General features: G+C 47.4%; 57 protein-coding genes and 2 pseudogenes (2 of these 59 running past the window's edge). 31 read left to right on the plus strand and 28 right to left on the minus strand.

Features of this window, described 5'->3' with window-relative positions; all coding sequences use genetic code 11:
• Positions 1–498 carry the 5' portion of a CysB family HTH-type transcriptional regulator gene (locus tag ACTHR7_RS06580; protein ID WP_049336754.1) on the minus strand. It extends 453 nt beyond the left edge of the window, so the window shows 498 of its 951 coding nt (coding positions 1–498); the start codon lies at positions 496–498; its stop codon lies beyond the left edge, outside the window.
• A 442-nt stretch (positions 499–940) separates the two neighbouring features.
• On the opposite strand from ACTHR7_RS06580, the gene ACTHR7_RS06585 reads away from it, so the two are divergent.
• Complete coding sequence (locus tag ACTHR7_RS06585) at positions 941–1,702, plus strand: OmpA family protein (protein WP_107868239.1); 762 nt, start codon at positions 941–943, stop codon at positions 1,700–1,702.
• A 135-nt stretch (positions 1,703–1,837) separates the two neighbouring features.
• Here the strand turns inward: ACTHR7_RS06585 and ACTHR7_RS06590 are convergent, their stop codons facing one another.
• Positions 1,838–2,266, minus strand: coding sequence for a DUF4149 domain-containing protein (locus ACTHR7_RS06590; RefSeq protein WP_107868238.1), 429 nt, complete (start codon positions 2,264–2,266; stop codon positions 1,838–1,840).
• Positions 2,267–2,364: 98 nt separating this feature from the next.
• Entirely contained in the window at positions 2,365–2,841 is a 477-nt protein-coding gene (gene greA / locus ACTHR7_RS06595; protein WP_003684304.1) for a transcription elongation factor GreA, read from the minus strand.
• A gap of 345 nt (positions 2,842–3,186) precedes the next feature.
• Here greA and ACTHR7_RS06600 point away from each other — a divergent pair, with 345 nt between their 5' ends.
• Positions 3,187–4,596, plus strand: a complete 1,410-nt coding sequence (locus tag ACTHR7_RS06600; protein WP_440344922.1) for a PepSY-associated TM helix domain-containing protein — start codon at positions 3,187–3,189, stop codon at positions 4,594–4,596.
• A gap of 212 nt (positions 4,597–4,808) precedes the next feature.
• Here the strand turns inward: ACTHR7_RS06600 and rplS are convergent, their stop codons facing one another.
• The 9 genes from rplS to ACTHR7_RS06645 all read right to left on the minus strand — a co-directional run bounded on the left by rplS (position 4,809) and on the right by ACTHR7_RS06645 (position 13,716).
• Positions 4,809–5,174: a 50S ribosomal protein L19 gene (gene rplS, locus ACTHR7_RS06605; protein WP_003679470.1), complete on the minus strand. Its 366-nt coding sequence runs from the start codon at positions 5,172–5,174 to the stop codon at positions 4,809–4,811.
• Positions 5,175–5,188: 14 nt separating this feature from the next.
• A complete protein-coding gene (gene trmD / locus ACTHR7_RS06610; RefSeq protein WP_003679468.1) occupies positions 5,189–5,938 on the minus strand; it encodes a tRNA (guanosine(37)-N1)-methyltransferase TrmD in 750 nt (249 codons plus the stop codon).
• Positions 5,938–6,447: a ribosome maturation factor RimM gene (gene rimM / locus ACTHR7_RS06615; RefSeq protein ID WP_107868313.1), complete on the minus strand. Its 510-nt coding sequence runs from the start codon at positions 6,445–6,447 to the stop codon at positions 5,938–5,940. The genes trmD and rimM overlap by 1 nt, the downstream gene beginning before the upstream one ends.
• Before the next feature lie 15 nt (positions 6,448–6,462).
• Positions 6,463–6,711, minus strand: a complete 249-nt coding sequence (rpsP, locus tag ACTHR7_RS06620; protein WP_003684452.1) for a 30S ribosomal protein S16 — start codon at positions 6,709–6,711, stop codon at positions 6,463–6,465.
• 75 nt (positions 6,712–6,786) lie between these two features.
• A complete protein-coding gene (locus ACTHR7_RS06625) occupies positions 6,787–9,177 on the minus strand; it encodes a GNAT family N-acetyltransferase (RefSeq protein WP_440370546.1) in 2,391 nt (796 codons plus the stop codon).
• A 55-nt stretch (positions 9,178–9,232) separates the two neighbouring features.
• Positions 9,233–10,630, minus strand: coding sequence for an ATP-binding protein (locus tag ACTHR7_RS06630; RefSeq protein ID WP_440370547.1), 1,398 nt, complete (start codon positions 10,628–10,630; stop codon positions 9,233–9,235).
• 15 nt (positions 10,631–10,645) lie between these two features.
• Complete coding sequence (misR, locus tag ACTHR7_RS06635) at positions 10,646–11,323, minus strand: two-component system response regulator MisR (RefSeq protein ID WP_003748666.1); 678 nt, start codon at positions 11,321–11,323, stop codon at positions 10,646–10,648.
• 207 nt (positions 11,324–11,530) lie between these two features.
• Entirely contained in the window at positions 11,531–13,363 is a 1,833-nt protein-coding gene (locus ACTHR7_RS06640; RefSeq protein WP_440370548.1) for a Wzy polymerase domain-containing protein, read from the minus strand.
• Positions 13,360–13,716, minus strand: a complete 357-nt coding sequence (locus ACTHR7_RS06645; RefSeq protein WP_049336736.1) for a DUF2069 domain-containing protein — start codon at positions 13,714–13,716, stop codon at positions 13,360–13,362. Before ACTHR7_RS06645 ends, ACTHR7_RS06640 begins: the two co-directional genes overlap by 4 nt.
• 218 nt (positions 13,717–13,934) lie before the next feature.
• Between ACTHR7_RS06645 and hisC the strand changes: the two genes are divergently transcribed.
• The 14 genes from hisC to ACTHR7_RS06715 all read left to right on the plus strand — a co-directional run bounded on the left by hisC (position 13,935) and on the right by ACTHR7_RS06715 (position 24,423).
• Entirely contained in the window at positions 13,935–15,020 is a 1,086-nt protein-coding gene (hisC, locus tag ACTHR7_RS06650; protein WP_107868317.1) for a histidinol-phosphate transaminase, read from the plus strand.
• Positions 15,021–15,039: 19 nt separating this feature from the next.
• Positions 15,040–15,996 (plus strand): imidazoleglycerol-phosphate dehydratase HisB, encoded by a 957-nt coding sequence (gene hisB / locus ACTHR7_RS06655; RefSeq protein ID WP_063069195.1) that lies wholly within the window; start codon positions 15,040–15,042, stop codon positions 15,994–15,996.
• Between the two features lie 168 nt (positions 15,997–16,164).
• The gene (gene hisH / locus ACTHR7_RS06660) at positions 16,165–16,809 is read left to right on the plus strand and encodes an imidazole glycerol phosphate synthase subunit HisH (protein ID WP_440370549.1); all 645 of its coding nucleotides are present in this window, start codon (positions 16,165–16,167) and stop codon (positions 16,807–16,809) included.
• A 73-nt stretch (positions 16,810–16,882) separates the two neighbouring features.
• A complete protein-coding gene (gene hisA / locus ACTHR7_RS06665; RefSeq protein ID WP_070460189.1) occupies positions 16,883–17,620 on the plus strand; it encodes a 1-(5-phosphoribosyl)-5-[(5-phosphoribosylamino)methylideneamino]imidazole-4-carboxamide isomerase in 738 nt (245 codons plus the stop codon).
• A gap of 164 nt (positions 17,621–17,784) precedes the next feature.
• Entirely contained in the window at positions 17,785–18,102 is a 318-nt protein-coding gene (locus ACTHR7_RS06670) for a multidrug transporter MatE (protein ID WP_070460191.1), read from the plus strand.
• A 40-nt stretch (positions 18,103–18,142) separates the two neighbouring features.
• Positions 18,143–18,910: an imidazole glycerol phosphate synthase subunit HisF gene (gene hisF, locus ACTHR7_RS06675; RefSeq protein WP_070460193.1), complete on the plus strand. Its 768-nt coding sequence runs from the start codon at positions 18,143–18,145 to the stop codon at positions 18,908–18,910.
• Between the two features lie 43 nt (positions 18,911–18,953).
• The gene (gene hisI, locus ACTHR7_RS06680; RefSeq protein WP_440370550.1) at positions 18,954–19,361 is read left to right on the plus strand and encodes a phosphoribosyl-AMP cyclohydrolase; all 408 of its coding nucleotides are present in this window, start codon (positions 18,954–18,956) and stop codon (positions 19,359–19,361) included.
• Positions 19,362–19,393: 32 nt separating this feature from the next.
• Entirely contained in the window at positions 19,394–19,717 is a 324-nt protein-coding gene (locus tag ACTHR7_RS06685; protein ID WP_440370551.1) for a phosphoribosyl-ATP diphosphatase, read from the plus strand.
• A gap of 117 nt (positions 19,718–19,834) precedes the next feature.
• Positions 19,835–20,158 carry a histidine triad nucleotide-binding protein gene (locus ACTHR7_RS06690; protein WP_049329536.1) on the plus strand — a complete coding sequence of 108 codons (324 nt, stop codon included), beginning with the start codon at positions 19,835–19,837 and terminating at the stop codon, positions 20,156–20,158.
• A gap of 35 nt (positions 20,159–20,193) precedes the next feature.
• Positions 20,194–20,397 carry a Sec-independent protein translocase subunit TatA gene (gene tatA / locus ACTHR7_RS06695; RefSeq protein WP_003679438.1) on the plus strand — a complete coding sequence of 68 codons (204 nt, stop codon included), beginning with the start codon at positions 20,194–20,196 and terminating at the stop codon, positions 20,395–20,397.
• 3 nt (positions 20,398–20,400) lie between these two features.
• A complete protein-coding gene (gene tatB / locus ACTHR7_RS06700; protein ID WP_296183907.1) occupies positions 20,401–21,063 on the plus strand; it encodes a Sec-independent protein translocase protein TatB in 663 nt (220 codons plus the stop codon).
• A gap of 15 nt (positions 21,064–21,078) precedes the next feature.
• The gene (gene tatC, locus ACTHR7_RS06705; RefSeq protein ID WP_440370552.1) at positions 21,079–21,855 is read left to right on the plus strand and encodes a twin-arginine translocase subunit TatC; all 777 of its coding nucleotides are present in this window, start codon (positions 21,079–21,081) and stop codon (positions 21,853–21,855) included.
• A 573-nt stretch (positions 21,856–22,428) separates the two neighbouring features.
• Positions 22,429–23,814 (plus strand): GntP family permease, encoded by a 1,386-nt coding sequence (locus tag ACTHR7_RS06710; RefSeq protein ID WP_440370553.1) that lies wholly within the window; start codon positions 22,429–22,431, stop codon positions 23,812–23,814.
• Between the two features lie 90 nt (positions 23,815–23,904).
• Complete coding sequence (locus ACTHR7_RS06715) at positions 23,905–24,423, plus strand: gluconokinase, GntK/IdnK-type (RefSeq protein WP_107868321.1); 519 nt, start codon at positions 23,905–23,907, stop codon at positions 24,421–24,423.
• A gap of 60 nt (positions 24,424–24,483) precedes the next feature.
• On the opposite strand, the gene dtd is transcribed toward ACTHR7_RS06715, so the two are convergent.
• The 6 genes from dtd to ACTHR7_RS06745 form a co-directional block, all read right to left on the minus strand.
• Positions 24,484–24,945: a D-aminoacyl-tRNA deacylase gene (gene dtd / locus ACTHR7_RS06720; RefSeq protein WP_285071140.1), complete on the minus strand. Its 462-nt coding sequence runs from the start codon at positions 24,943–24,945 to the stop codon at positions 24,484–24,486.
• Positions 24,946–25,041: 96 nt separating this feature from the next.
• Positions 25,042–25,806: a peptidyl-prolyl cis-trans isomerase gene (locus ACTHR7_RS06725; RefSeq protein ID WP_440370554.1), complete on the minus strand. Its 765-nt coding sequence runs from the start codon at positions 25,804–25,806 to the stop codon at positions 25,042–25,044.
• Between the two features lie 44 nt (positions 25,807–25,850).
• Positions 25,851–26,723, minus strand: a complete 873-nt coding sequence (locus ACTHR7_RS06730) for a peptidylprolyl isomerase (RefSeq protein WP_440370555.1) — start codon at positions 26,721–26,723, stop codon at positions 25,851–25,853.
• Positions 26,724–26,792: 69 nt separating this feature from the next.
• Positions 26,793–27,065 carry a BolA family protein gene (locus ACTHR7_RS06735; protein WP_440370556.1) on the minus strand — a complete coding sequence of 91 codons (273 nt, stop codon included), beginning with the start codon at positions 27,063–27,065 and terminating at the stop codon, positions 26,793–26,795.
• Positions 27,062–27,352: a YciI family protein gene (locus ACTHR7_RS06740; protein ID WP_004519663.1), complete on the minus strand. Its 291-nt coding sequence runs from the start codon at positions 27,350–27,352 to the stop codon at positions 27,062–27,064. Before ACTHR7_RS06740 ends, ACTHR7_RS06735 begins: the two co-directional genes overlap by 4 nt.
• Positions 27,352–27,885, minus strand: a complete 534-nt coding sequence (locus ACTHR7_RS06745) for a septation protein A (protein ID WP_070585001.1) — start codon at positions 27,883–27,885, stop codon at positions 27,352–27,354. Before ACTHR7_RS06745 ends, ACTHR7_RS06740 begins: the two co-directional genes overlap by 1 nt.
• A 353-nt stretch (positions 27,886–28,238) precedes the next feature.
• Between ACTHR7_RS06745 and ACTHR7_RS06750 the strand changes: the two genes are divergently transcribed.
• The 10 genes from ACTHR7_RS06750 (at position 28,239) to ACTHR7_RS06795 (ending at position 42,444) form a co-directional block, all read left to right on the plus strand.
• Positions 28,239–30,155, plus strand: coding sequence for a FimV/HubP family polar landmark protein (locus ACTHR7_RS06750; protein ID WP_440370568.1), 1,917 nt, complete (start codon positions 28,239–28,241; stop codon positions 30,153–30,155).
• A gap of 231 nt (positions 30,156–30,386) precedes the next feature.
• Complete coding sequence (gene truA, locus ACTHR7_RS06755; RefSeq protein ID WP_285071145.1) at positions 30,387–31,232, plus strand: tRNA pseudouridine(38-40) synthase TruA; 846 nt, start codon at positions 30,387–30,389, stop codon at positions 31,230–31,232.
• Between the two features lie 313 nt (positions 31,233–31,545).
• The gene (porB, locus tag ACTHR7_RS06760) at positions 31,546–32,634 is read left to right on the plus strand and encodes a trimeric porin PorB (RefSeq protein ID WP_440370557.1); all 1,089 of its coding nucleotides are present in this window, start codon (positions 31,546–31,548) and stop codon (positions 32,632–32,634) included.
• A gap of 410 nt (positions 32,635–33,044) precedes the next feature.
• A complete protein-coding gene (locus ACTHR7_RS06765; RefSeq protein WP_440370558.1) occupies positions 33,045–35,393 on the plus strand; it encodes a 4Fe-4S binding protein in 2,349 nt (782 codons plus the stop codon).
• A 109-nt stretch (positions 35,394–35,502) separates the two neighbouring features.
• Entirely contained in the window at positions 35,503–37,470 is a 1,968-nt protein-coding gene (gene nosZ / locus ACTHR7_RS06770; RefSeq protein ID WP_070583437.1) for a TAT-dependent nitrous-oxide reductase, read from the plus strand.
• Between the two features lie 197 nt (positions 37,471–37,667).
• On the plus strand, positions 37,668–39,029 hold the full coding sequence (locus ACTHR7_RS06775) for a nitrous oxide reductase family maturation protein NosD (RefSeq protein WP_432757690.1): 1,362 nt from the start codon (positions 37,668–37,670) through the stop codon (positions 39,027–39,029).
• 59 nt (positions 39,030–39,088) lie between these two features.
• Entirely contained in the window at positions 39,089–39,982 is an 894-nt protein-coding gene (locus tag ACTHR7_RS06780; RefSeq protein ID WP_003684436.1) for an ABC transporter ATP-binding protein, read from the plus strand.
• Positions 39,979–40,809 carry an ABC transporter permease gene (locus ACTHR7_RS06785; RefSeq protein ID WP_293205203.1) on the plus strand — a complete coding sequence of 277 codons (831 nt, stop codon included), beginning with the start codon at positions 39,979–39,981 and terminating at the stop codon, positions 40,807–40,809. The genes ACTHR7_RS06780 and ACTHR7_RS06785 overlap by 4 nt, the downstream gene beginning before the upstream one ends.
• The gene (locus ACTHR7_RS06790) at positions 40,806–41,300 is read left to right on the plus strand and encodes a nitrous oxide reductase accessory protein NosL (protein WP_293205200.1); all 495 of its coding nucleotides are present in this window, start codon (positions 40,806–40,808) and stop codon (positions 41,298–41,300) included. Before ACTHR7_RS06785 ends, ACTHR7_RS06790 begins: the two co-directional genes overlap by 4 nt.
• Before the next feature lie 118 nt (positions 41,301–41,418).
• Positions 41,419–42,444, plus strand: a complete 1,026-nt coding sequence (locus tag ACTHR7_RS06795) for an FAD:protein FMN transferase (protein ID WP_440370559.1) — start codon at positions 41,419–41,421, stop codon at positions 42,442–42,444.
• Between the two features lie 591 nt (positions 42,445–43,035).
• Here the strand turns inward: ACTHR7_RS06795 and ACTHR7_RS06800 are convergent.
• The 5 genes from ACTHR7_RS06800 to ybeY all read right to left on the minus strand — a co-directional run bounded on the left by ACTHR7_RS06800 (position 43,036) and on the right by ybeY (position 46,925).
• Positions 43,036–43,947 carry a MetQ/NlpA family ABC transporter substrate-binding protein gene (locus ACTHR7_RS06800; protein WP_003684378.1) on the minus strand — a complete coding sequence of 304 codons (912 nt, stop codon included), beginning with the start codon at positions 43,945–43,947 and terminating at the stop codon, positions 43,036–43,038.
• 196 nt (positions 43,948–44,143) lie between these two features.
• Complete coding sequence (locus tag ACTHR7_RS06805) at positions 44,144–44,830, minus strand: methionine ABC transporter permease (RefSeq protein WP_070587440.1); 687 nt, start codon at positions 44,828–44,830, stop codon at positions 44,144–44,146.
• A 1-nt stretch (position 44,831) separates the two neighbouring features.
• Complete coding sequence (locus ACTHR7_RS06810) at positions 44,832–45,569, minus strand: methionine ABC transporter ATP-binding protein (protein ID WP_107792357.1); 738 nt, start codon at positions 45,567–45,569, stop codon at positions 44,832–44,834.
• Positions 45,566–46,408, minus strand: a complete 843-nt coding sequence (locus ACTHR7_RS06815) for an HlyC/CorC family transporter (protein ID WP_107792358.1) — start codon at positions 46,406–46,408, stop codon at positions 45,566–45,568. Before ACTHR7_RS06815 ends, ACTHR7_RS06810 begins: the two co-directional genes overlap by 4 nt.
• A gap of 1 nt (position 46,409) precedes the next feature.
• A complete protein-coding gene (ybeY, locus tag ACTHR7_RS06820; protein ID WP_440370560.1) occupies positions 46,410–46,925 on the minus strand; it encodes an rRNA maturation RNase YbeY in 516 nt (171 codons plus the stop codon).
• Positions 46,926–47,043: 118 nt separating this feature from the next.
• On the opposite strand from ybeY, the gene hemC reads away from it, so the two are divergent.
• The gene (gene hemC, locus ACTHR7_RS06825; RefSeq protein WP_107810756.1) at positions 47,044–47,979 is read left to right on the plus strand and encodes a hydroxymethylbilane synthase; all 936 of its coding nucleotides are present in this window, start codon (positions 47,044–47,046) and stop codon (positions 47,977–47,979) included.
• A 63-nt stretch (positions 47,980–48,042) separates the two neighbouring features.
• On the opposite strand, the gene trhP is transcribed toward hemC, so the two are convergent.
• Entirely contained in the window at positions 48,043–49,398 is a 1,356-nt protein-coding gene (gene trhP / locus ACTHR7_RS06830) for a prephenate-dependent tRNA uridine(34) hydroxylase TrhP (RefSeq protein ID WP_314512681.1), read from the minus strand.
• A 187-nt stretch (positions 49,399–49,585) separates the two neighbouring features.
• Between trhP and ACTHR7_RS06835 the strand changes: the two are divergent.
• The 4 genes and pseudogenes from ACTHR7_RS06835 to ACTHR7_RS06850 all read left to right on the plus strand — a co-directional run.
• Positions 49,586–50,062, plus strand: a pseudogene (locus ACTHR7_RS06835) (polymorphic toxin-type HINT domain-containing protein); the annotation flags it as partial.
• Positions 50,063–50,074: 12 nt separating this feature from the next.
• Positions 50,075–50,278: pseudogene (locus ACTHR7_RS06840) on the plus strand (GH-E family nuclease); the annotation flags it as partial.
• A 1-nt stretch (position 50,279) separates the two neighbouring features.
• Positions 50,280–50,810, plus strand: a complete 531-nt coding sequence (locus ACTHR7_RS06845) for an ankyrin repeat domain-containing protein (protein ID WP_314512679.1) — start codon at positions 50,280–50,282, stop codon at positions 50,808–50,810.
• Positions 50,811–51,124: 314 nt separating this feature from the next.
• Complete coding sequence (locus ACTHR7_RS06850; protein WP_070459299.1) at positions 51,125–51,871, plus strand: amino acid ABC transporter permease; 747 nt, start codon at positions 51,125–51,127, stop codon at positions 51,869–51,871.
• Between the two features lie 75 nt (positions 51,872–51,946).
• Here the strand turns inward: ACTHR7_RS06850 and nagZ are convergent, their stop codons facing one another.
• The 4 genes from nagZ to hemA form a co-directional block, all read right to left on the minus strand.
• Positions 51,947–53,032, minus strand: coding sequence for a beta-N-acetylhexosaminidase (nagZ, locus tag ACTHR7_RS06855; RefSeq protein WP_440365034.1), 1,086 nt, complete (start codon positions 53,030–53,032; stop codon positions 51,947–51,949).
• A gap of 99 nt (positions 53,033–53,131) precedes the next feature.
• Positions 53,132–54,652, minus strand: coding sequence for a Na+/H+ antiporter NhaC family protein (locus tag ACTHR7_RS06860; protein ID WP_440370561.1), 1,521 nt, complete (start codon positions 54,650–54,652; stop codon positions 53,132–53,134).
• Between the two features lie 133 nt (positions 54,653–54,785).
• On the minus strand, positions 54,786–56,285 hold the full coding sequence (locus ACTHR7_RS06865; RefSeq protein ID WP_440370562.1) for a DegQ family serine endoprotease: 1,500 nt from the start codon (positions 56,283–56,285) through the stop codon (positions 54,786–54,788).
• A 245-nt stretch (positions 56,286–56,530) separates the two neighbouring features.
• A protein-coding gene (gene hemA, locus ACTHR7_RS06870; RefSeq protein WP_003748579.1) for a glutamyl-tRNA reductase crosses the window boundary here: on the minus strand, positions 56,531–56,826 show its 3' end. Its footprint extends 958 nt past the window's final position; 296 of the gene's 1,254 nt are visible here — the last part of the coding sequence; the start codon falls outside the window, past its right edge — the gene reads right to left on this strand; the stop codon is at positions 56,531–56,533.

The following is a 56,826-nucleotide window of genomic DNA, read 5'->3' on the forward strand; positions in this document are numbered from 1 at the left end:
CCATTCGTAGCAGGGCAGTTTGCCCAACTCAGGATGATCGTCAATCTGTTCGGTAATAATTGCCAAATCCGCTTCGCCACTGCTGACCATTTGCGCAATGGCAGAGGGGCTGCCTTGTTTGATGGTCAAATTGACCTTAGGGTAGTTTTTGACAAATTCCGCAACGATTTTGGGCAAAGCATAGCGCGCCTGGGTATGCGTTGTCGCGATGGTCAGCGAGCCGCTGTCGTGATCGGTAAATTCGCTGCCGATATTTTTAATGTTTTGTACATCACGCAAAATCCGTTCCGAAATCTCTAATACGGCTTTGCCCGGTTGCGAAACGGAAACCACACGTTTGCCACTGCGGATAAAAATTTGAATACCCAATTCTTCTTCAAGCAGGCGGATTTGTTTGGAAATGCCGGGCTGGGATGTAAAAAGCGCATCGGCGGCTTCAGAGACATTCAGATTGTGTCGGTAAACCTCAAGGGCATAACGTAATTGTTGCAGTTTCATGGTGGCAGTACCGGATACGTTGTTATTGTGGATTTTGTGCGACAAACGGCATGTAATTTAACATATTTTGTCCAGTTTTGCCCCGAGTTTTGAAAATGTTTGTTTTTAATGAAAATATCTTTTAATGATATGAAAACAGAAAATTCAAGAAAGAAGAGGGAAGAGGATTTTGTTGTTTTTGTACAACTTTAGGTGGATGAATTGTCTGATTTTGCCCTAAATTAATGACACAAGATTGATTTTTCGGCATGATTAACTACTAGGAAGCAGGCACTTCATGATTGTTTGAAGGCATCGAGTATTGACAGTTTGCCTTGCGCTTCTTTATAGTGCAACCTGATATATCCGATTTGCCGCTGTTTTGATACTGCGGCCTGTATATTGGTACTTTGCAGCGGTTGCTTTCCTAGTCCGCCGCATAACAATTTGATGAGGGAATAAAATGACCAAACAGCTGAAATTAAGCGCATTGTTCGTTGCCTTGGTTGCCTCTGGCACCGCTATGGCCAGCGAAGCGCACACCAAACACGGTTACACCGTAAGCAGCAAATCTCAAGAAATCGTCCGTAACAACTACGGCGAATGCTGGAAAAACAGCTACTTCGACAAAGCTACCCAAGGCCGTGTTGAATGTGGTGATCGTGAAGCAGTTGCTCCCGTACAACAAGCTCCTGAGTATGTTGATGAAACTGTTTCCCTGTCTACTAAAACTCTGTTCGGCTTCGACAAAGACAACCTGCGTCCTGAAGCTCAAGAAAACCTGAACTCTTTGGCTCAACGCCTGAGCAACGAAAGCGTACAAACTGTACGTGTTGAAGGTCACACTGACTTCATGGGTTCTGAGCAATACAACCAAGATTTGTCTGAGCGTCGTGCTAACGTAGTAGCTAACTACTTGGTAGGTCGTGGCGTTGCTTCTAGCAAAATCTCTGCAGTAGGTCTGGGCGAATCTCAAGCTCGCATGACTGCTACTTGTGAAGCTGAAGTTGCTAAATTGGGCAAAAAAGTTTCTAAAGCTAAGAAACGTGCTGATCTTATCGCTTGTATCGAACCTGACCGTCGCGTTGATGTTAAAATCCGCAGCGTTGTTACTCGTCAAGTTGCTCCAGGCCAAACTATCGAAGGTCAAGGCGAATTGCCTGCTACTGATGAAGGTTGGATCCCAGCTCCTTACAATGGCGTTCACGGTTACGCTAAACCTTAATCGGTTTGTGAAAAATGCCCTGCAATATGCAGGGCATTTTTTTATGGTTTATATTTGAAGAGTCGGGGAGTTCATGATTCAAAATAAAAGGCCGTCTGAAAGGTTTATTTTCAGACGGCCTTTTATTAAGACAGATTAGTTTGGCCTCGGCCATTTCCATACGCAGATGGCTGCCAGTATCGTACAAATCAAAAAGAGGATACTGGATAAGCCGTGCCAAACGCCGAATGTTCCTCCAACTAGGGATAGCAGCCAGTTATCCAGCCCGTACTTGTGTGCCTCGATAACCGGCGTAACCAAAAGATGGTTGCAGGCTAAGAGTAGCCAAAGTACCAAGATCCACCAAGAAAGTGAAGCCAGCTGCCGTCTGAAAAAGGCATAGGCTGCGCCAAAAATAACTAAGCCACATATTGCTGTAATAGCAAACAAAATGCCGGCAATTTCTCCCGCCTGCATTTTAGGTAGAAGGCGGAACAGGATAGGGGCAGTAACATAGCCTGCTGTCAGCTGCATACCGAGCCACATGGCGGCAGCGGTTTGGATAATTTTGTACAGTAGATTCATTATGCTTCTCCTGGGAAGATTTCGTTTTCTTTGATTATGGTGTTTTTAGGTACAACAAAAGGCCGTCTGAAAATGTTTCCAGACGGCCTTGAACTTATTTAGATATATTGTACGGCAATGATGTCATATTCACGCACGCCGCCGGGTGCTTGAACTTCTGCAACGTCGCCTTCTTCTTTGCCGATCAGGGCGCGGGCAATTGGGGAGCCAACGTAGATTTTGCGTTCTTTGATGTCTGCCTCATCTTCACCGACGATTTGGTAGGTAACTTGTTCTTCAGTTTCCAAATCTTCGAGTGTCACAGTTGTGCCAAACACGATTTTACCTTCAGCATGGATTTCGGCAGGGTTGATGATATGTGCCATAGAGAGTTTGTGTTCCAACTCGGCGATACGGCCTTCGATAAAGCCTTGCCGTTCTTTGGCGGCTTCGTATTCTGCGTTTTCAGACAAGTCGCCGTGCGAACGTGCTTCGGCGATGGCTTCAATGACTTCTGGGCGTGCTACGCTTTTGAGGTGTTGAAGTTCTTGTTTCAACAATTCTGCACCACGGACGGTCAAAGGGATTTTTTGCATAGAGTTCTCCATGAAAGCATGATGATGCTTTTAAAATTTTATCCGGCCACGCGCGGTAGCCGGATTGGAAATAAAAATACAAGCCGCCAAAGCTTGGCGGCTTGATGAATAAATAAGTAATGCCTGTATTCTACCAAATTCTGCCGAAACCGCAATGATTAAAACGGATTTTCAGTAAAGTGTTGTTTTCTTTCTATTTTGTTTTTTTCAGACGGCCTGAAAACTAAATATTGAAGTATTTCAAAGCTGCATGGGAAAAACGGTTTCTTAAATGAATGTTTTTGATTAAAATACCTGATGCTAATTCGTAGTAATTAGTCTGCTTTAACTATACGAAGAGATTATATGGAAACAAAACCAACTCCCCAAAATGAACAACAGGCTAACCGCCGTTATTTGACTGTTTGGCGATGGCATTTTTATGCCGGATTTTTGGTTGCGCCGTTTTTAACCCTGTTGGCTGTTACAGGGTTGGGAATGCTGCTATTTGCCAATATCACCGGTAAAGAAGGCGAACTCATACATGTTGCGCCGCAGGCAGTGGTTCAGCCTTTATCGGCTCAGGCTGAAGCCGCCAGACAGTTTGTAAATCCGGAAACTGCTTCGGTAGTGCAGTATATTGCGCCGCGCGCAGATGATATGGTTGCCGTATTCCGCGTGAACAATGACGATAAGGCTACTATGGTTGCCGTTGATCCCTATACGGCGAAGGTCGTCAATTCAACGCCGCGCAATGAAGGCTGGTATCACATCATGGACGAAATCCATGGCGATATGATGATCGGTCCGGTAGGCGACTATCTGCTGGAAACTGCCGCGTCGCTGACCATCCTGCTGATAATCACGGGGATTTATTTGTGGTGGGCGAAACAGCGCAGCCTGAAATCCATGCTTGTGCCGAAAGCAGGCAAAGGGCGCACATGGTGGCGTAGCATGCACGGCGCATTCGGCACTTGGGTTTCTTTGCTTCTATTACTGTTCTGCCTGTCGGGCGTTGCTTGGGCGGGAATTTGGGGTGGTAAGTTGGTTCAGTCTTGGAGCCAATTCCCTGCCGGTAAATGGGGCGTCAAACCGAACCCTGTATCTACCGTGCCGACCCATGGCGATGTGTTGAACGACGGTAAAATCAAAGAAGTGCCATGGGTTCTGGAGCTTACGCCTATGCCTGTTTCCGGTACAACGAAGGGCGAAAACGGCATCAATCCGAGCGAACCGATGACTTTGGAAACGGTTGGCCGCTTTGCCCGCGAAATCGGTTTTGAAGGTCGCTACAAGCTTAATTTGCCTAAAGGCGAAACGGGCGTGTGGACGCTGTCTCAAGACTCGATGAGCTACGATATGCCCAGTCCGACCGCCGACCGCACGGTACACATCGATCAATACAGCGGTAAAGTCCTTGCCGACATCCATTACGACGATTACAACTGGTTTGGTAAATTCATGGCGGTCAGCATTGCGCTGCATATCGGTACGATGGGCTGGTGGAGCGTGTTGGCGAACGTTTTGTTCTGCTTGGCGGTCATCTTCATCTGCGTCAGCGGCTGTGTGATGTGGTGGAAACGTCGTCCTTCGGAAGCACGTGGTTTGGTTCCTCCTGCACAGAAAATCAAATTGCCGGTATGGTGGGCAATGGCTGTGCCACTTCTGATTTTGGCTGTGATTTTCCCAACAGCCATTGCCGCAATCGCTGTGATTTGGATTTTGGATACACTGTTGTTGTCGCGTATCCCTGCATTGGCAAGATGGTTTAAATAACCGTCCGATGTGATTAAAGTCCGTCTGAATCTTTTGTTTCAGACGGCGGCCTTTTGTATAAAGGTTAAAAGAGGTAGGGAAGTTACGATTCTGTTTGAGTTTATATGTGAAATGGAGATGGTGGTTGGCTTGCAGGATTGTGTAAGAAAGACGAGGAGATCTTGTATAAAAACAAAAACCCACTTCATTGAAGTGGGTTTTTGATGAAGGTATTAACCTTTGCGAGCAGGCAATTTTTCTTTAATGCGAGCTGCTTTACCGGTCAGGCCGCGCAAGTAGTACAGTTTGGCGCGACGTACGTCACCACGGCGTTTAACTTCGATTTTTTCTACGGTAGGAGAGTACAGTTGGAAAGTACGTTCTACACCTTCGCCGCTAGAGATTTTGCGAACGATGAAGTTGCTGTTCAGGCCACGGTTGCGGCGAGCGATAACAACACCTTCGTATGCTTGCAGACGGCTGCGAGAACCCTCAACCACGCGTACAGATACGACAACGGTGTCGCCTGGAGCGAATTCAGGGATTTCTTTGTTCAAGCGAGCGATTTCTTCTTGCTCTAATTGTTGAATCAAGTTCATTTGTTTTTCCTAAGTTATGATTGGATTTCCTGTTGCTCTTGCAAGATTTCTTTTAAGAGGCGGGATTCCTTTGGGATTAAACTGCGCTTTTCCAATAAATCAGGTCGGCGCTCTAAAGTGCGTCGCAGGGATTGTTTCAATCGCCACTCGGCAATCAAGCCATGATTTCCTGAGCGTAAGACCTCGGGAACCATCATGCCTTGGAATTCTACGGGTTTGGTGTAATGAGGACAGTCTAAAAGGCCGTCTGAAAACGAGTCTTGTTCGGCTGACTGTATATCGCCCAACACACCTGGAACCAACCTTAAGACGGCATCCATCAACATCATGGCGGGTAATTCGCCACCCGAGACGACAAAGTCGCCAATGCTGATTTCTTCGTCCACACTGCTTTGCAATAGTCTTTCATCTATGCCTTCATAGCGTCCGCATAGAAGAACAAGATGAGGCAGTTCGGCAAGTTCTGCAGCTTTTTTGTGTGTCAGCGGCTGACCTTGCGGACTGAGATAAATTACTTTGGCAGGTTTTTGCGAGTTTGCTTTGGCTTCTTCAATTGCCGCTTGAAGCGGCGGCGCCATCATAATCATTCCCGGACCACCTCCGAAGGGGCGATCATCAATATAGCCAAGTTTGTTATCGGCAAATTTTCGGGGATTGATGGCTTGAAACTGCCAAAGATTTTGTTTTCTTGCTCTGCCTGTAACGCCATATTCAACAATGCTGTCGAACATCTCTGGGAAAATGGTGATGGCTTGGATCAGCATCAGTAGTCCAAACCCCAGTCGGCGATAATGGTTTTGCTGTCGGTATCGACAGATTCGATATAGTTGGAGACAAAGGGAATCAGGATTTGTCCGTGTTCGCCTTTAATCATCAAAACATCATTTGCACCGGTTTCCATCAGGTTGCTGACTTTGCCGAGAACGATGTTTTCTTTGTTGATGACGGTCATGCCGACTAAATCTGCCCAGTAGTATTCGTCTTCCTCAGTAGGGGCGAATGACTCTCTGGGGATTTCGATGGTATAGCCGCGCAAGGCAAAGGCTTGGTCGCGATCGTCTATACCTTCAAATTTGACCTGAAGTTCGCCATTGACAATTTTACCTGCCTCAAGCACAACATTCAGGGTTTTGCCATCCTTGCACAACTGCCACTCGGGGTAGTCCAGCAGGCTGTCGGTATATTCGGTATTGGTGGCAATTTTAAGCCAGCCTTTAATGCCGAATACACCTTTGATGTAGCCCATGGCTACCCGTTTTTGAGTGTCTGTCATGGTCGTTTCGGCTGATTAAGCAGCGATTTTTTGCTCTTTAATCAGTTTGGCAACTGCGTCGCTAACTTTCGCGCCTTGAGCAACCCAATGGTTGATGCGGTCTGCGTCGAAACGTACGCGTTCTTGTTTTTCGTTGGCAACGGGGTTGTAGAAACCTACGCGCTCGATGAAGCGGCCGTCACGACGGTTGCGAGAGTCAGTTACGACTACGTTGAAGAAAGGGCGGTGTTTTGAGCCGCCGCGAGCCAAACGGATAACTACCATTTTGAGTCCTTTTGAAAAATGCGGATATATAGAAACCGCTAATTTTAGGATATTTCACACGGGTTATGCAAGTTTTTATTTGTTTTTGTTGCTGTTTTGCCATTCATTCAAATCGAGGCTGGCTTGATACAGGCCGCGGTCGGTTTCCGATGGGGTAACGGTAAATCCTGATTTTTCAGCGAGTTTGAGCATCGGTGTGTTTTCTTTGAGGATTTCCGCATTCATGGTTTGGTAACCTTGCTGTGTGGCAGTTTGGATAATAAGGCTCATCATTTTGCCTGCCAAGCCGGTTTTGCGTGCTTCAGGTGCCAAAGTAATGCCGAACTCGCACTCATTGCGATTGATGCGGCTGTAACGGCTGACTGCGACGATACGGCCGTCTGAAGCGAAGGCTGCCCACGCGCATTCGGTATGGAAATCGGGACGGGTCAGCCGTGCGAGTGTGGGCAGCGGTAACTCGTTGGTATGGGTCATGAAGCGCGTATAGCGGTCGGCCGCGGGTAATTGGCGGACAAATTTTTGTTTGGCTTCGGCATCTTCAGGCTCTAGTGCGCGGATGTGCAGTGTGTTGCCGTCGGGCAGGGTAAATGTATCGGTTTGGCTCGGATACGGTGCGAGTACGTTTTGTATCTCGGGCGTTTCGGTTTTAGGGTGCAGCAGTTCGGAAGCGGCTTCGCCGGTGTTGCGTAGGAATTCGGCTGCGGCCGGATTTTTTTGTTGGAGGTAGGCGGCGGCACTTTGCATTTTAGCGGCGGCCTGTTCTAAGGTTTGGACGGCTTTTTTGGGGATTTTGGTTGTCGGCGCGGCTGGTTTTTCCACAATTTCGGGAATGATGGTGCTGCTGTATTGGCTGCCGTTGTAGTTGAGGATGATGTCGCCGATATGCTGGTTGTTGTGGATAAGCGTGTTTAGGGAATGCAGGAATTGATTGAGAACGGAAGTGTTGTCGAGTTCTGCAAATTGGCTTAAACGCTGGATATCGAGTGTGGTAAATGGAGGTAATGCGGCTTCGGTTTGGCCGTTGTAATGGGCGGAAAGGATGTTGCCGTAAATGGCATGGCGGCTGAACTGGAACTGGACGGCATTGTGTTTTTGGGTTTGGCACGGAGGCAGGTATAGGGCTTCCACCATCAGTTCGGTTTGGCCGGAAGCAATGGCTTTATCGATATTTTTGCTTTTAGGTGTTTTCAGACGGCCTGTTTTGGCTGGCGCAGGGGTATTTTGCACTTGTAGCAAATAGGCGGTTTGATTGCGGAAATAAAGTGTCAGCAAGGCTTCTTCCGGTGTGTTAAACCGAGTCAGGCCGTCTGAAAAACGATAGCTGACGAGAATGGGCTTGCTGGTTTTTTGTGCCAAATTATTCAGAGTTTGATGAATACTGTATGCGTCCGGCGTATCTGGCGAAATAATGCCGAGCAGGGCTTGAGTATGTGGATTTTGTAATTGTTCGAGCACCAGACGGTGGATGCGTGCAGGCGTGGGGTTGCTGCCGATGCAGCCTTGTCGGACGGATGGTGCATCGGTTGGGAGGTCGAGGGTCAATTCACAGGCATTGGCGCTAGTGCGCAGCCATTCTATCGGCGTGTCGGACAGAATGGTGGGGTTGGTAATGACGGGAATGCCGGAAAGGTGGGCTTTTAGGGCTGCTTCCAGTTCGGCGTTATTGAATACCGGTTGGAAATTGCAATGGCGGCTGAGGCTGCGCAGGATGGCTTTGTCTGTGTCGTCGGTGTAGTGTGTGGACAACAGGATAAGCGGAGTGTGGCGTGTAAAGTGTTGGATGGCGCTGAACAGCTCGCGTTGGTTTTCAGCCGGATTGTAGTGGATGACGGCAACTTTGGTATGGCGGTTGTGGCCGAAGCGGTTGAGCCAGTCGGCGGATGTGGTAGGGCTTAGGTCAAAGTTGAGGCTGATGTGGCGCGATACGCCTTGGTGCAGCGTGTTCAGCAGGTGGTTGATGTTGCGGCTGACAGTGCTGTGGCCGGTCAGTAATGCGATATGGCCGGCCGGATAGTCGGCTTGGGTGCCGATATTGAGATTGAGTGAGGGAAGTTGGACGCCTGCGCTGTTGCATACGGTGATGTTCAATTCGTCGCCGTGATATTTTTGAATGATGGAACGGGCGTTTTTACAGGATTCGGGAGGCAGGTTTTCCCAATCTTGAATCAGGATAATGTGGCGCAGGTCTTTTTTACGGCAGGCTTTGAACAGCGAGTCGTAATGGTCGGGCGGGATAACGGCAACAACCAAATCGGCTTGGCCCGGGATTTTGCTGAGGCTGGAGTAGGAGGGAATGCCTGCGACACTGCTGTGTCGAAGATTGACGGGGGTGATTTTGCCTTGATATGAGGAACCGAGCAGGTGGCTGAAAATGCGTTCGCCAAGGCTGTGCGGACGTTCGCTGGCGCCGACGAGGATGATGTGTTCAGGCATGAAGAAGTAGCCGGTTTGGACGGTTGCACTCATGATGGTTCCTTATTTGTGTTTTTGGCCGTCTGAAAAGTTTCAGACGGCCTTATTTTTAGACTTCTTTTTTGTCTCCGGCTTTCTTTTTGGGAAGGATAAAACGCATCCTCAGGCCGTTGGGTTTGACATTTTCAGCAATGATTTTACCGCAGTGTTGTTCCATAATGTGCTGTGTCAATGCAAGCCCTAAACCTGTACCGGGTTTGTGTGCGCTGGAGTCGGCGCGATAAAAGGCAGTGAAAATATGCGGAAGCTGCATTTCATCGACACCAGGCCCGTTGTCGGTAACATCGATAATCCAGTTTTTGTCGTCTTGTCCGATATGGGTTTGAATGGTGCTGCCTTCCGGACTGTAATTGATGGCATTGCGGATCACGTTGTCAAAGGCACGGTATAGATAGCCTTCGTTGGCGCTGACTACGGCATTTTCAGGGATTTTTGGGTCAATGCTCAGGGTAACGCTTTGGTTGTTTTGGTGGGCAATGCTTTGGTTGTCCTCAATCAAGTTGGTCAGGAAAGGAACGAGTTTGAGGTTTTCTTTTTCCAAAGGAATATTGGAAGTTTCCAAGCGAGAGAGGGTCAACAATTCGCCGACCAAAGTATCCATGCGCACCAGTTCGCCTTCAAGGCGCTTGAGATATTGCTCTTGTTTCTGCGGCTGAGATTGAATCAGGCCGACAATCGCCTGCATACGCGCCAGCGGCGAACGCATTTCATGCGAAACGTGGTGGAGCAGGTGGCGCTCTTTGGCAACAAGTTTTTCAAGCTTTTCGGCCATTTTGTCGAACTGTACGGCAAGGTGGGACAATTCGTCGTCACGGTCGTCAACTTGTTGGGAAATGCGGGTTTCAAGTTCGCCGTTAGCCACTCTGTCCATGCCGCCACCTAAAATTTTAATAGGCTTGGTGATGTTGTTGGCAAGGATGTATGCCATCAAGAGCCCCACAACGATGATAAAAGACAGAATGATAAATTCGTGCCAAATAGGCGAAAGCGGCAAGCCGGGAATGAAGAGCGGGCTAGGGAGGCGTTGAGCCTGATGATTGTCCCAGCCTTTAATAAAGAAGAGGTATTCTTCGCCGAAACGGTCGTATTCGATGTGTGCCAAATCAGATTCGGGGTTGTTGATGGCAAAGATACGGGCGCGCTCAATGGAGAGGCTGTCGATGTTTCGGCCTAAAATATCTTTTTTATCGTCGCCGGTAATCACATAAACGGCATTGGAAACCGGATTGTTTTTCCATTCGGAAAGAATTTCGCGCGCACCGCTGTCTCCGCGTGAGTTGAATGCGGAAATAATGCTGCTCATCAATGTGGTTTCGATGGTGCGGCGTTGGTTGAATTGGTTTTCGGCAAGGGTGTTTTGTACCAGCCAAAATGAAAAACTCGCCACAAAGATTGCGCAGACGATGACTGCGCAAAATGTGGCGAAGATGCGTTGAAACAGTTTCATTGATCTGTTTAATCTTTAATTTTTAACAAACAGGTAGCCTAAGCCGCGTACAGTTTGAATCAGGGAAGCATCGCCCAATTTGTGGCGGATGCTGGAGATGTGTACGTCGATGCTGCGGTCAAATTTAGCCAGTTTGCGGTCGAGTGCCTCGATAGACAGGGTCTCTTTGCTGACAACTTGTCCGGCGTGGCGCATCAAAACTTCGAGCAGATTGAACTCGGTGCTGGTCAATTCAAGCGGAGTGTCTTTGATGCTGGCTTGGCGTTTGGCAGGGTAGAGGACAACGTCGCTGACAGAAATGCTGTTAGGCGCGTTGTTTTGTTCGTTGCTGTGTTGTGCACGGCGTAAGATGGCGTTGATACGCGCCAAGAGTTCGCGCGGTGTGCATGGTTTCGGTACGTAATCGTCCGCACCCATTTCCAAACCGATAATGCGGTCGATGTCGTCACCTTTTGCAGTCAGCATGATGATGGGTACAGTGCTTTGGGTGCGTACGTTTTTCAAAACGTCCAAACCGTTCATTTTAGGCATCATGGAGTCTAATACGACGACATCGTATTGTCCGGTCAGAATTTCTTGAACGCCGGCTTCGCCGTCAGGAACGCTGTGGACGTTGAGGCCTTCGGCAGTCAGGTATTCGGTCAGCAATTCGGTCAAGAGGGCATCGTCATCTACGAGTAATACGCGACTCATGGAATTTCCTTTTCGTGATTGTATGCGCCGTGGCACTAAATAGGCGGTGCGGCGATTAAAATAGAGTTGTATTCAATCTTAACATGCAATCTGCTTTTGTTGATAGCGTAATTTTCTGTGCTTTTGCGCTTTTTTGCATAGAAACTTGTCGCTCTTTACATTTTCAGACGGCCTGTAAGGACAAACTGACAATTGAGTGAGTTTTGTTTAGGGTTTATCACATGATTGGGCAGTTTGGTGTTTCGGTGCATTGATGAAATCTTTGCAATCGGACAAAAGTTTGGGCAGCAGAGGGGCGAATACCGGATGGCTGCGTATTTTGTCGGCGTAGAAATACATCATATACGGGTAATAATATTGCACTGCCTGCATCCATTGCGCACCTTCTTCTTTTTTGCCTTGTCGGTAGAGGTAAAGGCCGACTTGATAGGCGCTGGAGTAGGGGCGGTAGGTCAGAGCTTTGAGTGCGGCTTCTTCTGCCCACGGGCGGATGTAGGCATCGGTCGGGTCTGCACGTTTGCTCAAACTTAAATCGGCGTAATAGGCAAGCATGGGGCTTTCTTTGGAAAGTCGTTGCAGGCCGTCGATTTTGTTTTGAACCGTTTGCTGATCATCGGTTTTCCCTACACGGCTATATTGGGTCAGATTTTGATATTCCCAGATGAGGTTTGCCATGCCGATTAAAATCGATAAAGCAGCTATACCGCCTGTCCATTGTCTGATTCGGGTAGATAAAAGGCCGTCTGAAACATCTTTAAGATAAGAGGGTGTCAACGACAGAATCAGGCTAAATACGGTGAGGAAGTAGATATACCAAAGTGGATATTCAAGCATGCTGTGGCAGAGGCTGACGGCGGCGGCAGTCAGTAAAAACAGCGAGGCCGGCGTTTGGTTGCGGCCTGATAGTCGCCATACGGCTGCAAGCAGGGTTAAGGTTGCCAGCAAGGTACCGGCAATGCCCATTTCGGACAGCAACTGCATGACGATATTGTGCGAATGGGTAAACAGTACGCCGAGGATATTGTTGGGGAAATATTGTTGCTGGGCATTGATCAGAAAGGTTTGCTGGGCAAAGCTGTTCCAGCCGTGACCGAACCAAGGTGCGGATTGAAAGGCAATCCATGCTTTGCTCCATTCGATTTGGCGCATGGAACCTTCAAAACCGCTGGTGCCTGCGCGTTCGACAGCTGTTTCGTATTTGATGTTGCCAAACAAATCCAACAGGCTGCCCATGCCGAATTGGAAAGCAGCGGCCAGGATGGCGGTCAGAAGGAAAATGCACAGTGCGCGTTTGTGTTGGAAACGAATACGCCAAAACCATAACGGCGTAATCAGGAATAAGGCGGCAATGTAGCCTAAGATGGTGCGCGAGTTGACAAGGCCGAGGGTCGCAGTCAAAGCCAATACGAACAGAAAACCTGCTGCATTGGACATTTTGCGCGCCGTCCATAAATAGGATGCCGCCAAAATGCCCCACATTAAATAATGTCCCAAATGATTGCGCTGGCCGAGTTGACCGTTTACGGTACCGCTGCTTCGGGCAATGATGCCGTTCAACCACTCTACGTTGGACCAGCCTTTAAATTGCAGCCAGACGATGGCAGCCTGTATGGTTGCACCTATCAATAAAGACCAAGCAAAGATGCTGACGACGCGATCCTGTCCGTAAGCTGTTACCCAGCCGCGCACCGACCATGCACCCAGTGCCAAAATGACAAAGGTCCAGGCGGTGATGTCGCTCATGCCGGGGTAGGTGGAATGCATGAGGCGCGCTTGGAGCGACCAAAATACGGCCATGGCAAACAAGCCGATGCTGAGTGCGGGAAGGCGGATATTCAGCAGGCCTTTGTGTGCGCTAATCAATGTCAGTACTAATGAGCCGCTCAGTGAGATGGCTTCCAAATAAAAGCTGGGCAGTGGGCCGACTCGGTAGAGTGAGAGAAAAGGGACGACACAAATCCAAAGAAAACTGAGCCATAAAGGCCAAAAGGTTTTCACTGGAGATTCAGTCAGGCCGTCTGAAAGTGTGTGGTAGGTCATTTCGATGTGTGTTTTTGTTGTTTGATAAATGCAAGGCAACCGAGGAAAAAGGCAATGCACAATAATACGGAAACGGCGGCGCAAATCCGGCTGGCGACGGCTGTGTCAGCCAGGCGCATACAAGCTTCGGCAAAGTAAATCAGAATCAGCATGGAGCTGTATTGATAAGTGTAGATGCGTTTTTTCAAAATGCCGGTCAACGGCAGGCACAGGGGCAGGGCTTTCAGGGCCAGCCATGAGCCGCCTTCGCGCAATGGAGCGATCCACAATTCCCATGACAAGGAAAGCAGAATCAGCAGGATAAGGCTTATGGAAGTTGCAAGATAAGGTAATGGGGAGCGTGTATTGTTCACAATATTGAGGGCGTAAAGCCGTACTGGAAAACTTAAAATTATACCGCTAAAAAGGCAGGGTAAGCCAAGAATATTGCTTAAAGATGCTGAAGAAAGGATTTATTGTTTTTTCTTCAAACGAATGAAACTTTATCTTGTTTTATAGTCTTATTAATATATATATTTAATAAAGATTGTGCTACTATTATAAATACTTTATCTCAGGAGGATAGAAAACCATGAATCGCGTTGCTGATGTTATCCGTGATGATATTAAAGTAATGACAGCCTATCAGGTTGCCGATTTGCCGGAAGGTTTTATTAAGTTGGACGCCATGGAGTGTCCGCATCATCCTTTCGCCGGGTATGAATCTTTATTATCGGAATGGGCGGACTTGGCAAAGCAGGCACCGATTCATTTGTATCCCCATACTGCCAAGAGCGGTATTTATGAAGAATTGAGGGAGGTTTTCGGTATTCCCGATAAGGCGGAAATCGCGTTGGGTAACGGCTCCGACGAGCTTATCCAGTTTTTGACTATGCTGGTTGCCAAACCAAATGCGTGTGTATTGGGTATTGAGCCAAGTTTTGTTATGTATCGTCATAATGCCGCGCTTTATGGCATGGAATATGTCGGCGTTCCCTTAAATCCGGATTTCTCTTTAAACCTTCCTGCCGTTCTGTCTGCGATTGAGCAACATCAGCCGTCATTAATTTTTATTGCCTATCCCAATAACCCTACCGGCGTGTGCTTTAAGCGGGAAGAAGTGGAGGCGGTCATTCGTGCGGCTACCGGCATTGTGGTTGTCGATGAGGCATATGGCGCGTTTCATCATGACAGCTTCCTTCCGTGGGCGGGCGAAGTTGAAAACCTGGTCGTAATGCGCACCATCAGTAAAATCGGCTTTGCAGGCTTGCGGATGGGATATGCGGCGGCAAGTCCAAGTCTCATGGGTGAACTGGCCAAAATCCTTCCGCCTTACAATATGAATCAATTAAGCTTGGCGGCGGCAAAATTTTCATTGAAACATCATCAAATCATTCAGCAAAACATTGATACATTAAAAAACGAGCGTTCGCGTGTGATGAATGAATTGTTGAAATTAAACCGTTTGGAAGTTTTTCCGAGCGAAGCCAACTTTATTACCGTTCGCGTTCCTGATGCGAATGAGCTGTTTGAAATATTGAAGCAAAACCGCATACTGATTAAAAAACTGCATGGCAGCCATCCGCTTTTGGATCAGTGTGTCCGCATAACCATAGGCTCGGCAGCGCAAAATGATGCCGTCTTGGCCGTTATTAAAAACCTTTACCCCAATCTTTGATTCCAAGGAAACTACCATTATGAACAAAGCTCAACTGCATTTGACCAATTTTCTGTTACTGGTTGAAGAAGCCGGCTCATTGACCAAGCTTGCACGCGCATGCGGTTATGAAAACTCCGCCTCCCTGTCTCAGCTCAAACGCCGTTTGGAACAACAAGCAGGCGATGAGTCTGCGCGCGGCATTCGTCCGAGCCTGGCTGCGAAGTTGGAATCCGGTATGCACAAACGCAAAGGCTGGCTGAACCGTGACCACAGCAAAGACCAAGAAAAAGCAGCAGCGGTTGAAGCGGCGCGTTTGGAAAAACAAACTGTCGAAGCAGCAGAAACTGGTGTTTCAAACGAAGGCCGTTTTGTTACCGTTACCCGCAATACCTGTGAAACCCAAATCACCGTTAGCCTCAACCTTGACGGTACCGGTAAATACCGCTTGGATACCGGCGTTCCTTTCCTTGAGCATATGCTTGCCCAAGTAGCGCGTCATGGTTTGATTGACTTGGATATTACCTGCAAAGGCGATTTGCACATTGACGACCATCACACAGTTGAGGACATCGGTATCGTGGTGGGTCAGGCCTTGAAACAGGCGCTTGGCAATAAAGCCGGCATTACCCGTTACGGTCATGCCTATGTTCCGCTGGACGAGGCGTTGAGCCGTGTAGTCATCGATCTTTCCGGCCGTCCTGGCTTGGTGTACAACATCGACTTTACCCGCGCTCTGATCGGCCGTTTTGATGTCGATTTGTTTGAAGAATTTTTCCACGGCCTTGTGAACCACAGCATGATGACCTTGCACATCGATAACTTGAGCGGCAGTAATGCACATCATCAAGCCGAGACTGTTTTCAAAGCCTTCGGCCGCGCATTGCGCATGGCGGTCGAATACGATCCGCGCATGATGGGTCAAACGCCTTCTACCAAAGGCACGCTGAGCGAAGAATCTGTTCAAGAAGAAGCAGAAGCCGCATCTGAAGAATAAGGCATCGTGTGAATGAATAAAGGCCGTCTGAAACCGATCGGGATTTCAGACGGCCTTTATTATTCATCTTGTATGGTGGCAATATTTTGTTTTAAACCATCTTTTGCTACAATCATTCTTATTATTATATTAATCATTAAATGTTTTCAGACGGCCTGAGGAGAAGCAATGAAAGTAGCGATTGTCGATTATGGAATGGGAAACCTGCACTCAGTGTTGAAATCTGTTCAGGCGGCGCAGGTCTTGTCCAAGCAAAATGCCGAGGTTTATCTGACTTCGCGGCCCGAAGAAGTGATAGCGGCGGATAAGGTTATCTTTCCAGGGCAGGGTGCCATGCCGGATTGCATGTCGGCGCTGGAGGCAAGCGGTTTGGGTGAGGCGGTTTCAGACGGCCTGAAAAACAAGCCGTTTTTTGGAATTTGCGTAGGTGCGCAATTATTGTTTGAACACAGTGAAGAAGGCGATACAGATGGTTTGGGTTGGTTTGAAGGTCAAGTAAAACGGTTTTTGCCCAATCAAACCGATGAGCAAGGAGGCCGTCTGAAAGTGCCGCATATGGGTTGGAATACAGTGCGCCAAACCCGTCCGCATCCTTTATTTCAAGACATTGGGCAAAACGAGTATTTCTATTTTGTTCACAGCTATTATTTTGCACCGAAAAATGAAGAGATTGTTTTAGGCGTTAGCGAATATCCGAATGAATTTGCCTGCATTGTCGGTAAGGACAATGTGTTTGCCACACAGTTCCACACGGAGAAAAGCCATCAGGCAGGATTGCTGCTGCTGCGTAATTTTTTAAATTGGCAGATTTGAGGCTTTTAACATAAATCTGCTAAAAATCGCTAATTTGTGTAAAATATACTGAAATTGAATAGAGGAGAAGAAAATGCTGTTGATACCTGCCATTGATTTGAAAGAAGGACGCTGTGTTCGCTTAAAACAAGGCTTGATGGAGCAGGCGACGGTGTTTTCCGATTCACCGGCAGAGATGGCTTTGCATTGGCGCAATCAAGGCGCACGCCGTTTGCATTTGGTTGATTTGAACGGCGCATTCGCAGGCGTTCCTCAAAATTTTCCGGCGATTAAAGAAATTTTGGCCGCCGTAGCCAAAGATATTCCGGTACAGCTTGGCGGCGGTATCCGTGATTTGGGCACCATCGAAAAGTATTTGGATTTGGGTCTGACCGATGTGATTATCGGTACGGCCGCGGTAAAAAATCCTGAATTTGTGCGCGAAGCATGTAAGGCCTTTCCGGGTCAGATTATCGTCGGCTTGGATGCCAAAGACGGTATGGTGGCGATAGACGGTTGGGCAACGGTAACGGAGCATCATGTCGTCGATTTGGCCAAGCGTTTTGAAGACGATGGCGTCAACAGCATTATTTATACCGATATCGGCCGCGACGGCATGATGAGCGGCGTGAATATCGAAGCTACCGTCAAATTGGCCCAATCCGTGAATATTCCGATTATCGCTTCCGGCGGTTTGACGAATTTGGATGATATCCGTGCATTGTGTGCCGTTGAAAACGAAGGCGTGAGCGGTGCAATTACCGGCCGTGCAATTTATGAGGGAAGCATTGATTTTGCACAGGCGCAAAAACTGGCCGATTCTTTGGCTTAAGTGTGTCAGATTATGCGGATAAGACCTTGCAGGCCATTAAAACGCAGCGGCTGACGCAGCACACAAAAATGCACTCAAAGGGATTGCCTGTATAGGTCATGGGTTTATATCTGTTTGAAATAATTATAAAAACAACCCAATCGATATTTTATTAAGGGATTAGTATGCTTGAAGCGTTTGTTTTGGGTTTTTGGATTATCTGGTCATCCGACCGCGAAGTGTATCCACTAAGTGAAAGTTTGTGGTTTACACTGATTGCAGTGATATTGCGGCAGCTGACGGCGTTTGATTTGCCGATTATCGATACCTATTGGATGATTTTCAACGGGATAATATGGGCATTTGCCGGTTTGATTTTTTCCATCGTCGGTCGCATCGACAGCAATTTCATTATTTCCTGCGTTTTGGCGATGATGGCGGGGATTGGTTATTTTCAGCTGTTGCAACATTTGCCGGATTGGTTGAGCAAATTTTTGGCCTGACGGTTTCAGACGGCCTGAGAACGGATAAGAGGTATTGAGTATGACATTGGCAAAACGAATTATTCCTTGTCTGGATGTAAAAGACGGTCGCGTGGTAAAAGGTGTCAACTTTTTGGGTTTACGCGATGCAGGCAATCCGGTTGACGTTGCCAAACGCTACAACGATGAAGGCGCGGATGAATTGACCTTTTTGGACATTACTGCCTCCAGCGACAATCGCGATACTATTTTGCACGTTATTGAGGCAGTCGCATCACAAGTTTTTATTCCATTGACGGTCGGCGGCGGTGTGCGTACGGTTGCCGATATCCGTCGCCTGCTTAATGCCGGTGCCGATAAGGCCAGCATCAATACGGCCGCTGTAACCAATCCTGATTTGGTAAATGAAGCGGCCGGTTTTTTTGGTTCACAAGCGATTGTCGTTGCCGTGGATGCCAAAGCGGTCAACCCTGAAAATACCCGTTGGGAAATCTTTACCCACGGCGGACGTAATCCGACCGGTTTGGATGCGGTGGAATGGGCTGTCGAAATGCAGCGGCGCGGTGCGGGCGAGATTTTGCTGACCAGTATGGATCGGGACGGCACCAAGCAAGGTTTTAACCTGCCTTTGACACGCGCGGTCAGTGAAGCGGTCGATATTCCGGTCATTGCTTCCGGTGGCGTCGGTTCGGTACAACACTTGGTGGACGGCATTAAAGACGGAAAGGCAGATGCGGTATTGGCCGCCAGTATTTTCCACTTTGGCGAAGCGAGTATCCGCGAAGCGAAACTGGCCATGCGTGAAGCAGGAATTGAAGTGCGTTTGTGATTGCTATCTAAAGGCCGTCTGAAAATATGGGAGAAAGGCGCGAATGTCGAACATAAACGAAACGCTGCTGAATGCCGTAAAATTTGATGAAAAAGGTTTGGTTTGCGCGATTGCCCAAGATTGGCAGACACGCCGTGTGCTGATGGTTGCCTGGATGAACGCCGAAGCCCTACAAAAAACCGTAGAAACCGGTTTTGCCCACTATTACAGCCGTTCCCGCCAAAAACAATGGATGAAGGGCGAAGAGTCCGGACATACGCAAAAAGTACACGAATTGCGCTTGGATTGCGATGGCGACGCAGTGGTTATGTTGATTGAACAAAACGGCGGCATTGCCTGTCATACTGGGCGCGAAAGCTGCTTTTACAAAGTTTGGCAAGAGGGCGCATGGCAGACAGTCGATGCCGTATTGAAAGACGAAGAGGCGATTTACGGACATAAACATCCTTAAGGCCGTCTGAAAGAAAATAAGAGAAACCGACCATGACCGATACTATCCTTACCCAAATTCAAAACGTCATCGATTCGCGCAAAGGCGGCGACCCTGATGCTTCTTATGTCGCCCAACTGCTGCACAAAGGCGAAGACAAGATTCTGAAAAAAGTCATCGAGGAAGCGGGCGAAACCATGATGGCCTCTAAAGATGGCGGTGGCGAACATTTGGTTTACGAAGTGGCGGATTTGTGGTTTCATACCATGGTTTTATTGGCGTATCACGGATTGCGTGCCGAAGATGTAGTAAACGAGCTTGCGCGCCGTCAAGGTTTGTCGGGATTAGTGGAAAAAGCTTCTCGCAAAGAATCTTGAATTTATATTACAATCCCGTATTTGACCTGTTTCAGAATCCGTCTCCTGGGGCAAAAACGATTTCACTTTTTGGTTGAAACCCGTTACGCCCGTTTTCAGACGGCCATTGGAGCCATTATGGATAATTGTATTTTCTGCAAAATTGCAACCAAAGATATTCCGGCACAAACCGTTTACGAAGACGATGAGATGCTTTGTTTCAAAGATATCCGTCCTGCCGCGCCGGTGCATCTGTTGCTGATTCCGAAAGTGCACTTCGACTCACTGGCACACGCCACTGCCGAACATCAAACCTTGTTGGGCAAAATGATGTTGAAAGTTCCTCAAATCGCCCATGAGGCAGGTTTGACCGACGGCTTCAAAACCCTGATCAACACAGGCAAAGGCGGCGGACAAGAAGTCTTCCACCTGCATATCCATATCATGGGTACGCCCGCATAACTATTATCTATTTTTAACAAATTCAAGGATTTATCATGGGTAGCTTCTCTCTCTGGCACTGGATTATCGTACTGATTATCGTCGTTTTGGTATTCGGTACCAAAAAATTGCGCAACGTCGGCAAAGACCTCGGCGGTGCAGTGCATGACTTCAAACAAGGCCTGAATGAAGGTACAGACGGCAAAGATGCCAAAAAAGACGAAGTCATCGAACACAAAAAAGACGAAGACAAAGCATAATCCATGTTTGATTTCGGTTTGGGCGAATTGCTGCTGGTCGGCGTTGTCGCCCTGATAGTGCTTGGCCCCGAACGTCTGCCGCAAGCCGCGCGCACGGCCGGGCGTTTGGTCGGCAAATTGCAAGGATTCGTCAATAACGTCAAGCAGGAACTCAACACTCAGGCTGAGTTGGACGAATTGCGCAAGGTGAAGCAGGAATTTGAAACCGCCGCATCTGAGTTTCGCGACGGTATCAAAGACTTGGGCAATGATGCACAAAAAAATCTGAGCGATATTTCAGACGGCCTCAAGCCGTGGGAACGCCTGCCCGAACAAAAAACGCCAGCTGATTTTGGTGTGGACGAATTCGGTAATCCTCTGCCTGATTTGGCTTCAAGCAGCACTGAAAATGAAAGTGCGGCCCAAGTTCCTGAAGAGGGTGGGGCAGTGCAAACTCAAGAGCCTGTCGGGGCTGAAAATGCCGAGTCCGAGCAAGACCGCGCTTGGCGTGAGTATTTGACCGCATCGGTTTCCCCCGCACCGGCAGTTGAAGTCAGCTATGTCGAAGCCCCTATCACCGATGTTCCTCCGCTGCATACGACTTCTTTGCGTAAGCAGGCGATGAGCCGCAAACGCGATATGCGCCCGAAATTCCACGCAAAGCCCAAACTGCGCGTCCGTAAGTAAAAAGTGAGTCAACCGGTGTCCGAACCTCAACACGAACAACCCGTCCAACCGCTTATCGAGCATCTTCTCGAGCTGCGCCGCCGCATGATGTGGATCGTCATCGGTATTGTTGTCTGCTTTTTGGGCATGATGCCGTTTGCCCAGCAGCTCTATACCTTTGTTGCCGAACCATTGATGGCCAATCTGCCTAAAGATACCAGCATGATTGCAACCGATGTGATCGCGCCGTTTTTTGTGCCGGTCAAGGTTACTCTGATGGCGGCATTTCTGCTGTCGTTGCCGCACACGCTGTATCAAGTTTGGGCGTTTGTCGCTCCTGCCTTATACCAAAACGAAAAACGCTTGATTACGCCGCTGGTGTTATCCAGCGTGACGCTTTTCTTCGTTGGGATGGCGTTTGCCTATTTTTTGGTGTTTCCCGTTATTTTCAAATTCTTGGCCGGTGTAACCCCTGTCGGCGTCAATATGGCGACCGATATCGACAAATACCTGTCCTTTATTTTGGGCATGTTTGTGGCATTTGGTACGACGTTTGAAGTGCCCGTTGTTGTGGTGTTGCTTGCCAAAATGGGCATTGTCTCGACTGCACAGCTTAAGAACGCCCGTCCGTATGTTATCGTGGGTGCGTTTGTCGTGGCCGCAATCATCACGCCGCCTGACGTAATTTCTCAAACCCTGCTTGCTGTTCCGCTGATTCTGCTCTATGAAGCAGGTATTTGGTTCAGCCGCTTTATCAAAGCGAAAACGCAGCAGGAAGATAAAGATACACCGCAACCACCGTCAGAAGTTTAAGAATCAAGGCCGTCTGAAGAATTTTTCAGACGGCCTTTGTATCATGGCACTTCAGTTTTTAAGAAAAAGTATGATGAATGTTCGGGGAATCGTACAAAAACGCTACAGCCCTAAATTCTTTTGATGTGACTAAAAATTTCGACCGAGGATTTTGCCGAAATCGAAGCAGTAATGCGTAACAGTCCCTTATGCGTCAATGGGCTGGTATTCTGAAGATGATTTTAATACCAAACTGCTGGAATTACGTTTGGGAAATGGGGTGATTTTTACCAAGGCATAAGCCGAAAATACTTGATTTTAGGTAATTGAAAAAATATTCGTTTCTATTTTATCGAGAAGAATGATGTCAGGCCGTCTGAAAATTAACTACGTTTCAGACGGCTTTTTTATTACCCTTGTTTTTCGTTGTAATCCTTATTTATTAAGCATTTTGCAAAAAGGGTTTTGAAAAAGAGAAGTTTATATTTTGACTAAATCCAGCCGTATGAATCCATAGTGAAATGTGTTATCTTATCTACGTGTGTTAAGAAACATTAATAAATTTGTATTTTTCTTGCAGAGAAAGGCTTCAAAATGGATGGATGGACTCAAACGCTGAGTGCCGGTACCTTGCTCGGTATCGCTGCGGCAGCAATTTTGCTGATCTTGATTTTGATTGTAAAACTGCGCGTTCATGCCTTGCTGACGTTGGTATTGGTCAGCCTGTTGACTGCCATCGTGACAGGTCTGCCTATGGGCAGCATTGTTAATGATGTATTGGTTAAAAACTTTGGCGGTACGCTCGGCAGCGTGGCGTTGCTGGTCGGTTTGGGCGCAATGCTCGGCCGTTTGGTAGAAACTTCCGGTGGTGCTCAGTCTTTGGCAGATGCGCTGATTCGGATTTTTGGTGAGAATCGTGCACCATTTGCTTTAGGCGTGGCTTCTTTGATTTTTGGTTTCCCAATTTTCTTTGATGCCGGCTTGGTGGTGATGCTGCCGATTGTGTTTGCAACGGCACGCCGTATGAAGCAGACCGTTCTGCCATACGCGCTGGCGTCTATTGGTGCATTTTCGGTCATGCACGTCTTCCTGCCGCCACATCCCGGCCCGATTGCCGCTTCTGAATTTTATGGCGCAAATATTGGTCAACTGCTGATTTTGGGTTTACCTGTTACCTTGATTACTTGGTATTTCAGCGGCTATTTATTGGGTAAAGTTTTGGGCCGCAGCATTCATGTGCCCGTTCCTGATCTGCTCAGCGGCGGTACGCAAGATAACGACCAACCGAAAGCGCCTGCAAAGGCATCTACGGTCATTGGCATTATGCTAATTCCTATGTTATTGATTTTCTTGAATACTGGTTTGTCTACTCTGATCAGCGAGAAAATGGTCAGTGCGGATGAAGGCTGGGTGCAGTTTGCACGAATGCTCGGTTCGACACCGATTGCTTTGCTGATTTCTGTTTTGGTAGCCCTGTATGTATTGGGTAGTAAACGTGGCGAAAAAGCCAGCGCTTTGGAGAAAACCATTGATGGCGCATTGGGCCCGGTTTGCTCGGTTATTTTGATTACCGGTGCAGGCGGTATGTTCGGCGGCGTATTGCGTGCTTCCGGTATCGGTAAGGCTTTGGCCGACAGCATGGCTGACTTGGGTATTCCTGTTTTACTGGGCTGTTTCTTGGTAGCTTTGGCTTTGCGTATTGCGCAAGGTTCTGCGACTGTTGCCCTGACTACCGCTGCCGCGTTGATGGCACCAGCCGTTGCGGCGGCAGGTTTCAGCGATTGGCAGATTACTTGCGTGGTATTGGCTACGGCGGCAGGTTCCGTTGGTTGCAGCCACTTTAACGATTCAGGCTTCTGGCTTGTCGGCCGTCTGTTGGATATGGATGTGCCGACGACCTTGAAGACATGGACGGTCAACCAAACACTTATCGCACTCATCGGTTTTGCTTTATCGTCAGTGTTGTTTGTTTTGGTTTAATCGGAAGAACGGGCGGATAGTGTTTTTGAGATAACACAATCCGCCCGTTTTTAAATACCGTTAAAATCTAGATAAACAAGGAGTAGAAAAATGACGACACATTTTGTCATGATGGGCGTGTGCGGTTGCGGTAAAACCACTGCCGCGCTGTCTTTGCAAAAACATCTCAACCAATGTCCGTATGCCGAAGGCGATGATTTCCATACACAAGCCAATCGCGACAAGATGGGTGCCGGTATTCCGTTGACGGATGAAGACCGCTATCCATGGCTGGGCAACTTGCGTGATTGGATGACGGAGCAGGCAAAAAATGGGGAAAAATATTCCATCGTTACTTGTTCCGCACTCAAGCATCACTATCGCGATATTCTGCGTGGTGCGGAAGGGAAGGTGGCTTTTATCCATCTGACTCCGCCTCAAGCAATTAATCTCGAGCGTATATTATCGCGTCAGGGGCATTATATGAAAGCCGGAATGCTGGATTCGCAGCTGGAGATTTTGGAAGAGCTGGGTGCTGATGAGTACGGTGTCAAAATCGACAATCCAGGTTCGCCTGAAGCCGTTGAGGCAGATATTGTGAACTGGGTGAAAGCGCAAGGCTTGATTTAGTAATGATCAGAAATGGAAAGGCCGTCTGAAATATTTCAGACGGCCTTTTTTTGATGGGATTTAGAATGTTTTTTGCGAGTCAAGCAATAAGGTAACCGGCCCGTCATTGCAAAGGGAAACCTGCATATGGGTTTGGAATCTGCCGGTTTCGACGGTCAATCCATGTTCGCGCAAAAGTTGCGCGGTGTATTGATAAAGCTTGTCTGCTTGTTCGGCAGGGGCAGCATTGGAGAAGGACGGACGGCGGCCGCTGCGCGCATCGGCGTAAAGGGTAAACTGGGAAACCAGTAATATCGAGCCGCCGACATCTTTGAGCGATAAATTTAATTTGCCGTTTTCGTCTTCAAAGATACGTAGATTGGCGGTTTTATCCGTAATGTATTTGGCGTCCGCTTCTGTATCGGTGTGGGTAACGCCGAGCAATATCATAAATCCGTTGTTGATTTCGCCGCAGGTTTCGCAGGAGTTTTCGGACAAAACGTCAACTTTGGCATGGGTAACTTTTTGGATAACAGCACGCATGATGTTTTTGAATAAAAGAAGTTGGTAAAAAAGGGCGTAAGATACGCCCTCTGTGGTCAAATATGGTTTCAGACGGCCTGAAACCATTGAATCAATTTACGGATTAATGCCGTTTTCTTTTAAGATGCGTTCGATCTGATTCTCGACTTTTTCTCGTTTGACAGCTTGGGCAATCTGATTACGCACCAGTTCGAAAGGTTCGGCATTAGGATTACGCTCTACGGCACTGAGTTTAAACAGATAAAAACGGTTTTCCATCTGAATCGGCTCATGTGTTACATCACCTCGGTTCATGTTGGCAAAAGCGGTAGCCAGTTGAGGAGAGAGCTGTTGTGGAGAGATGAAGCCGTCGAACTCTTGTTCAGGGTTGGGATAGCGTTTCATCAGTTCTTCAAATGACAAGCCTTTGAGCAGCAGTTCTTGCGCGGCGCGTACTTCGTCGGCTGAAGCAAAGCTGACTTGTTGCAGCTTGATAATGCGTGTTTGCTGGTCGTAGAAACGGCGCAACTCAGCATCGTCAACCGCGGTTTGACGTTCTAGATAAGCAGCGTATTGGTTGGCATAAAACTCAGCTTCAACGTTTTTAAGCTGATTCTGCACTTCTGCATCTTTGTCCAAACCAGCCTTGATGGCTTCATTTTTCAAAATTTCCAAAGTCTGCAAACGTTTAACCACATCTTTGCGGATTGCCTGGCCATCGGGTTTGGCAGTCTGGTTGGGATGTTGATCGGCCTGTCTCAATACTTCGGCGACCATGCTGTCGATACGGGCGGGATCGATTTCAGGCGCTTTGGCGGTTGCTAAGCTCACGGTTGACAAGGCGAGGATAGCCAAAACGGCAGTTTTGGGCTTGATGTTCATGTGAGTTCCTTATTGCCCGCCGCTATCACGGCGGGCACCTTATATTATTTGTTGACTTTGATGCTGGCTTTTTTCAGTAATGATTGAATGGCCGCATCAACACGGGCTGCCTGTAAGTCGCTGCCAATCTCGTTTTTAGCGACTTCGTAAGAAGGTATGGTAACGTTACGGCGGTCATTGACGTAGAAAACGGCGTACAGATTACCGTTTTGCAGTGGAGTTTTAGTGTACGCACCTTTTTTCAGGTCTTTGACTGCAGCGTAAAGCGGAGGCGCTGATTCTTGCAAATCTTTAAGCGGAACATAAGCTTTAGGGATGCCGCCGGCTTTTTTGGCCGCTTCGTCAATTGAGTATTGGTTCAATACCGAAACAAAGCTTTTTTTCGCATCCAAATCGGCAATGGCTTTTTGGGCATTGCTGTTGCTGTCGGTTAAGATTTCGCCCAGTTGGACTTCCTGAGTACCTTTATAGAAGTTGCTGAAATCGTTGTAAGCGGCTTTGACATCTTTTTCTTGAACAGGATTTTGACGGACGATATGTGCTGCAAAAGCTTGGCCCAATAAATCTTTTTCGAAAACTGCCCATTCGGTTTTGAATGTGGCTTTTTTATCTGCGCCTTGCTTGGCGGCATCAGCACGCGCTTGTTCCAATGCTGTTTTGAATTCAGCGCTTTGATCCAGTTTTAATTTTTTGGCTTCTTGGGTAACAACAGTGCTGATAACTTGGCGTTCAGTCAGCATTTGACGCAATTCAGGAGTGTCTTGAACGTTCGGGTTGCTGGCGCGTACGGAAGCAACTTGGTCATCGATAACGCTGCTGTCGATGGCTTGACCGTTGACGGTAACCAAAGTTTGGGCAAACAGGGTGCCGGAAGTCAGAGCAAGCATCAAGGCTGAAGCAAAGTAGGTTTTTTTCATTGTATTTCTCTTTTAAATTAATGATTGGAAATAAATTAATGATTAGAAATCAAAGTTTGGGCAGTCATCTTAATGGAAGTATTCGTCCGGCGTGGCCGCTTTGATACTGAGTGCATGAATCAGGCCGTCTGAAAACAAGTCTTGTAAAAGCTGCTTAATCATACGTTGCCGTTGGAGGCGGCCAATGTTTTCAAATGAGTTGCTGACCACCACTATAGCGTAATGCCCTCCGCCTTTATTACCGGCATGGCCGGCATGCAGATGGCTTTCATCTTCAAAATCGAAGAACTCAGGCTCAAGCGTCCGCAGGCGTTCCTCGATAATTTGACGCATATTGCTCATTTGAACACGGCTTTAAAGGGTTTAATCAATACTTCTGCGTATACGCCGGCATCGACGTAAGGGTCTTGTTCTGCCCATTCTTGTGCAGCGTCCAAAGATTCGAATTGAGCCACAATCAGGCTGCCGGAAACGCGTTCCGGATTATCTGGTAAAGGATTGGGGCCTGCAGTCAGCAGACGGCCTTGCGCTTTCAATTCTTCTAAGCGTGCTAAATGAGCAGGGCGTGCTGCCATGCGTGCTTCGTGGACATCTTCGGCATCAGTAGCCAAAAGCATGAAATATTCCATTATTGATCCTCCTTAGGCTGAAAACGCATCAGATACATACCCTGTGCGATGGAAAAAATGATTGTGAAACCCAATGTGCCGAACAGTTTGTAATTGACCCATTGGTCTGGAAAATATGTAAAGACAAAGAGGTTGGCCGCACCCATAAAAATCAGGAAGCCAATCCATGCATAAGTCAGGCGCGTCCATACAAAATCAGGTAGCTGCATTTCTTTGCCCATGACGGCTTTAAGCCCGTTTTTACCGGCAAGGTGGCTGAACAGCATGACGATGGCGCCGATCCAAAACAGAACGGTCGGTTTCCACATGATAAAGCGGTTGTCTTTCAGCAGAATCGTTGCGCCGCCAAAAAAGACAATCAAAATCAGGCTGACCCATTGCATGGTATCCAGTTTACGGTGTTTCCAAAAGGTCAGCGCAGCTTGGGCAATACCGACTATAACCGCAACAGCCGTTGCGGCAATCATGTCTTTGGTAATGATGTATGTGATGAAAAATAAGAATACGGCGAATAAGTCGCTCAAAATCTTCATATGTTAATGATGAAACTAATTGAGTAAATGCTAATCATACAGGGAGATGTGTTTTTTTGCACCTTTCCCCTTAACTTCAATACCACATATATTTATATAAAATATTTGTTTTGGGTTGGCGAAATTTGTAAAAAAGAAACACAAGCATGCAAAAGTAATAGATTTGCTAAGGAATTTTAGGCTGAATAGCCTCTATTGCTTGGCAGGGATGGGTTAAAAATATATCATGACGTAATATCCAGTAAATATATGGTTAAATGCGCGCACATTGGTTAGTACCATAATTTTCGAACAGGGGATCCGTTTTGAAAAAACATCACAATATTAAATTAATTACAGCTTCTATCGCTTTAATGACATCGCTCAGTGCCTCTGCAGGTTTGGGCGGCTTGAACGTTCAATCTCATTTGGATGAGCCTTTTACAGGCAGCATCACTGTGACTGGTGAGGAAGCTCAGGCTCTGCTCAATGGCGGTAAGGCCACTATTTCAAATGGCAATTTGCGCGCGGCGGTACGCAAATCAGGCGATAAGGCAGTCGTTACTATCCGTTCTTCTAAAGCCATCAAAGATCCTGTTTTGGTTTTCCAAGTAGGTGTCGGCGCGCAATCGCGTGAATATACCGCTATTATCGATCCGGCCGGATATGATTCTAAAGATGCTGCATCTGTTCGTACCCGTCCGGCTACTGAATCTCAATCCTCCGAGCCGACACGCAATGCCCAACAGCCTGTAACTAAAAACAATAAAGCAGCAGGTAATCAGGTAGCTCAAGCGCGTAAGGATGTGCAGCGTAAGGCTGAGAAAAAACAAGTTCAGACGGCCCCTACTAAAAATGATACGGCCTCACGTTCAGGCAGACAGCATTTGGTGCGTACGGGTGAAACCCTGATTGCCATCGCGTCCAGCATCCGTCCGCAAGGTATGACCTTGGATCAAACCATCCAGGCTTTGGTAAATGCCAACCCGGATGTGTTTATCGATAATAATGCCAACCGTATGTTGGCAGGTAAAGTACTGAATATTCCAAACCGTAGCGAATTGCAACGCTTGGCTGCTTCTGCTCCTGTTAAAACCAATACGGCGACAGAGAAAGGCAATGAAACCGTCAATGCAACAGAAGCTAAAACAGAAAAACCTGTTGTTCAGCCTGAGACTCAAACTGAAGCCCAGGTTAAAGATGCTGGCGTAAATACACAGCAACAGGAAGAAGTGAAACAAGCTTCAGCTGAACAAACAGAACAAGCGGCATCTACAGCTGTTAATGAAAATGCCGCATCGACTGTTCCTGCGTCCGATGTTCAAGAAGCTATGGCTTCTGATGCCCAAGAGAATGTAGTGGCTTCTGAGCCTGTTACAACCACGGATTCTGTCGCGGAGCAAACAGAAAGCGAATCAGACGGCAATTTATGGAAATGGTTGTTGGCAGGTGGTGCAGCCCTTATTGCTGCTTGGTTGTTGCTGAAAGCTGCCGGTAAACGTAAAGATGAGCCGGAAGAAGCACCTGTAAGCCGTAAGGATGAAGAGAAGGCCGTACGGAAAAATGTTGCTGCTTCAGCTGCTGCGGTTGCTGCAACTAAAGTAACGCCGTCTGAAAAAATTCAAGACGGTCTGTTTATCGAAGATGATTTCGAAGATGATGTGGTTATCAATGAAGTAGAAGAATCTTCCACTATTAATGATGTCAAACTTGATTTGGGTAAGATTGACAATAGTCAGACAGGTATTCTTTCAGGTGCAGTAACGCATGATGCAGAGACAGAGCAACGTCGCTATGCTGATTGGGATAGTATCGAATCAACAGAAAGCGTGTACGAGCCTGAGCCGGAAAATCCGTATCAGCCGGTATCTGTTGTTATGCCTGAGCGAAATGAAGAGCCGCTAGAGTTTACAGTAGAAACGCCTGAAAATTCAGATGACCATGTGCTGCCATTCGATGTCAAGCAAGATCAGGACGTGCAAATTCAAGAAACCAAAGAAGAAGCAGAGAAAGAAGAAGCTGCTTCCGAGTTTGTGATTGAAGAAGGTGCATTGGAATGGGGATCTGAAGATATTTCAGTGGCCGCCGATAAAAGCAATAGTGAAAGAGGCTTTGTTTCAGAATCAGTCGGAATAACTGCACCGTTTGAAGCTAAATATGATTTGGCTAAGATGTACATCGAAATCGGTGATCCTGAAGCAGCTCGAGAAACATTGCAAGGGCTGATTGAAGAGGCTGAAGGCGATATTCTGCATAAAGCCCAAAAACTGATGAAAGAACTTGGCGCATAAGTGCCAGTAAAATGAAGATGCCGTTTCAGACGGCATCTTTTTTATGGTAAATTAAAAAGCAAGATTTTGGCTGAGTCTATTATCAGTTGGGTAAGATTTCAGCTTTATGTGATGGTTGAAGATGAAGGCCGTCTGAAATACATAATGGATGGAGGCGTGTGTTGATCACGCCTTTTTAATATTTTTTACTTACGCGTAGGCAATAATATCAATTTACAAGAAGTATAAGAAATGACTGAACAAGCAAATACAACAGGGCATCTGATGCAGCGTTGGGCTTTGACCCTCTCTTATGATGGAAGCCGTTTTTATGGTTGGCAAAAACAGGCTGGAAATTTGCCGACTGTTCAGACGGCCTTAGAGCAGGCGTTATCTTCAATAGCAGGGGAGCGAATTAATACCATTGTTGCGGGAAGGACGGATACGGGTGTGCATGCAACTGCCCAGGTAGTGCATTTTGATGCATCAGTAAGTCGTCCGGAGCAAGCATGGGTGCGTGGTGTCAATGCACATTTGCCTGATGGTGTTGCTGTGTTGGTTGCGCAAAAAGTTGTACCTCATTTCCATGCCCGATTTGATGCTTATGGCCGCCATTATCGCTATTTATTGGAATCCTCACCGGTTCGTTCCCCATTATTGGTTGGCAGAGTAGGGTGGACGCATTTGAAATTAGATTTAAATCTGATGAGGCAGGCTGCTGCCTTGTTGGAGGGTGAACATGACTTTTCCAGCTTTCGGGCGGCTGAATGTCAGGCGAAGTCCCCTATAAAGACACTATATAGTACAAAGATTAGTGGAACTTCTCGCTATCTGTGCCTTGATTTGCATGGAAATGCATTCTTGCATCATATGGTACGCAATATTATGGGGGCATTGGTGTACGTAGGTAGTGGCAAAATCAGTGTAGATGAGTTTGAGTCGGTCTTTCATGCAAAAAGCAGATTGAAGGCTCCGCCAACTTTTATGTCTGATGGTCTGTATTTAACAGGTGTTGACTATCCTGATGAGTTTGGGGTGACGCAACTATCTTTGCCCGAGTGGATGAGCGTTCTAGGTAATGATTTTCAGACGGCCTGACTGCGGATTGTTGGTATAAAAGCAACAAAATAGCGTGATTGATGTGTAAACTGATAAAGTGTTGTAAAAATGCAAATTTTGATTTTGAAGAAATTTATCATTGATTTTAAATAATAAATTTCTATTTTCTGGGTTGTCTCTGCCTTTGTTTGGTTTCTGTGGTAGTGGGGGGGAATTGAATAAAGTTTGTTTTTTTAGAAAGGAACAATTATAGTGACAGTCATGGAATCGCTGATTCCAGCGATAAAGTAAGCCTAAGCGGATTGTCCGGTCTGCTTAAGTTATTTCTTCACAATAGAAAAGGAATACAGCAATGAAAAAATCCCTGATTGCCCTGACTCTGGCGGCTCTGCCTGTTGCAGCTATGGCTGACGTAACTCTGTACGGCCAAGTAAAAGCCGGTGTTGAAGTATCCAAAGTAAAATTGGGTGAAAAAACCGCTACTGCACTGGGTAAAGAGAAAAGCTCTAAAACTGCCACTGAAATCGCTGACTTCGGTTCACGCATCGGTTTCAAAGGCCACGAACACTTGGGTAGTAACCTGAATGCTATTTGGCAAGTTGAACAAAAAACTTCTATCGCCGGTGGTGACTCTGGTTTCGCTAACCGTGAATCTTTCTTGGGCTTGGAAGGCGGTTTCGGTAAAGTTCGTGCCGGTAACTTGAATACTGCTCTGAACGACAGCAGCGATAGCTTCGACCCTTGGGAATCTAGTGATGCTAACGCAGACGCTCTGCAATTGGGTAAAATCAAACGTGTAGATTCTCGTAAAGTATCTGTACGTTACGATACCCCTGTATTTGGTGGTTTCAGCGCAAGCGTACAATACCAACCACGTGACAATGCTAACCCTAGCGACAAATATACTCACACTGTGAAAAGCCGCGAGTCTTACGACTTGGGTCTGAACTACGAAAACTCTGGCTTCTTCGGTCGCTATGCTGGTTCTTATGCTAAACGTGCTGACTTGACTGCTGATTACTTGAAAGTATTCAACCGCAACAATAATTTGGCTGCTGGTACTTACAAAGATCACCAAGCTCACCGTCTGACTGCTGGTTACGATGCTAACAACCTGATGGTTGCTGTTGTAGGTCAATACGAAGGCTTCAAAGCTGACGTAGCTGGTGCTAAGAAAAACGAACGTACTGAAGTTGGTGCAACTGCTGCTTACCGCTTCGGCAACGTAACTCCTCGTGTTTCTTACGCTCACGGCTTCAAAGCTAAAGAAGAAGGCGTGAAACAAGAGAACAGCGCTTACAACCAAGTTATCGTTGGTGCTGACTACGACTTCTCTAAACGCACTTCTGCCCTGTTGTCTGCCGGCTGGTTGAAAGAAGGCAAAGGCGATACTAAATACGAGAAAACTGCTGGTACTGTTGGCCTGCGTCACAAATTCTAATCTGACTTAAGATTAGTCTAAAAAGGAGCCTGTTTTATACAGGCTCTTTTTGTTTTTGTAGGGAATGTATTTTGTTATTGCAGGGGCAGGTTAAAGTATTTTCGATATTTTCAGACGGCTTATGAAAATCTAAGTCAGATTATATTCTATTAAATATATGCTAAATAAAATATTGGAAATTGTTTTGAGTATTATTATAAATAAGTTAACAATATAAAGATGGTCATTGATTAAGTTGATTTTCCTATATTTCATGTCGACTAATAAAAGATTTATTTTTATAGTTCTAAAGTATTATTAGCATGTGGAATTTGGTTTTAAGATTTGTAAATTTGATTTTAATCAAATTATTGCTGATAGATGATTCATATAATATAAGTGTTTAGAGTATCGATATATCGGGAATAGCCATGTCCTGTCTTGAAATGAAGTGCTTAAGTGGCATTTGGAAACGAATCCTTGTGCTTTTTGCTGTGTTTTCTATGATGATAGTAAGCCTGCCTGCTTACGCGGAGCGCTTGCCTGATTTTTTGGCAAAAATTCAGCCTTCTGAAATTTTTCCTGGTGCTGATCGCTACGGCAAACCTGAAGGTAAGCCTTTGGTTGCTCGTGTATATAAAGGCGAAGAGCAACTTGGCTTGGTTTATATCACGACTGATGTGGTTAATACGCGCGGTTATTCGAGTAAGCCGATCGATACGATGATTGCATTGGCCAATGATGGCACTATTGCCGGAGCAAAATTGGTTGAACATCATGAACCAATTATGCTGATTGGTATTCCGCAATCCCGTGTTGATAAATTCATTGATAAATATATTGGCTTAAATTTTATTAAAAATCCTCCGCAGCCTGGCGTGGCTCCTGGTGATATCATCAGTGGTGCGACTGTAACGTTAATGGTGATTAACGACAGTATTCAGCGTTCTGTCAAATCGGTTATTCATCAATATCATTTGGGTACGGATAAAGCGACTCAAGCCGGTGCTGCTGCCGCTTCTGGTGAACAAGCTGCAAATGAGCCTGCGGTTCAAACCCGTCCTCGTCGTGCTGTGAATTCTGATAAACAAGATATTCAGTCTTGGAATGCACTGTTAGAACAAAAAGCTGTTGGTCATCTGCATATTTCTGTTGACGATATCAACAAACTGTTTGAAAAAGGCGGTAAAGCAGGTGTTACAGACCATGCAGAGCAGGGCGATGGTAATGATACATTCGTTGATTTATATGTTGCTTTGGTCAGCCAACCTTCTATCGGTAAAAGCCTTTTGGGTGAGGCAGGTTGGAATAATCTGCAAAAACGTTTGCAACCAGGTCAACAGGCGATTATGGTTGCCGGTGAAGGCCGATACTCTTGGAAGGGCTCAGGCTATGTGCGTGGCGGTATCTTCGACCGTATCGAAATGATTCAGGGCGATACCAGCTTCCGTTTTACTGATGCACAACATGAGCGTGTAGTTGCTTTGGCAGCGGAAGGTGCGCCTGCATTTAAAGAGGTTTCTTGGTTTACCATCCCTGAAGGTGTGGAATTTGATGCTGCCGAGCCATGGCGTTTACAACTGATGATTCAACGGGTGTTGAGCGTTAACGATAAAGCTTTTGTGAATGCAGATTTGGATTACGAATTGCCAAAAGGCTACTATGTCGATGATCCAAAAGCGCCACCTGTTGAAATCAGCGCGCCGGTTGAGCAAGTTGCGGCTGCAGCTTCAGTTCCTGAAAGTACGGGTATTGCCGAAGATGCGACTGCTGGTGATGATGGTGTTTCCAACCAACTTTGGAAACAGGTTTGGAAAGCCAAGCAAGGTCAAATTATTGTTGTCGGTATTGCTTTGACAATTCTTCTGTTGGTATTCCTGTTCCAAGACTGGATTGTACGTTACGAAAAATGGTATGACCGTTTCCGCCTCTGCTTCCTGACATTTACCTTAGTTTATATTGGTTGGTATGCGCAAGCTCAATTATCAGTTGTCAATACGCTCACCTTATTCTCCGCGGTTTTGACTGAGTTTCACTGGGAATTCTTCCTGATGGATCCGCTGGTGTTCATTCTGTGGCTCTTTACAGCAGCGACCATGCTGTTGTGGAATAGAGGTACGTTCTGTGGTTGGCTGTGTCCTTTCGGTTCATTGCAGGAGTTGACCAATCGTGTTGCTAAAAAATTGGGCGTAAAACAAATTACTGTGCCACATTTATTGCATACGCGCCTGACAGCCATTAAATATGTTATCTTCTTCGGTTTGCTGGCTATTTCCCTGTACGATTTGGGCACTGCTGAAAAATTTGCAGAAGTTGAACCTTTCAAAACCGCAATTATTCTGAAGTTTATGCGCGAATGGTGGTTTGTATTGTTTGCTGCAGCTTTGTTGATTGCCGGTTTGTTTATCGAACGTTTCTTCTGTCGTTATCTGTGTCCTTTGGGTGCGGGTATCGCATTGCCGGGTCGCTTCCGTGTGTTTGACTGGCTGCGCCGCTATAAAATGTGTGGCAACCCTTGTCAGATTTGTACACATGAATGTCCGGTACAGGCTATTGCACCAGAAGGCGATATCCATCCGAACGAATGTATCCAATGTCTGCATTGCCAGGTAATGTATCACCACGATACGCGTTGTCCTCAAGTAGTGGCAACGAATAAGAAAAAACAAAAACAAGCGGCGGCAAAATCTGAGCAGCATGATGCGGCAGCAACGCAAAATGCCCAAGAACAAGTTGTTCGGTTTGTTAAAAAAGAATCAGCAATTAGTGTTGATAAGTAGTTATTTATAAAATAAAAGAGGGCTGTATCGGCAGCCCGACTTAGAAATTTTTTCATCGGCAGGCCGTCTGAAAAAAATCGGCCGCCGGATTTTATCCAAGGAGTGTCGTATGTCAGACGAAAAATTAGAACAAAACGGCTTAAGCCGTCGTTCATTCTTAGGTACTGCCGCTGCTTCCGGTGCAGGTATTGCCGGTGCCGGTTTGTTGGGCTTGGCCGGTTGCTCTAACGGTGAGGGTGATAAAGCTGCTGCTTCTGGCGCAGCTCCTGCTGAAAAAGCAGCTGCTCATTCTGCCGAGCCGGGCAAAATGACTTCCGAAGTGGGTCCAGGTGAACTTGACCAATACTACGGTTTCCTGTCAGGCGGTCAATCAGGCGAAATGCGCTTGATCGGTTTGCCATCTATGCGCGAACTGATGCGTATCCCAGTATTCAATATGGACAGCGCTACCGGTTGGGGTCGTACCAACGAGAGCCTGAGCGTTTTGAACGGAAATATTACGCCGGAAACCCGTAAATTCCTGCAAGATAGCGGTCTTCGTTGCTACCCTAACGGCGACTTGCACCACCCGCACTTGTCTTTCACCGACCAAACTTACGATGGCCGTTATGCTTACGCCAACGATAAAGCAAACACCCGTGTTTGCCGCGTCCGCTTGGATGTAATGAAAACCGATAAAATCATCGATATTCCTAATGCTTCAGGTATCCACGGTCTACGTCCGCAACGTTATCCGAAAACCGGTTACGTTTTTGCCAACGGCGAACACATTGTTCCAGTTGACGGCGTAGGTAAATGGGATGATGCGAAAACTTGGAATGCCGTTTATACCGCAATTGACGGCGAAACCATGGAAATCGCATGGCAAGTTTTGGTAGACGGTAACTTGGACAACGGCGATGCCGACTACCAAGGTAAATACTCTTTCTCTACCTGCTATAACTCTGAACGCGCTCTGACTGTACAAGGTGCTTCTTCCAACGAGCAAGACTGGTGTGTGGTATTTAACCTAGCCGCTATCGAAGAAGGCATCAAAAAAGGCGACTTCAAAGAAGTTAACGGCGTGAAAATGTTGGACGGCCGTGCAGAAGCCAACTCTCCATACACCCGTTACATCCCTGTGCCTAACTCTCCTCACGGCTGTAACGCAAGCCCTGACGGCAAATACATCATGCTCAACGGTAAACTGTCTCCAACCGTTACCGTATTGGATGTCAGCAAACTGGACGATTTGTTTGCAGGCAAAATCAAAGAGCGCGATGTTGTCGTAGCCGAGCCTCAACTGGGTCTTGGCCCATTACACACTGCATTTGACGGTCGCGGCAATGCCTATACTACATTGTTTATCGACAGCCAAATGGTGAAATGGAACATCGACGATGCGATTAAAGCCTACAAAGGCGAGAAAATCGATCCGATCAAACAAAAACTTGACGTTCATTATCAACCTGGCCACAACCACACTACCATGGGCGAAACCAAAGAAGCCGACGGTAAATGGTTGGTGTCTTTGAACAAATTCTCCAAAGACCGCTTCCTGAACGCAGGTCCTCTGAAACCTGAGTGTGACCAATTGATCGACATCTCCGGCGATGAAATGCGTCTGGTTCATGACAACCCGACTTTTGCAGAGCCACATGACTTCTGTCTGGTTTCTGCTTCCAAAGTGAATCCAAGCAAAACTTGGGACCGCAAAGACCCATGGTTCTGGAAAGATGCTTTGGAACAAGCGCAAAAAGATGGCGTTGAGCTGGAAAAAGCCGCTAAAGTCGTACGCGAAGGCAACAAAGTACGCGTGTACATGACTGCCGTTGCGCCTGCATTCAGTATCCCTCAATTTGAAGTGAACCAAGGCGACGAAGTGACCGTATACGTAACCAACGTTGAGACCATTGAGGACTTGACTCACGGCTTCACTTTGGAAGGCTACGGTATCGCTATGGAGATTGGCCCGCAAGCAACATCTTCTGTAACCTTCAAAGCAGTTCGTCCAGGCGTACACTGGTACTACTGCCAATGGTTCTGCCACGCATTGCACATGGAAATGTCAGGCCAAATGATTGTTAAACCAAAATAATTTTGGTTTGATGATTTAATCCTTTAGGCCGTCTGAAAAGACATTCTTTCAGACGGCCTTTATAGCAAAGCTGTTTGTCAGCTAGTTGGCAATGAGATATAAGCCATCATCAGACAGCTTTGCTATAACATCAAAATACCTGTTTCTGCATAGGTTTATCATGTAGAAAACAGGCCGTCTGAAATTGAGATATGATTATGACGCATACACCATCCCATCGTTCCAAATGGCAACGTGCCGCATTCGTATTGCTATTGGGCAGTATGGTTCAGACGGCCTTTGCCGCAGTCATCAACGTATCCGCACAAGACAATCTCAATGATGCTTTAGCGCGCGCCCAAGCCGGCGATACGCTCAAGCTTGCCTCCGGTACATACAAGACCAAACTCTATATCGACAAACCCATTACCATTGAAGGTCCGGCCGACCGCTCCGCCAAGATTGTCGGCGACAGGAGCGGGCGTACCATTGCCGTTCATGCGCCTGACGTAACTCTGCGCAATCTGACAGTTTCCAATTCAGGCTTGAGCCTGCCGGCCATGGATGCGGGCATTTATCTTGAGGAAACGGCTCCGCGTGCATTGGTTGAACACAATAATGTCTTGGACAACTCTGTTGGCGTGTACATTCATGGCGCGGCAGAATCGATGGTGCGCGAAAATAAGATTGTCGGGGAAGCCACATTGCGCGTGAATGAGCGCGGTAATGGCGTAACGGTTTGGAATGCGCCGGGTGCGCAAGTAATCGACAACGATATTTCCAAAGGCCGTGACGGTATTTTCTCCAACACTAGTACCAAAAATACCTACAAAGGCAATCGTTTCAGCGATTTGCGTTTTGCAGTGCATTATATGTACACCAACGACAGCGAGGTCAGCAACAACATCTCTGTCGGCAACAATATGGGCTATGTGTTGATGTTCTCAGAGCGTCTCAAGGTGTATGGCAATATCGCCGTAGGCAGCCGTGACCAAGGTATTATGCTCAATTACGTCAACTATTCCGATATTAACGACAACATTATCAACAAAGCCGGTAAATGCGTATTCGCCTATAACGCCAACTTCAATAAAATTTTTGACAACCATTTTGAAAACTGTCAAATCGGCATCCACTTTACCGCGGCTATTGAAGGCACAAGCCTGTCCAATAATTCGTTTATCAACAACGAAAGCCAAGTTAAATACGTCAGCACCCGTTTCCTTGATTGGGGAGAGGGCGGCCGAGGCAATTATTGGAGCGACAACAGCACATTCGATCTTGATGGCGATGGTTTTGGCGACAACGCCTATCGACCGAACGGCATCATCGACCAAATCATTTGGCGCGCCCCCGTGTCCCGTCTGCTGATGAACAGTCCTGCCGTCAGCATTGTCAAATGGGCGCAATCTCAGTTCCCCGCTATTTTACCGGGCGGCGTCATCGACAGTAAGCCATTGATGAAACCGATCAGCAACAAAACAAGCACCAAATACGAAGCCATGAAGGATGAGCTGTTGCACGAAGCCAGTACGCGCCAATCCGATTGGAGTGATGCCGAAAACGGATCTTTGAATTAAACATGTTTTCAGACGGCCTTTTGAATGAGGCCGTCTGAAACAGCACAAAGGAATTATTCATGACCAACCACGTCGAATTAAGAAACGTGACCAAACAATTCGGCAGTCAAAAAGCCGTCAACCAAGTCGATTTAGTCCTCAAAGCAGGCGAAAGCGTCGGCATGGCAGGGCATAACGGTGCAGGCAAATCCACCATCATGAAGCTGATACTCGGCCTGATTACACCGACCGAAGGCGAAGTTATGTTGCTGGGCGAGCGTACCGGCAGCAAGGCAGGCGCACTGCTTCGCAGCCAAATCGGCTACCTGCCTGAAACCGTCGCGCTTCATCCTTCATTGACCGGCATTGAAACTATGGATTTCTATGCCAAGCTGAAAAAACAGCCCTTGAGTAAAAACCGTGAGTTGTTGGAACGCGTCGGCATTTCTCAAGCGGCACGCCGCCGTGTCGGCACTTACTCCAAAGGTATGCGCCAGCGTCTCGCTTTGGCACAAGCCTTGTTGGGCGAGCCTAAAGTCTTATTGTTTGACGAACCGACCACAGGCCTTGACCCGGCTTCACGCCAAATGTTTTACGAAGTCGTGCGCGAGCTGAATGGACGCGGTGCGACCGTATTGCTCAGCACGCACGCGCTTGCCGAACTCGATGGCCACGCCGACCGCATTATCGTCATGAAAAACGGTGTGAAAGTTGCCGATGGCAGCATGGATGAGTTGCATGTTCAAAGTGGTTTGCCGTTGACCGTCAATGTTCGTTTGAAAGAAGCGCGTCCGTTGAGCGAGCGTTGGCAGCCGCTTTCAGACGGCCTGTCGTATAAAGCGCAATGTAAAGCCGAAGAGCGTATGGGGCTTTTGAGTGAATTGGGTGATTTGGGCAACCTTGCCTATATCGATATCCATACCCCGACACTTGATGATATGTACGCACAATTCTTAAAAAGGGAAGACGTATGAACCCCGTTTGGATTATTACCGGTAAAGAAGTCCGCGACAGCCTGCGCAACCGTTGGGTACTCGCCGCCGCGCTTCTGCTTGCCGCGCTTGCCCTGTCATTGGGTTTCCTGGGCAGCTCGCCCACCGGCACAGTCAAAGTCGATCCGTTGACCGTTACCGTTGTCAGCCTCTCCAGCCTGTCGATTTTCCTGATTCCGCTGATTGCGATGTTGCTCTCTTATGATGCGCTGATTGGCGAAATCGAACGCGGCACGATGGCGTTGTTGTTGAGCTATCCGATTTCGCGCAACCAAATCCTTGCCGGCAAATTTATCGGCCATCTCATCATCCTTGCCCTTGCCACCACGGCAGGCTATGGATTGGCCGGCATTACCCTCCAGCTTGCCAACGGCGGCTTTGACCTTGCCGCATGGAAACCTTTTGCCCTCCTGATTGTTGCCAGCGTGATTCTTGGTGCAGCCTTTTTGTCTATGGGTTATTTGATCAGCGCGAAAGTTAAAGAACGCGGTACTGCCGCCGGTATCGCCATCGGCGTATGGCTGTTTTTTGTGGTGATTTTCGATATGGCGCTTTTGGGTGTTTTGGTTGCCGATACCGAACAAGTCATTACCGCGCCTGTCGTAGAAACCATTCTCTTGTTCAATCCTTCCGACATTTACCGTCTGCTCAACCTGACCGGTTATGAAAACACCGCGATGTACGCAGGTATGGTCGGTTTGAGCGATCAAATCAGCCTGACTATGCCGGTTTTGCTGACGGCGCAGGTATTATGGGTTATCATTCCTTTGGTCTTAGCCGCCTGGATTTTCGGAAAGAGACAAATATGAGAAAAATATTATTTACAGCATTCACCATCCTTGCTTTATCTGCTTGTAGCAAAGAGGAAAATACTCCTCCGCCTACGCCCCAACGAATCAGCGACAGCGCAGTCGGTCATTACTGCAGCATGAACTTGACCGAACACAACGGCCCTAAAGCGCAAATCTTCTTGAACGGCAAACCTGACAAACCGGTTTGGTTTTCCACCATCAAGCAGATGTTCGGCTACACTAAACTGCCTGAAGAGCCCAAAGGCATTCATGCTATCTATGTTACCGATATGGGCAAAGTCAAAGATTGGGAAAAACCCAATGCCGACGCCGAATGGATAGATGCGAAAAAAGCCTATTACGTTATCGACAGCAGCTTTATCGGCGGCATGGGTGCGGAAGACGCGCTTCCGTTTGCCGACAAAGCTCAGGCTGAAAAATTCGCCAAAGAAAAAGGCGGCAGAGTAGTCGGTTTTGCAGAGATGCCCGACGAATACATTTTCAAATAAAACAACCAATAAAGGCCGTCTGAAACAGTTTCAGACGGCCTTTGTGTTGGAAGCTGCCGATTGCTGATTTAATGAATGCGGCTTTCAATATAAAGATAAAAAATCTAAGGAATACTTTATGTCCACCCTTTTAACGCGCCGCCGTTTCCTTGCCATCGCCGCCACACTTGCCGCAGGTGTCGGCATTCCTTTTGCCATCAGCCGCAAAACCAATCAACCGACTCATCCGACCAGTCTGAATCAAGAAGAGCAGCCAGTTATTTGGAGAGGCATTGCATTGGGTTCGGGCGCAGAATTGCGGTTGTTCGGCGTTGGGCGCAGGCAGGCGGAGATACTGATCAACAAAGTATTGGCAGAAGTTTCACGGTTGGAAAAAATCTTCAGCCTGTATCGGGACGACAGCTTGATCAGCCGTTTAAACCGAGAAGGCCGTCTGAAGAATCCGCCATCCGATTTTTTACAGCTGCTCAGTATCAGCCGAGATATCCATCAGCTGACGCAAGGTGCATTTGATCCTAGCATTCAGCCTTTGTGGAATCTGTATGCCGACCATTTCAGACGAAATCCGAAAACCGAAACACCGCCATCTGAGCGCAGTATCAAAGACACGCTCAAATTAGTGGATTTCAACAAAGTCGATTTTGATACCAAAGAAATCCGTTTTGCCCAAAAAGGCATGGGCTTGTCGCTTAACGGCATTGCCCAAGGCTATATCACCGACAAAGTAGCCGAATTGTTGAAGCAGCAAGGCGTTTCTCAGGCATTGATTGATATGGGGGAGATTTACGGCTTTGATAATGCCAACCAGCGTGAGTGGAATGTCAGCATCCGCAATCCTGACCAAGAAGACCAAATCCTGACCACCATTGCCATGAAAAATCAAGCGTTTGCCACATCGGGCGGCTATGGCACTGTAATGGACGAGGCAGGCAAATTTACCCATCTGTTTGACCCGCGTACAGGCGGAAGCCAACCGCGTTATAAAAGCATGAGCGTCATGGCGGAGAGTGCGGCGGTTGCCGATGCCTTTTCTACCGCATTCTCCATTATGGATGAAGCAGCCATCCGTACTGCGGCTCAAGTTAAAAAGGCACAGGTTTGGCTGGTGATGCCGAATAATGAATTGAAGAAGATTGGAAGTTGAGGAGAAGGGCAGCCTTGCCTGTGATTTTGACTATGTGCATAGGGCAGGGAAGGTTCGATTACTGAAATAATGGAGGATAAAAAAAGAAGGGCTGCCAAAGGGGGCAACCCTGAAACTCTTGCAGCTGGGAGTAATTAGCAAGAGATTACGACACTTAAAACAAAAATTCACTCATTTCAAAGCATGAAGCTTTAATATCTAAGCAATACGGTTTCAACCGCTCAAACCCCTTCGATACGGAGAAACACAACATACATGGGAAAATCCGACAAAGTGGTTTGAAGCAATTCAGATGAACGGTCTGTAATGCAGATAACCGGATGTCTTTAGATGAACGGTATAATATCAGGATAAACGGAACATTACTAGTGAATATTATAAAAAATTAGAATAATTCATTTAGTAATTGATTTTATTGAATAAAAATATGACTTTTTATTGAACTTTTTTACAACATATTGATTTGGTTTTAAAAAGGGAATTATGTAAGTATTTGGCGTTAATCAAAAAACTTGTTTTGAGCTTTGGGAATAGATAATCAATAGAAAAAGGCCGTCTGAATGTTCAGACGGCCTTTTTTCAAAAAGTTACTTATTTGGTTGCAGAAGCAGTAGAAGCAGCTTCGGCTTGAGCGCCTGCAGCTGCGTTTTCACCCCATGCAGCAGGATATTTGTAACCGGCAAAGCGTTTTTGTGAGTAAGCTTTGAACTCGTCAGAGTTGTAGGCTTCAGTTACATCTTTCAGCCATTGGCTGTCTTTATCGGCAGTGCGGACGGCAGACCAGTTAACGTAGGCAAAGCTTGGCTCTTGGAACAGGGCTTCAGTCAGTTTCATGCCGCTGCTCATGGCGTAGTTGCCGTTAACGACGGCAAAGTCAACGTCGGCACGGCTGCGTGGCAGTTGGGCGGCTTCAAGTTCTACGATTTGGATGTTTTTTGGATTTTCGGCAATATCGTTTTTAGAAGCAGTCAGCGGATCAACGTCGGCTTTCAGTTTAATCCAGCCCAATTCGTTCAACATAACCAATGCACGGGCAAAGTTAGATGGGTCGTTAGGTGCAGAAACGCTGACGCCGTCTTTCACTTCGTCCAAAGATTTCAGTTTGCCAGGGTACAGACCCAAAGGTGCGGTAGGTACTTGGAAGGCTTCAACGATGTCCAGTTTGTGTTCTTTTTTGAAGTCATCCAAATAAGGTTTGTGTTGGAAGATATTGATGTCCAATTCGCCCTCAGCCAAAGCAAGGTTGGGGCGTACATAGTCGGTGAACTCGATCAGTTTGACTTTATAGCCTTTTTTCTCCAAAGCCGGTTGGATTTGGTCTTTTACCATATCGCCGAAGTCGCCGACGGTTGTACCGAAGACGATTTCTTTTTTCTCTGCGCCGTTGTCAGCAGAAGAAGCGGCAGAAGCAGCAGGCGCGCTGTCTTTTTGACCGCCGCAGGCAGCCAGTACGATGGCCAGCGCAGCGGCTGAAAGGGTTTTGAAGAATGTGTTGATTTGCATATTTTGCTCCTAATGGATGATAAAACGGTTTCAGACGGCCTCAAGCCGCCGCCGTCAAAAAAGAGGGATTGTAAATCTATTTTGGAAATATGAGGATGTTTTTTGTAAATTTATTTGGAATATATATCCTAATATGTTCTAAATAGATAACAGGCCGTCTGAAAAATAGTAATCTATTTCAGACGGCCTGGTTTGTTTAACGTTTATCCAGTTTGCGTGCCAATCTGTTGCCGATACCTTGAATCAGGATAACGAGTAAAACCAGGATGGCGACGATGAAGATGATGACTTCCATTTGATAGCGGTAGTAGCCGTAACGGATGGCAAGGTCGCCCAAGCCGCCGCCGCCAATCATACCTGCCGCCGCGCTGTACGACAGAAGGCCGATAGCCAGTACGGTAATGCTGGAAACCATACCTGCGCGTGCTTCATTCAAAAGCACTTTGCAGATGATGCTCATGGGGGAAGCGCCCATTGCGGAGGCCGCTTCAATCACGCCTCTGGGTACTTCGCGCAGGTTTTGCTCGACCAAACGAGCGAAGTAGAACAAGCCGGATACGCTCAATACCAATGAAGCGGCAACCGGGCCGATGGTCGTGCCGATGATGGCGCGTGTAACAGGAATCATGGCAATCATCAGGATGACGAAAGGAAACGCGCGCATCAGGTTGACCAGGTTGTCCAAAAATAAATTCAGCTGTTTGTTGTAGTGCAACTGATGGCTTGACGTCACAAACAGCAATACGCCCAAAATCGTACCGAAGATAACGGCGAAAGTAGTCGATAGGCCGACCATAATAAAGGTTTCGCCCAAGGCTTGGATAATTTCGCCCTTCATGCTGACGATGGTCTCAACAGCACTTTCAAATGTTAAATCTGCCATATTAGTCCTCTCGAATCAGCTCTTGCCCGATTTCGGATTGGGCATGGATTTGGTTGCCGTGTACTTCAATGATTTCCAGCAGACGGCCTTTGTCCAAGAGGGCGGCACGGTCGCACAGGCGGCGGATAACGCTCATTTCGTGGGTAACGATGACGATGGTTACGTTGAAACGTCGGTTGATGTCTTCCAAACACTTCAAAACGCTGCGCGTAGTGGCGGGGTCGAGGGCGGAAGTGGGTTCGTCGGCGAGGATGACTTGAGGTTGCGGCGCCAGCGCACGGGCAATGCCTACACGTTGTTTTTGACCGCCAGAAAGTTGGGACGGGTAATGATTGGCACGGTCTTGCAAATCAACGATTTCCAAACATTCTTCAACACGTGCTTGGATTTTTTTAGACGGCCATTTGGCAATTTCTAAAGGAAAGGCGACGTTTTCGGCAACGGTACGGTTGCTCAATAGGTTGAACTGTTGGAATACCATGCCGATGTTTTGTCGGGCGTGGCGCAGTTGCGTGGCGTTGAGCGCGGTCAGTTCTTGGCCGCATACGCTGACGGTACCTGTATCCGGACGTTCCAATAAATTAATCAGGCGCAGCAGGGTGGATTTGCCTGCGCCGGAATAGCCCATCAGGCCGAAGATTTCTCCCTGTTTGATTTCGAGGCTGGTCGGCTCGACGGCGACAAAGTCTTTGTTGTCGCGTGTTTGATAGTGTTTGGAGACGTGATCCAGAATAATCATGGTTTATCCGTGTTTTCTTTAATTCGTGTGGCCATCAGGGTGTGCAGACGGCGGTTGTCGGCGCGCGCGACGGTAAATTGCAGGCTGCCGATGATGACTTTTTCGCCGCGTACGGGCAGGTGCCCCAATTCTTGAATGACCAGGCCGCCGATGGTATCGGCTTCTTCGCTGCTGTATTCCGTACCGAAGAAGGTGTTGATGTCTTCGATTTCGGTAGCCGCGTGGATGCGCCAGCGTTCGGAAGAAACGGCGTGGATATTGTCGGCGCTGTCGTCTTCGTCAAACTCGTCTTCGATGTCGCCGACGATTTGCTCGATGATGTCTTCAAAGGTTACCAGGCCGGATGTGCCGCCGTATTCGTCGATAACAATCGCCATGTGGTTGCGTTGCTCGCGGAACTCTTTTAAAAGGGCGGTCAAAGATTTGCCTTCGGGAACGAAAACGGCAGGGCGTAAGACGGATTTCAGGTGAAACTGCTCGGGGTTGAACATATATTTGAGCAGGTCTTTGGCGTGCAAAATACCTAAAACCTCGTCTTTGTCTTCACCGATGACGGGGAAACGCGAATGGGCGGTTTCGATGATGTAGGCCGTGATGCGCTCGATGCTGTCGTTCTCTTTCAATACGTTCATGCGGCTGCGCGTAATCATGGCATCACGCACTTCCAGTTCGGCAAAGTCCAATACTTTTTCCAGCCGGGTCAGTGTGTCGGCATCAAAAACTTCCTGCTCGTGCGCTTGGCGCAGCAGGGTTAATACGTCTTCGGCGGAGTCGGGCTCGCCGGCAAGTCGGGAGATTAGGCGTTCGAAAAACTTGGGTTTCGACTGCGTACCGTCCATTTTAATATTCGTCCTCTTGGTAGGGGTTGGGGAAGCCTGCCGTCAGCATCAGGCGGATTTCTTCGGCTTCCATTATTTCGGCTTCATCGTCTTCGATGTGGTCGTAGCCCATCAGGTGTAAAGTACCGTGTATGGTCAGGTGGGCAAAATGCTGCTCAGGTGTTTTGCCTTGTTCGGCGGCTTCTTTCAAAACCACTTGCGGGCAAATCACCAAATCGCCATACAGGCCGTCTGAAAACTGGTCGGGCAGGATTTCGCCTTCGTTGAGCGCGAAACTCAATACATTGGTGGCGTAATCTTTGCCACGGTAGTCGCGGTTGTAAGCGCGGGCTTCTTCTTCGTCCAGAAGAATCAGGCTGATGTCAGCGCGGCGGTATTCGTTTTTCAAGGCAGACCACGCCCAGCGGTAGAAGTCATTCTCTGAAGGAAGGTTGGCGGCGGAAGAAGCGTTTTCAAAGTTCAGATGAAAACGTTGCCGCTGTAAGGATAAAAAAGGATATTGTTTGGCGCGTTTCATGTTGTCCGGAAAATTTGGTTTTTAGGCGTAAATATAACATATTCACCCCCATGCCGTCTGAAAAACCGCCCAAAATATGATAGACTTCATGCCGTTTTCCATCTTTCAGGCAACCATTATGAACCCGAAAAAACTCGTTATCGCCAGTCGCGAAAGCCTGCTTGCCATGTGGCAGGCAAAACATATCCAAGGCCGTCTGAAAGCCCTGTATCCCGATTGCGAAGTCGAGATTTTGGGCATGACCACGCGCGGCGACCAGATTTTGGACAGAACTTTGTCAAAGGTTGGCGGTAAAGGCTTGTTTGTCAAAGAGTTGGAGCAGGCTTTGTATGATGGCAGGGCCGACTTGGCCGTGCATTCGATTAAAGACGTACCGATGGATTTGCCTGAAGGTTTCGCGCTTGCAGCAATCGGCGAACGCGCCAATCCGTTTGACGCGTTTGTGTCCAACCAATACGCGCGTTTGGAAGAAATGCCCAAAGGCGCCGTCGTAGGCACATCCAGCCTGCGCCGCGAAGCCCAGTTGCGCGCGCGCTATCCGCATTTGGTTATCAAACCTTTGCGCGGCAATGTGCAAACCCGTTTGTCCAAACTCGATAACGGCGAATACGACGCGATTATTTTGGCTGCCGCCGGTTTGCAGCGTCTGGAATTGGACGAACGCATCCGCATGATTTTGTCGGAATCCGACAGCCTGCCTGCGGCCGGACAAGGCGCATTGGGTATCGAAATTGCAGCGCATCGCGAAGATTTGTACGAAGTCTTGAAGCCGCTAAACCACGATACCACACACGCCTGCGTTACGGCCGAACGTGCGTTGGCGCGCGCTTTGGGTGGAAGTTGCCAAGTGCCGCTGGCCGCATATTGCACTGAAGAAAATGGTTTGCTGACCTTGCGCGGCTTGGTCGGCCATCCTGACGGTTCGGTTATTTTGCAGGCGGACGCGCAAGCCCCAGCCGAATACGCCGATGCCTTGGGTCGTGCAGTCGCCAAAAAACTGGCGGATGATGGTGCGGAAGAATTGATTGCCGCCGTATTGCAAGAACAGGCTTAAAACAGCATAGATCATTTAAAAAGGCCGTCTGAAACTTTCAGACGGCCTTTGTTTTGTAGATGCTTAAGGATTCATAATCCGCGCAACCAAAGCTTTTTCTTTGCCCTGCATATTGGGGATTTTGACCTGAATACCGTTGCCTGGGGCAACATCGACGGGCTGGTCTTTACGGGTCATTTGTTCCAATTTGATGGTTTGGTTGCCGCTCGGGTGGATGATTTCGAGTGAATCGCCGATGGCAAAGCGGTTTTTGACTTCGATGGTCGCCCAGCCGTTTTCATCGATTTCGGTAACGTGGCCGACATATTGGCTTTGTTTGGCAATAGAATGACCGGTCAGGTAGTTTTGGTAATCCTGAGTTTGATGACGCTCGAGGAAGCCGCTGGTGTAGCCACGGTTGGCAAGGCCTTCGAGTTCGCTCAACAGGCTGTAATCAAACGGACGGCCTGCAACGGCATCATCAATCGCTTTGCGGTAGGACTGGGCCACGCGTGCAACATAATAAAGTGACTTAGTGCGGCCTTCGACTTTGAGGCTGTCCACGCCGATTTTGGCGAGTTTTTCAACCACTTCAATACCGCGAAGGTCTTTGGAGTTCATGATGTAGGTGCCGTGTTCGTCTTCCATAATCGGCATCATTTCGCCTGGGCGGTTGGACTCCTCAATCAGGAAGACTTTGTCGGCGTAGGGGTGGCGTTTCTGACCGTTGATGCCTTCGAAGTTTTGGTTGGCTTCTTCTTGGGCTTTTTCAAAGTTGAAGCCTTGCAGAAGCTGGGCGTCGCCCGCATCACTTTCAGTGGCGTTGTGGACTTTGTAGTCCCAGCGGCAGGAGTTGGTGCAGGTGCCTTGATTTGGGTCGCGGTGGTTGAAATAGCCTGACAATAGGCAACGACCTGAATAAGCGATGCACAATGCGCCGTGGATGAAGACTTCGAGTTCGATGTCGGGGCATTCTTGGCGGATTTCGGCGATTTCTTCCATGCTCAATTCGCGTGACAGGATGATGCGTTCGACGCCGATGTTCTGCCAGAATTTCACGCCCCAGTAGTTGGTGGTGTTTGCCTGAACGGACAGGTGGATTGGCATATCCGGCCATTTTTCGCGCACGGTCATGATCAAACCCGGATCCGCCATAATCAGCGCGTCAGGTTTCATGGCAATCAAGGGCTCCATATCGGAAACGAAGGTTTTGAGTTTGGAGTTATGCGGCAGCGTATTGACGGTCAGGAAGAATTTTTTGTTGCGCTCGTGCGCTTCTTTAATGCCTTGCTCGAGAACGTCGAGTTTGGCAAATTCGTTGTTGCGGGCGCGCAGGGAGTAACGCGGGCTGCCGGCGTAAACGGCATCTGCGCCGTAATCATAGGCGGCGCGCATACGTTCGAGGCCACCTGCCGGTAATAAGAGTTCGGGTGCTTTCATGTTTTATGCTTTTTAAAATGTTTTCAGACGGCCTTCAAGGGAAGAGGGAAGGCCGTCTGAAAGATGTTTGAAGAATGGGCGGATTATCCGCTGTTTTTGTGTTTCGGTCAATTTTGTCTCGGGTTTGCGCTTTGTTTTTTATACGGAAAATGTCCTATCAGAGAATAACTAATGGCAGACGGTAAAAGATGTTAGCATTAAGGCTAAGAAGTTGAATGCATATAACTTAACGGTTGAAAATGACCATACTTACTTCATTAAAGGAGCTAATAGTGATTCGGATGGAGTATGGGTGCATAATGATTGCTGGCATGCTTTGCCGGATGGTGTTCAACGAATAGGCGAAATTGAAGGTTATCATGCTTATAAGTTTAAAAATCAGGATGGAAAAGAAATTACTGTGATCAAAAAAGACTTAAATCGTTTTGAAACAGTGAATCATAACGCAGGAACAGATCCTCATTTTAATAGACTATCTCAACGAATTGATGAGCAAACAGGACGTTATTTATCGACAGATAAACCTGTAGATCAATTTTATAATCGCTCCTATCTTCGTTCTGATACCATGAAGAAAATCTTTGAACAATACGAGGTTCTACCTAATGGTGATTACCGAGATAAGATTACTCGTGCGATAATCAAAGGACCAATCTATATATGACATGCTTATGGCTGGGAGCATAGACGATTATCTTTTGCAGCTAAAGAATTAAATTGGAGTCAAAAACAATTTAATGATTATGTAAATGCAAGACCTAATAAATTTAGGTTAGAAAATATGTCTGAAAATCGGAGTCATAGAAATGAGATGCCTGGTAAAGGTGATATCTTAGATATAAAACAAGATATGAGAAATTTTATGAATGGAGGAAAATAAGATGAATCTTTCTAAATTTAATGACTTGGATTTGGAAGAAAAAATTGTAGAGAGTAATTTTAATAATGATCTTCAACTATTAAGAAAAATATTTTTAGAAAACAAATTATCAGATATAAAAAAAATTACTAGCTTAGATAAATGGAATTATCTACATAGGATACTTTGCTATTCGGAACCTAAAGTAGAATTAATACAATTCTATATTGATAATGGCGTCGATGTTAATGCTCAGGATATATATGGAATGACTCCTTTGCATTATGCATTACGAAGTAAAAATGCTGAGGCGGCGATAGCTTTGCTCAAAGCAGGAGCAAATCCTAATTTACCAAACCAGAATGGTTTAATCCCTTTATCTATGATTGGATATATCCCAGAGAGATTGGATGTTTTAGAACTTATGCTTCAAAAAGGGGCAAATGTGCATTACTTAGTAAATGAGGATGAAACCATTCTTGATAGTTATAAACCTACAGAGAATGAGCCTCAATTGAAACCAATTTATGAATTGATGAAAAAATATTTGTAGTGTTAAATATTGAGTCTATCGGAAGTATCAAGTTCGGTTAATTTTTAGTGAGTTTAAAAACTTCTTAGAAATTAACCGCACTTTGTTTTCAGCCATTTAGCTTAAGTTTTTTGCGATTTTTGTCAAAATATGCTAATTTTTACTATGATGAAAGGTAAAAAGTGGCTGCAATACGTTGGAAATGTAAAAAAAGCAGGGTTGGGCGGAATAATTTAACAAAAAACCGTTCAAGCAATGTATTTTCTTGTAAAATATCAAGCTTCATTTTTAAAAAATATTCGGATTAGTTACCGATTTTGACCGACGGAAGGTTTATGGATTTTCGTTTTGACATTATTTATGAATACCGCTGGATGTTTTTTTACGGCGTATTAGCGACGCTGGGAATTACAGTGGTTGCAACGATTGGCGGTTCGATTTTAGGTTTGCTGCTGGCATTGGCTCGTTTGGTTAATCCGGAAAAAGCCGGTGCGCCGATACGTGCATTGGCTTGGGTTTTGCGTAAGATTTCTTTTGTGTATGTTGCATTGTTCCGCGGTACGCCATTGCTTGCTCAAGTTATTATTTGGGCTTTTGTTATTTTCCCATTTTTTGTACATCCTACCGATGGTGCATTAATCAGCGGAGAATCTGCAATTAATTTTCGTCGCTCTTATGGCCCATTGATCGCAGGTGTAATGGCTTTGATTGCCAACTCAGGTGCATATGTTTGTGAGATTTTCCGTGCCGGTATCCAGTCGATTGATAAGGGTCAAATGGAAGCTGCGCGTTCTTTGGGTCTGACCTATACTCAGGCGATGCGTTATGTGATTTTGCCGCAAGCTTTGCGCCGTATGTTGCCACCACTTGCAGGTGAATTTATCACGCTTTTGAAAGATAGTTCTTTGCTGTCTGTTATTGCAGTTCCTGAACTTATGTCTGTTCAAAAAGCAATCACAGGTCAGTATTCGATATTCCAAGAGCCGCTTTATACGGTTGCATTGATTTATCTTGTATTGACGAGTGTATTAGGATGGGTATTCTTACGTTTGGAACGTCGCTATAACGTAAAACTTCATTAATTAGGAAGACAAAAAAGGAAGACTTTTTCAAGTCTTCCTTTTTTATTTGCCGTCAATGTTTCAGACGGCCTTGAATCAGAATGCTTCGCCGACTTTGACACCGCCTGCAATGTCTTTGGGCGTTGCCAGTTTGGCAGTTGCTTGTTGGGCGGCTTGGAATGCTTCAGTTGCCATGATGTCGGCAGCTTCTTGTACGGCCAATGTGTTGGCCATGTATTGCCAACGTGCTGCTAAGTCGGCGTTTGTTGGTGCGTGGAAACCGTCTCGCAATTCTTCTACCAAGTCAGGGCGGTTGCACACCAGTACAATATCGCAGCCTGCTTCAAAAGAAAGGCGGGCGCGTTCTTTAATACCGCCGACACCGCATGCGCCTTCCATGGTCAGGTCGTCTGAAAAGATAACGCCGTTAAATCCGATTTCTTGGCGCAGGATTTGTTTCAGCCATTTTTCGGAGAAGCCGGCAGGTTGGCTGTCGATTTGCGGGTACACGACGTGGGCAGGCATGACTGCGGCCATGCCTGCCTGGCTCAGTGCGCAGAATGGGATAAGGTCGGCGGCTTCGAGCTCTTCGCGGCTGCGTTCGTCGCAAGGCAGGACGTGATGGCTGTCGCCTTCGACAAAGCCGTGGCCGGGGAAGTGTTTGCCGCAAGATTTCATGCCGCCTTTGTTCAGGCCTTTTTGCAGGGCAAGGGCAAGCTGGGTAACGATGTTAGCATCGCGGTGGAAGCTGCGGTTACCGATGACGGCGCATTGACCCCAGTCTAAATCCAATACGGGCGTGAAGGATAGGTCGATACCGCAGGCGGAGAGTTCGGTTGCTAAAACCCAGCCGACTTGTTCTGCTTGGGCGCAGGCGGCTTCTTGGCCTTCGTTGTCCCAAATTTCACCCAATACGTTCATGGCCGGCAGGCGGGTGAAGCCGTCAATAAAACGTTGAACCCGTCCGCCTTCGTGGTCGACGGCGATGATGAGTTCAGGTGTACGGACGGCTTTGATTTCTTGAACCAAAGCTTTGAGCTGGGAAACGTTTTCAAAGTTGCGGCGGAACAAAATAACGCCACCGACGGCAGGGTCGAGCAGGCGTTGTTTTTCTTCTTCGGTCAGATGATAGGCAGCGACGTCGGCCATGACTGGGCCGCGTGGAAGATGAGGCGTATTCATTGTTTTGTCCTGAATAATGTATATATTGGATAATCGTTATGTTCAGACGGCCTGAGAGTGTAGGAATATCTCAGGCCGTCTGAATATATTGGTTTTGAATTAGGCAGTTGCTTTTTTCTTGTCTTTTAAGATGAAAATCAACATAACCATCACGATGCCGGTTACCACAAAACCTAAAGGTGCAGAGCCGGTCATGCCCAGTGCGAGGTAGCCTGTGGCAGCAGACGCGGCTACGGTCAGCGCGTAAGGGAATTGCGAAGTAACGTGGTCGATGTGGTTACAGTGTGCGCCGGTAGAAGAGAGGATGGTGGTATCGGAAATTGGCGAGCAGTGGTCGCCAAATACGGCGCCGGCCATTACGGCAGACATGCAAGGGATAATCAGCGAAGGTTCGACTTTGACGGCCATGGCGGCGGCAATCGGCAACATGATGCCGAATGTGCCCCAGCTTGTGCCGGTAGCGAAGGCCATCACGCCTGCGAGCATAAACAAAATCACGGGTAGGAAGCCTGCGTGGATATTGCCTGCCACCAAAGTGGAGAGGTATTCACCAGTGTGCATCTCGCTGACAACGGTGCTGATGATCCATGCCAAAATCAAGATGGTAATGGCGCCGCGCATAGAGATGATGCCCTGCCAAATGGCTTTAGGGTAGTCGCTGGTTTTAATGGTGCCGATGGTGCAGAGGATGACGGCCAATACGCCACAAGTGCCGCCGAACACGAGGGAAGTGTTCACATCGGTATTTTCAAACGCGCTGAGCAAAGAGAAGGTCTCAGAAGCTTGTGCGCCAGTGTAAATCATGGCGGAAACCGTGGCGACAATCAGTACCAAAACCGGAACAATCAGCGCGAATACGCGGCCGTTGGGATGGCCTGTTTCAACGGTTTCATCATGAATTTCATTCAAAGCGGCGCGTTCCAAACGGGCCATAGAGCCGATGTCGAAGGAGAACCAAGCCACGACAAACACCATAATCAACGCGAAGACGGCGTAGTAATTCATCAGGCTCATGGCCACGAATGCGCCCATTGGTGTGTAGTCTGTGATGTTATAAGTCACCAAAAGGCCTGCCAAAGTAGCAATAATCGATGCGCCCCAGCTGGATACCGGCATCAAAACGCACATCGGCGCGGCAGTGGAGTCAAGGATATAAGCCAGTTTGGCGCGGGAAACTTTGAATTTGTCGGTTACAGGGCGGGCAATCGCACCGACGGCAAGGCTGTGGAAATAGTCGTCAATAAAGGTAACGAATACCAGACAGGCAGTCAGCAGCTTCGCACCACGGCGGCCCTTGATATGCTGTTTTGCCCAATCGGCAAATGCTTGGTTGCTGCCGGAATGTGTCAGAAGGGAAGTGAAAATCCCCAAAAGTATTAAGAAGAGCAGGATTTTGGGTTTGCCCAAAGACCAATCGCCATCCGCCCAAGTGAGGCTGACAGCCATGTCTTTCAAGTGAACCAAAGCATCAAGTGGATTACCGCCTACCAGCAGAAATGAGCCGACGATAATGCCGACACCTAGGGACAGTAATACACGGCGTGTGGCAATAGCCAAGGCAAGCGCAATGGCTGCCGGGACGATAGATAAAATAGAATTCGAATAATTAATAAGTTGCATAATTATATTGTATATAAGCGGTAAAATATTTTCAGACGGCCTAAGTTGGAAGACGGATAACAAAATACCCACTGCCTCTGACAGATGGGTATTTTATCATCTAACACATCATCATGCCGTCTGAAAAATCGGACTACTGCAGATTTAGCGCGAGGAACAAAGTATTGCCTTCGCGTTGTACCAAAAGCGGTACGTTTTTGCCTGAGCTTTCCAATGCGCTACGGAAAGTGGATTCGTCATTGACGCTGATTTGGCTGACGGCAATGATTTCGTCGCCGCGTTTGAGGCCGGCACGTTCGGCCGCACCGCTAACGCGCAGAACGATTAAGCGTTGTTTACCGTCTGCGTTTTCAACCTGCAGGGTAACGCCTGTATTTTCAACGGTAAATCCGTCATGGCCGCCATCGTGTTGCGGGTGTTCAGCCTCTTTTGCAGAAGTTTCCGTTTGTTCGGCTGCGCTGCCAAGTTTGACTTTGACATCGGTTTGTTTGCCGCCGCGCCAGATGCTCAAAGTCACTTCTTTACCCGGCATCATCGAGCCGACCATGACCGGCAAATCGCTGGAGGCGCGGACTTCTTCGCCGTTCACTTTGCGTACGATGTCGCCAACCTGCAAACCGGCTTGTTGTGCCGCGCTGTTCGGCATGATTTTGGCAATCAGTGCGCCGCTTGCTTTGTCCAAACCGAAAGATTTGGCCAAATCATAAGAAACTTCTTGAATAACTACGCCTAATTGACCGCGTTGGACTTTGCCGTTGGCTTTCAATTGATCGGCCACATTCATAGCAACATCAATCGGAATGGCAAACGAAATGCCCATGAAACCGCCGCTGCGGCTGTAAATTTGCGAGTTGATGCCGACTACTTGGCCGCGGAGGTTGAATAGCGGGCCGCCTGAGTTGCCCGGGTTGATGGCAACGTCGGTTTGGATGAACGGCGTATAGTTTTCATTCGGCAGGCTACGGCCTTTGGCGGAGACGATGCCGGAGGTTACGCTGTTGTCAAAGCCGAAAGGCGCGCCGATGGCTGCTACCCATTCGCCTGGTTTCAAATCTTTCGGATTACCGATTTTGACAACCGGCAAATCTTCTTGCGGCTCAATTTTTAAGAGGGCAACGTCGGATTGAGCGTCTGAGCCGACCAGTTTGGCCGTGTATTCGCGTTTGTCGTTGAGCAGGACTTTAATATTGCCCATGCCGGCAACCACGTGGGTATTGGTCAGGATATAACCGTCTTTGCTGATAATAAAGCCGGAACCGAAATTCAAAGCGTCGCTTTCGGTATCTTCTTGCGGCATGTCGGGCATATTGGGAACAAGGCGCTTGAAGAATTCGTAAAACGGATCGTTGTCGGGGAATTGGCTCAGGTCCATGCTATGGTCGTCATCCGGTGTCGCAGTGCGTTTCGCCGGTGTCGCTTGAATATTAACGACGGCCTGTCCTTCGTTTTGCACCAGTTGGGCAAAGTCGGGCAACAACATGCCGACTTTTCCGTCATCGGTATTGGTTTCTATGCGTTGGACGAGTTCTTTGTTTTCGTCTTTGCCGAAAAAGGTGCTGACTTTGTCGCAACCTGAAAGAAGGGAAGCTGAGAGGACAGCAAGGGCCAGATATGTGTTTGTTTTAATATTCACGAAAGTTCCTTTTGCCGGTGCCTATCGTATTGTCGGCATGCGTTTGAATCGGCAGGCAGTTTTATTGTTTGAATGCTGTTTAAATGTATAAGGTAGGATTTTTACACTTTAACGGTTTTTTTTCAAGCATTTCATTTTAAATGAAAAAATGATAATTGGGATTTTATTGTTTTAAGGCCGTCTGAAAGCTTTGGAATATGACCTGTCGGTCGGTTCGCTTCTTTCAGACGGCCTTTAAATTGTGGTCAGTCGTGTTGATCCAAATGGTAGATTTGCGCCACGGCATCGATTAATTCGCTGTTGTCCGAGCCGGCTTTATTGAGCGTGCGTGTCGGAGAGTGGAGCAGTTTGTTGGTCAACTGGATGGAGAGGCGTTCGAGGACATCCTCTGCTGATACGCCTTTTGCCAGTTGCTTCATGGCATTTTCCAATACTTGGCGGCGCGCGCGTTCGCCTTCGTCGCGTAAGGCGCGGATAAGCGGAACGCTTTGGCGGTTTTTCTGTTGGCGGATAAATTCGCTAACCTTTTCTTCCACCATGC

This window comes from Neisseria sp. P0007.S010, assembly GCF_051962875.1.
Lineage (GTDB): Bacteria > Pseudomonadota > Gammaproteobacteria > Burkholderiales > Neisseriaceae > Neisseria > Neisseria subflava_A.

Bases quoted from the DNA above. Each gene is read 5' to 3' on its own strand.
- ACTHR7_RS06785 (WP_293205203.1), top strand. From the start codon at position 39,979: ATGAACCCCGTTTGGATTATTACCGGTAAAGAAGTCCGCGACAGCCTG.
- nosZ (WP_070583437.1), top strand. From the start codon at position 35,503: ATGTCAGACGAAAAATTAGAACAAAACGGCTTAAGCCGTCGTTCATTC.
- nagZ (WP_440365034.1), bottom strand. From the start codon at position 53,032: ATGAATACGCCTCATCTTCCACGCGGCCCAGTCATGGCCGACGTCGCT.
- ACTHR7_RS06775 (WP_432757690.1), top strand. From the start codon at position 37,668: ATGACGCATACACCATCCCATCGTTCCAAATGGCAACGTGCCGCATTC.
- ACTHR7_RS06740 (WP_004519663.1), bottom strand. From the start codon at position 27,352: ATGGAATATTTCATGCTTTTGGCTACTGATGCCGAAGATGTCCACGAA.
- ACTHR7_RS06810 (WP_107792357.1), bottom strand. From the start codon at position 45,569: ATGATTATTCTGGATCACGTCTCCAAACACTATCAAACACGCGACAAC.
- ACTHR7_RS06715 (WP_107868321.1), top strand. From the start codon at position 23,905: ATGACGACACATTTTGTCATGATGGGCGTGTGCGGTTGCGGTAAAACC.
- ACTHR7_RS06625 (WP_440370546.1), bottom strand. From the start codon at position 9,177: ATGAGTGCAACCGTCCAAACCGGCTACTTCTTCATGCCTGAACACATC.
- rplS (WP_003679470.1), bottom strand. From the start codon at position 5,174: ATGAACTTGATTCAACAATTAGAGCAAGAAGAAATCGCTCGCTTGAAC.
- hisF (WP_070460193.1), top strand. From the start codon at position 18,143: ATGACATTGGCAAAACGAATTATTCCTTGTCTGGATGTAAAAGACGGT.
- trmD (WP_003679468.1), bottom strand. From the start codon at position 5,938: ATGCTGATCCAAGCCATCACCATTTTCCCAGAGATGTTCGACAGCATT.
- rimM (WP_107868313.1), bottom strand. From the start codon at position 6,447: ATGACAGACACTCAAAAACGGGTAGCCATGGGCTACATCAAAGGTGTA.
- ACTHR7_RS06600 (WP_440344922.1), top strand. From the start codon at position 3,187: ATGGAAACAAAACCAACTCCCCAAAATGAACAACAGGCTAACCGCCGT.
- ACTHR7_RS06670 (WP_070460191.1), top strand. From the start codon at position 17,785: ATGCTTGAAGCGTTTGTTTTGGGTTTTTGGATTATCTGGTCATCCGAC.
- ACTHR7_RS06795 (WP_440370559.1), top strand. From the start codon at position 41,419: ATGTCCACCCTTTTAACGCGCCGCCGTTTCCTTGCCATCGCCGCCACA.
- hisH (WP_440370549.1), top strand. From the start codon at position 16,165: ATGAAAGTAGCGATTGTCGATTATGGAATGGGAAACCTGCACTCAGTG.
- greA (WP_003684304.1), bottom strand. From the start codon at position 2,841: ATGCAAAAAATCCCTTTGACCGTCCGTGGTGCAGAATTGTTGAAACAA.
- ACTHR7_RS06710 (WP_440370553.1), top strand. From the start codon at position 22,429: ATGGATGGATGGACTCAAACGCTGAGTGCCGGTACCTTGCTCGGTATC.
- ACTHR7_RS06585 (WP_107868239.1), top strand. From the start codon at position 941: ATGACCAAACAGCTGAAATTAAGCGCATTGTTCGTTGCCTTGGTTGCC.
- porB (WP_440370557.1), top strand. From the start codon at position 31,546: ATGAAAAAATCCCTGATTGCCCTGACTCTGGCGGCTCTGCCTGTTGCA.
- ACTHR7_RS06590 (WP_107868238.1), bottom strand. From the start codon at position 2,266: ATGAATCTACTGTACAAAATTATCCAAACCGCTGCCGCCATGTGGCTC.
- hisA (WP_070460189.1), top strand. From the start codon at position 16,883: ATGCTGTTGATACCTGCCATTGATTTGAAAGAAGGACGCTGTGTTCGC.
- ACTHR7_RS06685 (WP_440370551.1), top strand. From the start codon at position 19,394: ATGACCGATACTATCCTTACCCAAATTCAAAACGTCATCGATTCGCGC.
- ACTHR7_RS06735 (WP_440370556.1), bottom strand. From the start codon at position 27,065: ATGAGCAATATGCGTCAAATTATCGAGGAACGCCTGCGGACGCTTGAG.
- ACTHR7_RS06790 (WP_293205200.1), top strand. From the start codon at position 40,806: ATGAGAAAAATATTATTTACAGCATTCACCATCCTTGCTTTATCTGCT.
- ybeY (WP_440370560.1), bottom strand. From the start codon at position 46,925: ATGAAACGCGCCAAACAATATCCTTTTTTATCCTTACAGCGGCAACGT.
- ACTHR7_RS06750 (WP_440370568.1), top strand. From the start codon at position 28,239: ATGACATCGCTCAGTGCCTCTGCAGGTTTGGGCGGCTTGAACGTTCAA.
- tatA (WP_003679438.1), top strand. From the start codon at position 20,194: ATGGGTAGCTTCTCTCTCTGGCACTGGATTATCGTACTGATTATCGTC.
- ACTHR7_RS06780 (WP_003684436.1), top strand. From the start codon at position 39,089: ATGACCAACCACGTCGAATTAAGAAACGTGACCAAACAATTCGGCAGT.
- ACTHR7_RS06800 (WP_003684378.1), bottom strand. From the start codon at position 43,947: ATGCAAATCAACACATTCTTCAAAACCCTTTCAGCCGCTGCGCTGGCC.
- ACTHR7_RS06850 (WP_070459299.1), top strand. From the start codon at position 51,125: ATGGATTTTCGTTTTGACATTATTTATGAATACCGCTGGATGTTTTTT.
- hemC (WP_107810756.1), top strand. From the start codon at position 47,044: ATGAACCCGAAAAAACTCGTTATCGCCAGTCGCGAAAGCCTGCTTGCC.
- hisI (WP_440370550.1), top strand. From the start codon at position 18,954: ATGTCGAACATAAACGAAACGCTGCTGAATGCCGTAAAATTTGATGAA.
- ACTHR7_RS06860 (WP_440370561.1), bottom strand. From the start codon at position 54,652: ATGCAACTTATTAATTATTCGAATTCTATTTTATCTATCGTCCCGGCA.
- ACTHR7_RS06730 (WP_440370555.1), bottom strand. From the start codon at position 26,723: ATGAAAAAAACCTACTTTGCTTCAGCCTTGATGCTTGCTCTGACTTCC.
- trhP (WP_314512681.1), bottom strand. From the start codon at position 49,398: ATGAAAGCACCCGAACTCTTATTACCGGCAGGTGGCCTCGAACGTATG.
- ACTHR7_RS06630 (WP_440370547.1), bottom strand. From the start codon at position 10,630: ATGAAACTGTTTCAACGCATCTTCGCCACATTTTGCGCAGTCATCGTC.
- tatB (WP_296183907.1), top strand. From the start codon at position 20,401: ATGTTTGATTTCGGTTTGGGCGAATTGCTGCTGGTCGGCGTTGTCGCC.
- ACTHR7_RS06765 (WP_440370558.1), top strand. From the start codon at position 33,045: ATGTCCTGTCTTGAAATGAAGTGCTTAAGTGGCATTTGGAAACGAATC.
- ACTHR7_RS06690 (WP_049329536.1), top strand. From the start codon at position 19,835: ATGGATAATTGTATTTTCTGCAAAATTGCAACCAAAGATATTCCGGCA.
- rpsP (WP_003684452.1), bottom strand. From the start codon at position 6,711: ATGGTAGTTATCCGTTTGGCTCGCGGCGGCTCAAAACACCGCCCTTTC.
- hisB (WP_063069195.1), top strand. From the start codon at position 15,040: ATGAACAAAGCTCAACTGCATTTGACCAATTTTCTGTTACTGGTTGAA.
- ACTHR7_RS06815 (WP_107792358.1), bottom strand. From the start codon at position 46,408: ATGGACGGTACGCAGTCGAAACCCAAGTTTTTCGAACGCCTAATCTCC.
- ACTHR7_RS06805 (WP_070587440.1), bottom strand. From the start codon at position 44,830: ATGGCAGATTTAACATTTGAAAGTGCTGTTGAGACCATCGTCAGCATG.
- ACTHR7_RS06745 (WP_070585001.1), bottom strand. From the start codon at position 27,885: ATGAAGATTTTGAGCGACTTATTCGCCGTATTCTTATTTTTCATCACA.
- dtd (WP_285071140.1), bottom strand. From the start codon at position 24,945: ATGCGTGCTGTTATCCAAAAAGTTACCCATGCCAAAGTTGACGTTTTG.
- misR (WP_003748666.1), bottom strand. From the start codon at position 11,323: ATGAGTCGCGTATTACTCGTAGATGACGATGCCCTCTTGACCGAATTG.
- ACTHR7_RS06640 (WP_440370548.1), bottom strand. From the start codon at position 13,363: ATGACCTACCACACACTTTCAGACGGCCTGACTGAATCTCCAGTGAAA.
- truA (WP_285071145.1), top strand. From the start codon at position 30,387: ATGACTGAACAAGCAAATACAACAGGGCATCTGATGCAGCGTTGGGCT.
- hisC (WP_107868317.1), top strand. From the start codon at position 13,935: ATGAATCGCGTTGCTGATGTTATCCGTGATGATATTAAAGTAATGACA.
- ACTHR7_RS06845 (WP_314512679.1), top strand. From the start codon at position 50,280: ATGAATCTTTCTAAATTTAATGACTTGGATTTGGAAGAAAAAATTGTA.
- ACTHR7_RS06725 (WP_440370554.1), bottom strand. From the start codon at position 25,806: ATGAACATCAAGCCCAAAACTGCCGTTTTGGCTATCCTCGCCTTGTCA.